This is a genomic window from Nonomuraea typhae (assembly GCF_009760925.1).
Lineage (GTDB): Bacteria > Actinomycetota > Actinomycetes > Streptosporangiales > Streptosporangiaceae > Nonomuraea > Nonomuraea typhae.
This window is the reverse complement of sequence record NZ_VRLV01000001.1, coordinates 225,851-282,112: the sequence shown is the minus strand read 5'-3', so window position 1 is coordinate 282,112 and position 56,262 is coordinate 225,851. Positions and strand designations below refer to the sequence as shown.

Annotated in this window: 55 protein-coding genes (2 of these 55 only partly in view); 33 read left to right on the top strand and 22 right to left on the bottom strand. The window is 71.6% G+C overall.

Features of this window, described 5'->3' with window-relative positions:
• Nucleotides 1-497: the beginning of a MacS family sensor histidine kinase gene (gene macS, locus FVE25_RS01340; RefSeq protein WP_157244505.1), read on the bottom strand. 607 nt of this gene lie to the left of the window's left edge; only the first 497 of its 1,104 coding nucleotides appear in the window; the start codon lies at nucleotides 495-497; its stop codon lies off the left edge, out of view.
• A gap of 127 nt (nucleotides 498-624) precedes the next feature.
• On the opposite strand from macS, the gene FVE25_RS01335 reads away from it, so the two are divergent.
• The gene (locus tag FVE25_RS01335; protein ID WP_157244504.1) at nucleotides 625-1,470 is read left to right on the top strand and encodes an MHYT domain-containing protein; all 846 of its coding nucleotides are present in this window, start codon (nucleotides 625-627) and stop codon (nucleotides 1,468-1,470) included.
• Nucleotides 1,471-1,687: 217 nt separating this feature from the next.
• Here FVE25_RS01335 and FVE25_RS01330 read toward each other — a convergent pair whose 3' ends face one another.
• Nucleotides 1,688-2,713, bottom strand: a complete 1,026-nt coding sequence (locus FVE25_RS01330; RefSeq protein WP_157244503.1) for a 6-phosphofructokinase — start codon at nucleotides 2,711-2,713, stop codon at nucleotides 1,688-1,690.
• Between the two features lie 98 nt (nucleotides 2,714-2,811).
• On the opposite strand from FVE25_RS01330, the gene FVE25_RS01325 reads away from it, so the two are divergent.
• Both FVE25_RS01325 and FVE25_RS01320 read left to right on the top strand, forming a co-directional pair.
• Entirely contained in the window at nucleotides 2,812-4,269 is a 1,458-nt protein-coding gene (locus FVE25_RS01325) for an FGGY family carbohydrate kinase (protein WP_157244502.1), read from the top strand.
• 31 nt (nucleotides 4,270-4,300) lie between these two features.
• Nucleotides 4,301-5,005, top strand: a complete 705-nt coding sequence (locus FVE25_RS01320) for a Clp protease N-terminal domain-containing protein (RefSeq protein ID WP_157244501.1) — start codon at nucleotides 4,301-4,303, stop codon at nucleotides 5,003-5,005.
• Here the strand turns inward: FVE25_RS01320 and FVE25_RS01315 are convergent.
• Complete coding sequence (locus FVE25_RS01315) at nucleotides 5,000-6,334, bottom strand: N,N-dimethylformamidase beta subunit family domain-containing protein (protein WP_157244500.1); 1,335 nt, start codon at nucleotides 6,332-6,334, stop codon at nucleotides 5,000-5,002. The genes FVE25_RS01320 and FVE25_RS01315 overlap by 6 nt on opposite strands.
• Before the next feature lie 47 nt (nucleotides 6,335-6,381).
• A complete protein-coding gene (locus FVE25_RS01310; RefSeq protein ID WP_157244499.1) occupies nucleotides 6,382-7,293 on the bottom strand; it encodes a lactonase family protein in 912 nt (303 codons plus the stop codon).
• A 94-nt stretch (nucleotides 7,294-7,387) separates the two neighbouring features.
• Between FVE25_RS01310 and FVE25_RS01305 the strand changes: the two genes are divergently transcribed.
• On the top strand, nucleotides 7,388-8,242 hold the full coding sequence (locus FVE25_RS01305; RefSeq protein WP_246266508.1) for a bifunctional helix-turn-helix transcriptional regulator/GNAT family N-acetyltransferase: 855 nt from the start codon (nucleotides 7,388-7,390) through the stop codon (nucleotides 8,240-8,242).
• 1 nt (nucleotide 8,243) lies between these two features.
• On the opposite strand, the gene FVE25_RS01300 is transcribed toward FVE25_RS01305, so the two are convergent.
• On the bottom strand, nucleotides 8,244-8,951 hold the full coding sequence (locus FVE25_RS01300; RefSeq protein WP_157244498.1) for an IclR family transcriptional regulator: 708 nt from the start codon (nucleotides 8,949-8,951) through the stop codon (nucleotides 8,244-8,246).
• 84 nt (nucleotides 8,952-9,035) lie between these two features.
• Here FVE25_RS01300 and FVE25_RS01295 point away from each other — a divergent pair, with 84 nt between their 5' ends.
• The 4 genes from FVE25_RS01295 (at nucleotide 9,036) to FVE25_RS01280 (ending at nucleotide 14,923) form a co-directional block, all read left to right on the top strand.
• Nucleotides 9,036-10,172: a pyridoxal-phosphate-dependent aminotransferase family protein gene (locus FVE25_RS01295; protein ID WP_157244497.1), complete on the top strand. Its 1,137-nt coding sequence runs from the start codon at nucleotides 9,036-9,038 to the stop codon at nucleotides 10,170-10,172.
• The gene (locus FVE25_RS01290) at nucleotides 10,169-12,925 is read left to right on the top strand and encodes an FAD-binding and (Fe-S)-binding domain-containing protein (RefSeq protein WP_246266506.1); all 2,757 of its coding nucleotides are present in this window, start codon (nucleotides 10,169-10,171) and stop codon (nucleotides 12,923-12,925) included. The genes FVE25_RS01295 and FVE25_RS01290 overlap by 4 nt, the downstream gene beginning before the upstream one ends.
• 25 nt (nucleotides 12,926-12,950) lie before the next feature.
• Nucleotides 12,951-14,267: an SLC13 family permease gene (locus FVE25_RS01285; protein WP_157244496.1), complete on the top strand. Its 1,317-nt coding sequence runs from the start codon at nucleotides 12,951-12,953 to the stop codon at nucleotides 14,265-14,267.
• Between the two features lie 62 nt (nucleotides 14,268-14,329).
• Nucleotides 14,330-14,923, top strand: a complete 594-nt coding sequence (locus FVE25_RS01280; RefSeq protein ID WP_157244495.1) for a TIGR03086 family metal-binding protein — start codon at nucleotides 14,330-14,332, stop codon at nucleotides 14,921-14,923.
• On the opposite strand, the gene FVE25_RS01275 is transcribed toward FVE25_RS01280, so the two are convergent.
• The gene (locus FVE25_RS01275; protein WP_157244494.1) at nucleotides 14,920-15,543 is read right to left on the bottom strand and encodes an FMN-dependent NADH-azoreductase; all 624 of its coding nucleotides are present in this window, start codon (nucleotides 15,541-15,543) and stop codon (nucleotides 14,920-14,922) included. The genes FVE25_RS01280 and FVE25_RS01275 overlap by 4 nt on opposite strands.
• A 148-nt stretch (nucleotides 15,544-15,691) precedes the next feature.
• Between FVE25_RS01275 and FVE25_RS01270 the strand changes: the two genes are divergently transcribed.
• Nucleotides 15,692-16,591 carry an endonuclease/exonuclease/phosphatase family protein gene (locus FVE25_RS01270; RefSeq protein WP_219825257.1) on the top strand — a complete coding sequence of 300 codons (900 nt, stop codon included), beginning with the start codon at nucleotides 15,692-15,694 and terminating at the stop codon, nucleotides 16,589-16,591.
• Nucleotides 16,592-16,596: 5 nt separating this feature from the next.
• Here FVE25_RS01270 and FVE25_RS01265 read toward each other — a convergent pair whose 3' ends face one another.
• A complete protein-coding gene (locus FVE25_RS01265) occupies nucleotides 16,597-18,234 on the bottom strand; it encodes a DUF4082 domain-containing protein (protein ID WP_181019414.1) in 1,638 nt (545 codons plus the stop codon).
• A gap of 389 nt (nucleotides 18,235-18,623) precedes the next feature.
• Between FVE25_RS01265 and FVE25_RS01260 the strand changes: the two genes are divergently transcribed.
• From FVE25_RS01260 to FVE25_RS01235, 6 genes are all read left to right on the top strand, one after another.
• Nucleotides 18,624-19,505 (top strand): D-alanyl-D-alanine carboxypeptidase family protein, encoded by an 882-nt coding sequence (locus FVE25_RS01260; RefSeq protein WP_219825256.1) that lies wholly within the window; start codon nucleotides 18,624-18,626, stop codon nucleotides 19,503-19,505.
• A gap of 219 nt (nucleotides 19,506-19,724) precedes the next feature.
• Entirely contained in the window at nucleotides 19,725-20,033 is a 309-nt protein-coding gene (locus FVE25_RS01255) for a hypothetical protein (RefSeq protein ID WP_157244490.1), read from the top strand.
• Between the two features lie 282 nt (nucleotides 20,034-20,315).
• On the top strand, nucleotides 20,316-20,855 hold the full coding sequence (locus FVE25_RS01250) for an MFS transporter (protein WP_157244489.1): 540 nt from the start codon (nucleotides 20,316-20,318) through the stop codon (nucleotides 20,853-20,855).
• A 110-nt stretch (nucleotides 20,856-20,965) separates the two neighbouring features.
• Nucleotides 20,966-21,583: a copper resistance CopC family protein gene (locus FVE25_RS01245; protein ID WP_157244488.1), complete on the top strand. Its 618-nt coding sequence runs from the start codon at nucleotides 20,966-20,968 to the stop codon at nucleotides 21,581-21,583.
• 65 nt (nucleotides 21,584-21,648) lie between these two features.
• Nucleotides 21,649-22,212, top strand: coding sequence for a hypothetical protein (locus FVE25_RS01240; protein ID WP_157244487.1), 564 nt, complete (start codon nucleotides 21,649-21,651; stop codon nucleotides 22,210-22,212).
• Complete coding sequence (locus FVE25_RS01235; RefSeq protein WP_157245437.1) at nucleotides 22,199-22,624, top strand: DUF4328 domain-containing protein; 426 nt, start codon at nucleotides 22,199-22,201, stop codon at nucleotides 22,622-22,624. Before FVE25_RS01240 ends, FVE25_RS01235 begins: the two co-directional genes overlap by 14 nt.
• Nucleotides 22,625-22,628: 4 nt before the next feature.
• On the opposite strand, the gene FVE25_RS01230 is transcribed toward FVE25_RS01235, so the two are convergent.
• Nucleotides 22,629-23,663 carry an alkaline phosphatase PhoX gene (locus FVE25_RS01230; protein WP_157244486.1) on the bottom strand — a complete coding sequence of 345 codons (1,035 nt, stop codon included), beginning with the start codon at nucleotides 23,661-23,663 and terminating at the stop codon, nucleotides 22,629-22,631.
• A gap of 125 nt (nucleotides 23,664-23,788) precedes the next feature.
• Here FVE25_RS01230 and FVE25_RS01225 point away from each other — a divergent pair, with 125 nt between their 5' ends.
• Nucleotides 23,789-26,185 carry a KAP family P-loop NTPase fold protein gene (locus tag FVE25_RS01225; protein ID WP_157244485.1) on the top strand — a complete coding sequence of 799 codons (2,397 nt, stop codon included), beginning with the start codon at nucleotides 23,789-23,791 and terminating at the stop codon, nucleotides 26,183-26,185.
• 6 nt (nucleotides 26,186-26,191) lie between these two features.
• Here FVE25_RS01225 and FVE25_RS01220 read toward each other — a convergent pair whose 3' ends face one another.
• Nucleotides 26,192-26,659, bottom strand: a complete 468-nt coding sequence (locus FVE25_RS01220) for a Dps family protein (RefSeq protein WP_157244484.1) — start codon at nucleotides 26,657-26,659, stop codon at nucleotides 26,192-26,194.
• A gap of 103 nt (nucleotides 26,660-26,762) precedes the next feature.
• Between FVE25_RS01220 and FVE25_RS01215 the strand changes: the two genes are divergently transcribed.
• From FVE25_RS01215 to FVE25_RS01195, 5 genes are all read left to right on the top strand, one after another.
• Nucleotides 26,763-27,419, top strand: a complete 657-nt coding sequence (locus FVE25_RS01215) for a helix-turn-helix domain-containing protein (RefSeq protein ID WP_157244483.1) — start codon at nucleotides 26,763-26,765, stop codon at nucleotides 27,417-27,419.
• On the top strand, nucleotides 27,416-29,740 hold the full coding sequence (locus FVE25_RS01210) for a VIT domain-containing protein (RefSeq protein WP_157244482.1): 2,325 nt from the start codon (nucleotides 27,416-27,418) through the stop codon (nucleotides 29,738-29,740). The genes FVE25_RS01215 and FVE25_RS01210 overlap by 4 nt, the downstream gene beginning before the upstream one ends.
• Before the next feature lie 111 nt (nucleotides 29,741-29,851).
• A complete protein-coding gene (locus FVE25_RS01205; RefSeq protein WP_157244481.1) occupies nucleotides 29,852-32,089 on the top strand; it encodes an arylsulfatase in 2,238 nt (745 codons plus the stop codon).
• Between the two features lie 18 nt (nucleotides 32,090-32,107).
• A complete protein-coding gene (gene mmuM / locus FVE25_RS01200; RefSeq protein WP_157244480.1) occupies nucleotides 32,108-32,971 on the top strand; it encodes a homocysteine S-methyltransferase in 864 nt (287 codons plus the stop codon).
• A 28-nt stretch (nucleotides 32,972-32,999) separates the two neighbouring features.
• The gene (locus tag FVE25_RS01195; protein WP_157244479.1) at nucleotides 33,000-33,455 is read left to right on the top strand and encodes a MarR family winged helix-turn-helix transcriptional regulator; all 456 of its coding nucleotides are present in this window, start codon (nucleotides 33,000-33,002) and stop codon (nucleotides 33,453-33,455) included.
• Here the strand turns inward: FVE25_RS01195 and FVE25_RS01190 are convergent.
• A complete protein-coding gene (locus tag FVE25_RS01190) occupies nucleotides 33,452-34,150 on the bottom strand; it encodes a lysophospholipid acyltransferase family protein (protein WP_157244478.1) in 699 nt (232 codons plus the stop codon). The genes FVE25_RS01195 and FVE25_RS01190 overlap by 4 nt on opposite strands.
• A gap of 158 nt (nucleotides 34,151-34,308) precedes the next feature.
• On the opposite strand from FVE25_RS01190, the gene FVE25_RS01185 reads away from it, so the two are divergent.
• Together FVE25_RS01185 and FVE25_RS01180 are read left to right on the top strand one after the other, a co-directional pair.
• Nucleotides 34,309-35,067 carry an alpha/beta hydrolase gene (locus tag FVE25_RS01185; RefSeq protein ID WP_157244477.1) on the top strand — a complete coding sequence of 253 codons (759 nt, stop codon included), beginning with the start codon at nucleotides 34,309-34,311 and terminating at the stop codon, nucleotides 35,065-35,067.
• Between the two features lie 25 nt (nucleotides 35,068-35,092).
• Nucleotides 35,093-35,554 carry a hypothetical protein gene (locus tag FVE25_RS01180; RefSeq protein ID WP_157244476.1) on the top strand — a complete coding sequence of 154 codons (462 nt, stop codon included), beginning with the start codon at nucleotides 35,093-35,095 and terminating at the stop codon, nucleotides 35,552-35,554.
• Nucleotides 35,555-35,557: 3 nt separating this feature from the next.
• On the opposite strand, the gene FVE25_RS01175 is transcribed toward FVE25_RS01180, so the two are convergent.
• Complete coding sequence (locus FVE25_RS01175; RefSeq protein ID WP_246266503.1) at nucleotides 35,558-36,679, bottom strand: hypothetical protein; 1,122 nt, start codon at nucleotides 36,677-36,679, stop codon at nucleotides 35,558-35,560.
• Nucleotides 36,680-36,726: 47 nt separating this feature from the next.
• Nucleotides 36,727-37,701: an ArsR/SmtB family transcription factor gene (locus FVE25_RS01170; RefSeq protein WP_157244475.1), complete on the bottom strand. Its 975-nt coding sequence runs from the start codon at nucleotides 37,699-37,701 to the stop codon at nucleotides 36,727-36,729.
• Nucleotides 37,702-37,797: 96 nt separating this feature from the next.
• Here FVE25_RS01170 and FVE25_RS01165 point away from each other — a divergent pair, with 96 nt between their 5' ends.
• Both FVE25_RS01165 and FVE25_RS01160 read left to right on the top strand, forming a co-directional pair.
• Nucleotides 37,798-38,214 carry a DUF1579 family protein gene (locus tag FVE25_RS01165; protein ID WP_157244474.1) on the top strand — a complete coding sequence of 139 codons (417 nt, stop codon included), beginning with the start codon at nucleotides 37,798-37,800 and terminating at the stop codon, nucleotides 38,212-38,214.
• The gene (locus tag FVE25_RS01160) at nucleotides 38,214-39,227 is read left to right on the top strand and encodes an ABC transporter permease (RefSeq protein WP_157244473.1); all 1,014 of its coding nucleotides are present in this window, start codon (nucleotides 38,214-38,216) and stop codon (nucleotides 39,225-39,227) included. Before FVE25_RS01165 ends, FVE25_RS01160 begins: the two co-directional genes overlap by 1 nt.
• On the opposite strand, the gene FVE25_RS01155 is transcribed toward FVE25_RS01160, so the two are convergent.
• From FVE25_RS01155 to FVE25_RS01130, 6 genes are read right to left on the bottom strand one after another with little or no spacing between them, the layout of a single operon-like run.
• Nucleotides 39,214-39,906, bottom strand: a complete 693-nt coding sequence (locus tag FVE25_RS01155) for an endonuclease/exonuclease/phosphatase family protein (RefSeq protein ID WP_246266501.1) — start codon at nucleotides 39,904-39,906, stop codon at nucleotides 39,214-39,216. The genes FVE25_RS01160 and FVE25_RS01155 overlap by 14 nt on opposite strands.
• Nucleotides 39,907-39,916: 10 nt before the next feature.
• Nucleotides 39,917-40,849 (bottom strand): ROK family glucokinase, encoded by a 933-nt coding sequence (locus FVE25_RS01150; protein ID WP_157245435.1) that lies wholly within the window; start codon nucleotides 40,847-40,849, stop codon nucleotides 39,917-39,919.
• A 2-nt stretch (nucleotides 40,850-40,851) separates the two neighbouring features.
• Nucleotides 40,852-41,277 carry a hypothetical protein gene (locus FVE25_RS01145; protein ID WP_157244471.1) on the bottom strand — a complete coding sequence of 142 codons (426 nt, stop codon included), beginning with the start codon at nucleotides 41,275-41,277 and terminating at the stop codon, nucleotides 40,852-40,854.
• A complete protein-coding gene (locus FVE25_RS01140; RefSeq protein WP_157244470.1) occupies nucleotides 41,270-42,427 on the bottom strand; it encodes an ArsA family ATPase in 1,158 nt (385 codons plus the stop codon). The genes FVE25_RS01145 and FVE25_RS01140 overlap by 8 nt, the downstream gene beginning before the upstream one ends.
• Nucleotides 42,428-42,865, bottom strand: a complete 438-nt coding sequence (locus FVE25_RS01135; RefSeq protein WP_157244469.1) for an SRPBCC family protein — start codon at nucleotides 42,863-42,865, stop codon at nucleotides 42,428-42,430.
• A 21-nt stretch (nucleotides 42,866-42,886) separates the two neighbouring features.
• Nucleotides 42,887-43,654: a metallophosphoesterase family protein gene (locus FVE25_RS01130; protein ID WP_157244468.1), complete on the bottom strand. Its 768-nt coding sequence runs from the start codon at nucleotides 43,652-43,654 to the stop codon at nucleotides 42,887-42,889.
• A gap of 126 nt (nucleotides 43,655-43,780) precedes the next feature.
• Between FVE25_RS01130 and FVE25_RS01125 the strand changes: the two genes are divergently transcribed.
• The 8 genes from FVE25_RS01125 (at nucleotide 43,781) to FVE25_RS01090 (ending at nucleotide 54,005) form a co-directional block, all read left to right on the top strand.
• The gene (locus FVE25_RS01125) at nucleotides 43,781-45,547 is read left to right on the top strand and encodes an AMP-dependent synthetase/ligase (protein ID WP_157244467.1); all 1,767 of its coding nucleotides are present in this window, start codon (nucleotides 43,781-43,783) and stop codon (nucleotides 45,545-45,547) included.
• 173 nt (nucleotides 45,548-45,720) lie between these two features.
• Nucleotides 45,721-47,037 (top strand): ABC transporter substrate-binding protein, encoded by a 1,317-nt coding sequence (locus FVE25_RS01120; RefSeq protein WP_219825255.1) that lies wholly within the window; start codon nucleotides 45,721-45,723, stop codon nucleotides 47,035-47,037.
• Entirely contained in the window at nucleotides 47,034-47,915 is an 882-nt protein-coding gene (locus FVE25_RS01115; RefSeq protein ID WP_219825254.1) for a carbohydrate ABC transporter permease, read from the top strand. The genes FVE25_RS01120 and FVE25_RS01115 overlap by 4 nt, the downstream gene beginning before the upstream one ends.
• 143 nt (nucleotides 47,916-48,058) lie before the next feature.
• Entirely contained in the window at nucleotides 48,059-48,871 is an 813-nt protein-coding gene (locus FVE25_RS01110) for a carbohydrate ABC transporter permease (protein ID WP_157244465.1), read from the top strand.
• Nucleotides 48,872-48,934: 63 nt separating this feature from the next.
• Nucleotides 48,935-49,978, top strand: coding sequence for a substrate-binding domain-containing protein (locus FVE25_RS01105; protein ID WP_157244464.1), 1,044 nt, complete (start codon nucleotides 48,935-48,937; stop codon nucleotides 49,976-49,978).
• Nucleotides 49,966-51,102 (top strand): NPCBM/NEW2 domain-containing protein, encoded by a 1,137-nt coding sequence (locus FVE25_RS01100; RefSeq protein WP_157244463.1) that lies wholly within the window; start codon nucleotides 49,966-49,968, stop codon nucleotides 51,100-51,102. Before FVE25_RS01105 ends, FVE25_RS01100 begins: the two co-directional genes overlap by 13 nt.
• Complete coding sequence (locus FVE25_RS56140; RefSeq protein WP_157244462.1) at nucleotides 51,090-52,589, top strand: sugar ABC transporter ATP-binding protein; 1,500 nt, start codon at nucleotides 51,090-51,092, stop codon at nucleotides 52,587-52,589. The genes FVE25_RS01100 and FVE25_RS56140 overlap by 13 nt, the downstream gene beginning before the upstream one ends.
• A gap of 381 nt (nucleotides 52,590-52,970) precedes the next feature.
• Complete coding sequence (locus FVE25_RS01090; RefSeq protein ID WP_219825253.1) at nucleotides 52,971-54,005, top strand: ABC transporter permease; 1,035 nt, start codon at nucleotides 52,971-52,973, stop codon at nucleotides 54,003-54,005.
• Between the two features lie 448 nt (nucleotides 54,006-54,453).
• Here the strand turns inward: FVE25_RS01090 and FVE25_RS01085 are convergent, their stop codons facing one another.
• The 4 genes in view from FVE25_RS01085 to FVE25_RS01070 are tightly spaced (at most 48 nt apart) and all read right to left on the bottom strand, a layout consistent with a single transcriptional unit that may run on beyond the window.
• Nucleotides 54,454-54,657 (bottom strand): hypothetical protein, encoded by a 204-nt coding sequence (locus tag FVE25_RS01085; protein WP_157244461.1) that lies wholly within the window; start codon nucleotides 54,655-54,657, stop codon nucleotides 54,454-54,456.
• On the bottom strand, nucleotides 54,654-55,451 hold the full coding sequence (locus FVE25_RS01080) for a DUF4097 family beta strand repeat-containing protein (RefSeq protein WP_157244460.1): 798 nt from the start codon (nucleotides 55,449-55,451) through the stop codon (nucleotides 54,654-54,656). Before FVE25_RS01080 ends, FVE25_RS01085 begins: the two co-directional genes overlap by 4 nt.
• A 41-nt stretch (nucleotides 55,452-55,492) precedes the next feature.
• Nucleotides 55,493-56,074 (bottom strand): hypothetical protein, encoded by a 582-nt coding sequence (locus FVE25_RS01075; protein WP_157244459.1) that lies wholly within the window; start codon nucleotides 56,072-56,074, stop codon nucleotides 55,493-55,495.
• 48 nt (nucleotides 56,075-56,122) lie between these two features.
• A protein-coding gene (locus tag FVE25_RS01070; RefSeq protein WP_157244458.1) for a glycosyltransferase family 4 protein crosses the window boundary here: on the bottom strand, nucleotides 56,123-56,262 show its final stretch. Its footprint extends 952 nt past the window's final position; only the last 140 of its 1,092 coding nucleotides appear in the window; its start codon lies off the right edge, out of view; the stop codon is at nucleotides 56,123-56,125.

The following is a 56,262-nucleotide window of genomic DNA, read 5'->3' as shown; positions in this document are numbered from 1 at the left end:
GCCTGCTTGGCCAGGCGGGCCACGTGGCCGACGACGACGCCGGCCAGGAACAGCAGCACGGCGCCGTTGAGGTAGACGGGGGCGCCGGGGGTGCGGACGCGCAGCCAGATGTCGGCCGCGGCGACGATGGCGGCCCCGACGGCGCCGAGGCGGCGGCCGCCGTAGACCGCCCAGGCGAGGACGGGGGCGGCTACCCAGGTGGCGGGCAGGGGCATGACGCCCTGGGCGAACTGGAACCGGCCCTGCGCGTACGGCGAGGCCAGCAGGCAGGCCACGGTGACGAGCATGTCGATGACCAGGAGCGGCCAGCCGCGGACCGCGTCGACGGAGTAGAGGAAGATCGAGGCGGCGGTCCAGAGGGTCATGAGGCCGATGACCAGCCAGCCGAGCGCGGGCCGGGCGTAGCCGTCGTGCTGGATGAGCAGGATGCCCGCGTAGACCAGTGACGCCACGCGGAAGACGGCGATCGCCCGCCAGAAGGGTCTCTCGATGCCCATGAGACGTTCTCACGTTTCCGACAGATCAGGTTGACAGATAGTAGAGGTATCCATGCGAATCGGCCCATACCGCTGACACAATCCGGTGATCCCTAACGTGGTCCCCTATGCGAGGAAATATCGACGCATGTCTTCCGCTGTTAATCATTTCACCCATGGCCCGCTCACCCCGGCCCTCGCCTACGTGATGTCGTGCATCGGGTCAATGCTCGGACTGCGGCTGACCGCCCAGGCGCACGCCTCGCGAGGCGCCTCACGGGTGCGCTGGCTCCTCGGCGCGGCCGTCTCGATCGGCGGTACCGGCATCTGGGTCATGCACTTCATCGCCATGATGGGCTTCGACGTCGAAGGCACCCCCATCCGCTACGACGTCCCGCTGACCGTGGCCTCCGCCGTCGTCGCCATCGTGGTCGTCGGCACCGGGCTCTTCCTCGTCTCCTACGGCGGCGGCCGGGTGCTGCCGCTGCTCGGCGGCGGCCTGCTCACCGGCCTCGGCGTGGCGAGCATGCACTACCTCGGCATGTACGCCATGAACATGTCCGCCCACGTCTCCTACGACCGGCTGACCGTGGCGCTCTCGGTCCTCATCGCGGTCGTGGCGGCCACGGTCGCCCTGTGGTTCACCCTGCGGGTCAAGCGGCCCATCTGGATCGCCGGCGCCGCCCTGGTCATGGGCGTGGCCGTGGCCGGCATGCACTACACGGGCATGTTCGCGATGAGCGTCACCCCTCACCACGAGGGCGCCCCGGTGGCCGGCGCCGACGCGCTCGACTTCCTGGTGCCGCTCATGACCGTGATCAGCCTGATCACGCTCACCATGCTGCTGATGGTCATCCTGTCGCCCTCGGAAGAGGAACTGCACGAGGACGCCGAGCTCCTGGCCCGGCTGGAGCTGCGCCGCCGCACGTCGCAGCAGCAGGCGCCCTACCCGGTGCCGGCGCCGCACCCCGCGGGCAGAGCGCGCCGCCGCTAGGAACGACGAAGGCGTGCCGGAGAGCGATGTCTCCGGCACGCCTTCGCGTCTGCGCTATGTCCTGGGTACGGCTCGCGCCGAACGGTGGGCCGCCGATGCTCCGCGACGCGAGCCGTACCCTGAGAGGGGTTGTAGCGGTTGATAACCCCGCTGACATGAAGGTACGGCCCGCCGCTTGCAAGCCGCTTACGGATGACCGCCGCCCGCTTGCAGGCGGTTAACCGAAGAACACCTCGGCCTCGGAGTAGCGGCTTTCCGGCACCGTCTTGAGCTCGGCCGTGGCCTCGTCCAGGCCGACCCTGACGATGTCGGTGCCGCGCAGCGCGACCATGGTGCCGTAGGCGCCGTCGTGCACCGCGTCGATCGCCTGGAGGCCGAACCTCGTGGCCAGGACCCGGTCGAACGCGGTCGGAGTGCCGCCGCGCTGGATGTGGCCGAGCACGGTGGTGCGGGCCTCCTTGCCGGTGCGCTTCTCGATCTCCTTGGCCAGCATCTCGCCGATGCCGCCGAGCCGTACGTGGCCGAAGGAGTCGAGTTCGCCGGTCTGCAGGGTCATCTGGCCCTCGATCGGGTGCGCGCCCTCGGCGACCACGATGATCGGCGAGTAGCGGGTGCGGAAGCGGGACTCGACGTACTCGCAGACCCGCTCGATGTCGAAGGGCTTCTCCGGGATGAGGATCACGTTGGCGCCGCCGGCCATGCCCGCGTGCAGCGCGATCCAGCCGGCGTGCCGGCCCATGACCTCGCAGATCAGCGCCCGGTGGTGCGACTCGGCGGTGGTGTGCAGCCGGTCGATGGCCTCCATGGCGATGTTGACCGCGGTGTCGAAGCCGAAGGTGTAGTCGGTGCCGGACAGATCGTTGTCGATCGTCTTGGGCACGCCGACCACCTTGACCTCGCGCTCCCACAGCTGCCTGGCCACGCCGAGCGTGTCCTCGCCGCCGATGGCGATCAGCGCGTCGACGCCGCCCGCCGCGAGGTTCTCCTTGATACGGTCGACGCCGCCCTCGATCTTGATGGGATTGGTGCGAGACGAGCCCAGGATGGTGCCGCCACGCGGCAAAATCGCCCGGACGGCTTGGATGTCCAGTGGCATGGTGTCCCCTTCGAGGGGGCCACGCCAGCCATCACGGAATCCGACGAACTCATGGCCGTACACACTCACGCCCTTGCGGACGACGGCCCTGATCACAGCGTTGAGACCGGGGCAGTCGCCGCCCCCGGTGAGCACTCCAATACGCATGGCGGGTTCCTCCCATAGGGGTTCACGACCCAGAATCGCATTGTGCCCGTGGCTTCGGGCAGTGGTCTAGACCAAATTAGCGACGGAGGGCAGCTTCTGTGACTGTTTTGGCCATCGACGCGGGAACGACCGGTGTAACCGCCCTGATCGTGACCGAGGACGGCCGGATCGAGTCGAAGGGGTACGCGGAGTTCCCGCAGCATTTTCCCTCCCCCGGCCAGGTCGAGCACAACCCGGAGGACATCTGGCAGGCCACGCTGTCCGCGTGCGCGAGCGCCCTGCGCGGGGCCGCGGCACCCCCTGCGTGCGTCGGCATCACCAACCAGCGCGAGACGGCCGTGCTGTGGGACCGGCGCACGCTGGCCGCGCCCCGGCGGGCCGTCGTCTGGCAGGACCGCCGCACCGCCGCCATCTGCGCGCGCCTGCGCGCGGCCGGGCACGAGGAGCGGGTGGCGGAGCTGACCGGCCTGCGCCTGGACCCGTACTTCACCGCGACGAAGCTGACCTGGCTGGCCGAGAACGAGCCCGGGGTGTGGTCCGGGGTCGAGTCCGGAAATATCGTGATCGGCACCGTGGACAGCTACCTCGTCGCCCGCCTGACCGCGGGCGCCCGCCACGTCACCGACCCGTCCAACGCCTCCCGCACCCTCCTGTACGGCCTGGCCTCCGGAACCTGGGAGCCGGAGCTGTGCGAGCTGTTCGGCGTGCCCCGGTCCGCGCTGCCGGAGATCGTGCCCAACTACGGCGAGATCGGCAGGACCGCGCCCGGCGCCTTCCTGGGCCTCGACCTGCCGATCAGCGGCATGGCCGGCGACCAGCAGGCGGCGTTGTTCGGCCAGACCTGCTTCGCGCCCGGCGAGGTCAAATGCACGTACGGCACCGGCTCCTTCATCCTCACCAACACCGGATCGGAGATCTTCCGCTCCTCTGCCGGCCTGCTGACCACGGTGGCCTGGCAGAAGCCGTCCGGCGAGCGCACCTACGCCCTCGAGGGCTCCATCTTCGTGACCGGCGCCGCCGTACAGTGGCTGCGCGACGGCCTGGGCGTCATCGGGACCGCGCCCGAGTCGGAGGCGGTGGCGCGCACGGTTCCCGACAGCGGCGGCGTGGTCTTCGTCCCCGCGCTGACCGGACTGGGCGCCCCCCACTGGAACCCGGAGGCGCGCGGCCTGATCACCGGCATCACCCGCGGCACCACCCGCGCCCACCTGGTGCGGGCGACGCTGGAGGCGATCGCGTTCGAGGTGCGGGACGTCGTGGAGGTGATGGGCGGCGGCGTCGCCGGCCTGAAGGCGGACGGTGGCGCGAGCGGCAACGACCTGCTCATGCAGGTGCAGGCCGACCAGCTCGGGGTGCCGGTGGAGCGCCCGGTCATCCAGGAGACCACCGCCCTGGGCGCCGCCTTCCTGGCCGGGCTGGGCTCGGGGGTGTGGGCCTCGCCGGAGGACCTGCGCAAGACCTGGCATCTGGACCGCCGCTTCACCCCGGGCGCCCGCGACGAGGCGGCCTACGACCGCTGGCGGGCCGCCGTCGCTTTGACGTCAACCAAGGGTTGACGGACAGATTTCGTCAACCTATGGTTGACGCATGGATGGAAGCGTTCGTCTCGACGACCTCATCAACGTGATCAAGCAACGCCACCCCGACGGCGACCCCCTCGGCCAGCTCTCCGACGCGGTCACCCTGGGCGAGCACCTCGGCGACGTGGCCGACCACCTCATCGGCCACTTCGTCGACCAGGCGCGCCACTCGGGCGCCTCCTGGACCGAGATCGGCCGCAGCATGGGCGTCACCAAGCAGGCGGCCCAGAAGCGGTTCGTGGCCAAGGAGGGCACCCTGGCCGACGACCTGTCCGCCTACACCCGCTTCACCGACCGGGCCCGCCACTGCGTCGTGGCCAGCCAGGAGGAGGCCAAGGCCACCGGCCACGACCACATCGAACCGGCGCACATCGTCCTCGGCCTGCTGCGGGAGCCGGCGGCGCTGGCCGCGGCGACCATGGTGGCGCTCGGCGCGGACCTGGACACGGTCAAAGAGGCGATGATCAACTCGATGCCCGCCGGCACCGGCTCCCCCGAACCGCACGTGCCCTTCGCCGCCCAGTCCAAGAAGATCCTGGAGCTGACCCTGCGCGAAGCGCTGCGCATGGGCCACAACTACGTGGGCACCGAGCACATCCTGCTCGGTGCCCTGTCCCTGCCCGAGGCGCCGGCGATCATCGTCCTGGAGGGCCTCGGGATCACCAAGGACGCCGCCGAGGAGGAGATCCGGCGCAGGCTGGCGCAGCTATAGCCGGCCGGCCGGCCCCTTGGCGAACCTGGTCAGGATGTTGGTGGTGGCGCGGCGGGTGAAGGGGGCCGCGGCGTCGGGCACGCCGTGCCCGCAGTGCCGCCCCGCCATCCCGCACACCCAGCGCATGGTCCCGGCCGAGAACACGCCCGCCCCGCTGCGCGCGACGTAGTAGGTGCTGTGCGAGACGGTCCTACGGCCGGCGCAGTTCACCGGCGACTCGGCCAGCACCTCGAGGTCGCGCGGCGAGCCACGCGAGACCTTGTCCGTCTCCACCCCCGCCATGCCGGGGAAGCGGCGCCCGCGGGTGCCCTGGAAGATCCAGTGGCGCGGCCTGCGGACGATGTAGGTGGCCTCGGCGGGGAAGCAGTCGTACATCTGCCCCACCAGTGAGCTCTCCGGCTTGGAGTCGCGCCAGTGCAGGCAGCGCTTCACCTTGTCGCACTCCAGCACGCGGTCCTTGAGCTGGATCCGCCAGTAGACGGCGTTCGCGCCGAGGAAGGCCAGGTTGGTGCCCCGGTCACGGGCCTTGGTGACGACCGCGCGCATCTCCGGCGACCAGTACTCGTCGTGGCCCATCGAGATCACCGCCCGCGCGCCGTCCAGGATGCCGGGACGCAGGTCGTGCGAGGTCAGGTAGGCCAGCCGTACCCCGCTGCGCTCGGCCACCTGGATGGCGTCCTTCTCCAGTTCGAGGAACTGGCGGGCGCCGTTGAAGTCGTAGGGCCGGTCGAAGGAGACGGCCAGCGAGCGGCTGCCGAAGACGAGGTCGGGGCCCTTGTACAGGCTGCGCCCGCCCCAGCGGTTGTACGCCTGCCAGGTGGTGACGGCGTTGACCAGGACCACCTTGCCCCTGGCCGAGGCTGACCTGACGGTGATCGGCACGTACCGCTGGGCGCCGCTGGAGGCGTCCAGGCGCAGCAGGTAGGCGCCCTCCGGCCAGCCGTCCGTGGCCACCTCGAGCGACGGCTTCCAGTGGGCGGCGGTGACCATGTCCCCCGCGGCGGCCCGCGGCGGGGGCTGCTCCTCCCCGCGGACCTCGCCGGAGGCCCACACCCGGGTGACGGTCGCGCCCATGCGGAAGGCGGTGGCGGTGAAGCGCGGGGCCGTCGTCGAGACGCGCAGGCGGAAGCGTTCGCCCGGCAGCACGCTGACGCGGTCGGCGAAGCCCTCGATCTCGTGTTCCGCGCCCTGTTCGGTGATCTGCCAGTCCGCGGCGGGCGGCGGCGCGGCCTCGGCGGGCGGCGGCGCCGGAGCCGATGGCGGCGTGACCATGGCGTTGCCGGCGCAGCCGGCGGCCATCACGAAGATGACCACGATAGTTCTCAGCACAGCCGCCCATCGTCACCCGGCGCCCGCCCCCGCGCGTACGGCTTTGCCTACACCGGCAGGACACAGGCCGGAGACTTGACCTCGATGATCTCTCCGGTGGCGCCGGGCACGCCGCCGGCCAGCGCGAACACGGCGACGGAGGCGGAGTTCTGGTTGGCCACCCACAGGGTCCCGCCGTCGATGGCGAAGTGGCGTGGCCACTCGCCGCCGCTGTCCACCTCGGCCAGGGGGTCGCCGTCGGCGGAGAAGACCGCGATCGTGTCGGGGCCGCGGTTGAGGAGGTACACGCGCCCGCCGGAGACGTCCACGTGGGAGGGGTAGACGACCCCGTCCGCGCCGCTGGCCTTCACCCGGAACAGCTCCCGCCAGTCGCCGGCCGCGTAGGCGCGCAGGGTGCCGTCGAGCTCGCCGGCCACGTAGACGCGCTCCCCGGAGAAGACGAGGTGACGCGGGCCCATGCCGGGCGCCAGCCGTACCGGCTCCAGGGGCTCGCCCGCGAGGGTGTAGCGGCGGATCTCGTCGGTGCCCAGGTCGGGCACGTGCAGCACGTCGCCGTGGAAGACGCACTGGTGGGCGTGCGGCCCCCGCTGGCGGCCGGGGTGGGGGCCGGAACCGGTGTGCGGCAGGACGATCGGCTCGCCGGTGAAGCGGCCCTCGCCGTCGAGGTGGTGGAGGGAGACGACGCCGTCGCCGTAGTTGGCCACGGCCAGGAGCGTGCCCGACGGGTGCACGGCCAGGTGACAGGGGCTGTCGCCGCCGCTCGGCCGCCGTCCGGTGGCTGCCGGGGCGCCGCCCGCGGTGGAGAAGGACTGCAGGACGCCCTCGGCCAGCTCGCCCACGGCGTACAGGACGGGCAGCGCCGGATGGGCGGCCAGGAAGGACGGGGCCGGCGCGGGGGTGAGGCCGGCGCCGGCGGTGAGGATCCCGTCGCCGTATCCGCCGATGTAGAGGTGCTTCACAGGAGGGATCCTCTCATGGTTGACTTTGGCAATGAATTCGTTGACTGAAGCAAGGGTTTCCGGGGTCCGCGCCTTCAACCGGTTCTATACGAAGGTGATCGGCGTCCTTCAGGCCGGGATGCTCGACTCCCCGTACTCGCTCACCGAGGTCAGAGTGCTGTTCGAGATCTCGCACGCCGGCGAGCTGGAGACCGGCGGCCTGCGCGTCCTGCTCGACGTGGACGCCGGCTACCTCAGCCGCATCCTCGGCCGCTTCGAGGCCGACGGGCTCGTCACCCGCCGCCGCTCCCCGCAGGACGCCCGCAAGCAGCTGGTACGGCTCAGCGCCCTCGGCGGCGCCACCTTCGCCCAGCTCGACCGCCAGTCGGCCGCCGAGACCGAGCGCCTGCTGGCCGCGCTGCCCGGCGACGACCAGGACCGCCTGCTGGCCGGCATGGCCGCCATCCGCCGCCTGCTCGGCGATCCCGCCCTCGAGGGGCGCAAGCCCTACCTGATCCGCGCGCCGCGCACCGGCGACCTCGGCTGGGTCGTGCAGCGGCACGCCGCCCTGTACGCCGCCGAGTACGGCTGGGGCATGGACTTCGAGAAGACCGTCGCCGGGATCTGCGCCGCCTTCGACCCCGGGCACGACGCCGGGTGGATCGCCGAGATCGACGGCGAGCGGGCCGGCTGCGTGTTCTGCGTGCGCCGGGACGAGGAGACCGCGCAGCTGCGGATGCTGCTGGTCGAGCCGTCGGCCAGGGGGCTCGGCCTGGGCCGCAGGCTGGTCGAGGAGTGCCTCGCGCACGCCGCGGGGCGCGGTCACAAGCGGATCATGCTGTGGACCCGCGACACCCTCGTCAGCGCCCGGCGCATCTATCTGGCGGCCGGGTTCGAGCTGGAGTCGGAGGAGCCGGGCGTGGAGAACGGCCGCCCGGTCACCGAGCAGATCTGGTCGCGCTCGCTGTAGGTCAGAGACCGGCGGCGATGCGGGCGGCGGCCTCGGTCACGAGCTCGCCGAACACCGGCCGCAGCGCGTCGGTCATGCGGGTGGCCGGCAGCGAGATGCTGAGGCTGGCCACCGGGCCGTCCGCGCCGAGGACGGCGGCGGCCACGGCGGTGATGTCGGAGCGCCATTCGCCCCGGTTGTCGGCCCAGCCCCGGGCCCGGATGGCCGCCAGCTCCGCGCGCAGCGTCTCGGGGTCGGCGATGGTGGTGTCGGTGTAGATCTCCAGGCCGGGCAGCTCGCGATCGAGATGGGCCAGGAACGCCTTGCCGTTGGCCGAGGCGTGCAGGGGTAGCCGGATGCCCAGGGGCAGCACGATGCGCAGGGGTTTGTCGGTTTCCAGCCGCTCTATGAGGACGACCGCGTCGCCTTCCGGGACCGCCAGGTGAACGGTCTCGCCGGTGCGCTGGCGGAGTTCCTCCATGACGGGCAGCGCCACGTCGCGCAGCCCCAGCTCGGCCCGGCGCCCCACCTGCAGCGCCTTGGTGGTCACCAGCCAGCGGGTGACCTCGCCTCCGGCCGGGCGGATCCAGCCCGCCTCGTGCAGGGTGCGCAGCGAGCGCTGCACGGTGCTCTTGGGCAGTCCGAGCACGCGGGCCAGCTCGCCGACGCCGATGGGCTGCCGGGCGGCGACCTCTTCGAGCGCGCGCAGGGCGTTGACCACGTTCTGCATCCATTGACTCCTCTAACGACGCGATTCTAAGGTTAGTGAACCGCACCACGGCACACTGTGCCGTAAGACGGCACGGAGGCAGTCGTGCACTTCTTGCAGATTCCCGGACCGACCAACGTTCCCGGCCGCGTGCTGCGCGCCATGGCCCGCCCGACGATCGACCACCGGGGACCCGAGTTCGCCGAACTGACCCTCGACCTGCTGCCACGGCTGCGGGCCGTCTTCCAGACCCGGCACGACGTGGTCGTCTACGCCTCGTCGGGCACCGGCGCGTGGGAGGCCGCCCTGGTCAACACGCTCTCGCCCGGCGACCGGGTGCTGGCGTTCGAGACCGGGCACTTCGCCACGCTGTGGTGCCAGATGGCGGCCAGGCTCGGGCTCGAGGTGGACTTCGTGCCCGGCGACTGGCGGCACGGCGTCGATCCCGACCTGGTCGCCGAGCACCTCACCGAGGAGACCGCAGCGGTGATGGTGGTCCACAACGAGACCTCGACCGGCGTGCGCAGCCGGGTCCCCGAGATCCGCGCCGCCCTCGACCGGGCCGGCCACCCGGCGCTGCTGCTGGTCGACACCATCTCCTCGCTCGGCTCCATGGACTACCGGCACGACGAGTGGGGCGTGGACGTCACCGTCGGCTGCTCGCAGAAGGGACTCATGCTCCCGCCCGGTCTCGGCTTCAACGCGATCAGCCCCAAGGCCCTGGCCCGCCCGGGACGCATGCTCCGCTCCTACTGGGACTGGCGGCCCATGATCGCGGCCAACCTGACCGGCTACTTCCCGCACACCCCCGCCACCAACCTCCTGTACGGCCTGGCCGAGGCGCTGACCATGATGGAGGAGGAGGGCCTGGCCCAGGTCTTCGCCCGGCACGACCGGCACGCGGAGGCGACCAGGCGGGCCGTGCGCGCCTGGGGCCTGGAGGTCCTGTGCGCCGACCCCCGGGAGTACTCCAGCGCGCTGACCGCGGTGATGACGCCGCCCGGCTTCGACGCCGACGAGGTGCGCCGGGTGATCCTGGAGCGCTACGACATGTCCCTGGGCGCCGGGCTGGGCAGGCTGTCCGGCCAGATCTTCCGCATCGGCCACCTCGGCCACTTCAACGACCTGATGCTCGCCGGCACGCTGGGCGGGGTCGAGATGGGGCTGCGCGCGGCCGGGCTGCCGATCAAGGAGGGCGGGGTCCAGCATGCTCTCGCCTACCTCGCGGAGACGGGCGCGTGAGCCTCGCGCGGACGCTCGGGCCGCTGCTGGACGGTCAGGTCAGGGACGACGGCTACACCCTGCACCTGTACTCCTCCGACGCCAGCATGTACGCCATCGAGCCGCTGGCCGTCGCCTTCCCCAAGCACGCCGACGACGTGCGCGCCCTGGTGACGGCCTGCGCCGGGCTCGGGGTGCCGGTGCTGCCCCGCGGCGCCGGGACCAGCCTGGCCGGGCAGACCGTGGGCCGGGCGGTGGTCGTCGACTTCTCCCGGCACATGAACCGCATCCTGGAGCTGGACGGCGGAATGGCCCGGGTGCAGCCGGGCGTGGTCCAGGACCAGCTCAACCGGGCGGCGGCCAAGCAGGGCATGATGTTCGGCCCCGACACCTCGACGAGCAACCGGGCCACGATCGGCGGCATGATCGGCAACAACTCGGCCGGGAGCCACTCGGTGCGCTACGGCTCGACGATCGACCACGTGGAGGCGCTGGGCGTGGTCCTGGCCGACGCCTCGACCCCGGACCTGGCCACGGACAAGAGGCTCGGCGCCGCCGTACAGGACATCCTGAAAAATCTGGACCTGTCGGGGTTCCCGCGCTTCTGGCGGCACTCCGGCGGATACCGGCTGGACCGGGTCACGTCCGGCGACCTGACGCCGCTCATCGCCGGCTCGGAGGGCACGCTGGCGGTCGTCACCGAGGCGACCGTCCGGCTGGTGCCCAAACCCGCCGGGCGGGCCATCGCGGTCGGCCACTTCACCGGCACGCTGGCCGCCGTCGCCGCCACCCAGGACGCGCTCGCGCTCGACGCCGCCTCCGTCGAGCTCATGGACCGGGCCATCCTCGACCTGTCCCGGCAGCGGGTGGACTACGCCGGGCTGGGCGACATCCTCGAGGGCGACCCCGAGGCGCTGCTGTTCGTGGAGTTCTTCGGCGAGGACGCCGCCGACCGGGTCGAGAAGCTGGCCGGCGCCTGGAAGGCCGCCGGCCACGGCTACCACACGCTGCGCGCCCTGGACGCCGCGACCCGCGAGGCCGTGCTCAAGGTGCGCAAGGCCGGGCTGGGCCTGCTCATGGCCTCCAGCGTCGGCAGCCGCCGCCCGCTCGCCTTCGTCGAGGACACCGCGGTGCCGCCGCAGGCGCTGGTGCCCTACGTCGAGGAGTTCTCCGCGATCCTCGACCGGCACGGCATGAAGGCCGGCTTCTACGGCCACTGCTCGGTGGGCTGCCTGCACATCCGTCCGTTCGTGGACCTGCGGGTGCCGGGCGAGGTCGCGGCCATGCGGGAGGTGGCCGAGGAGATCGCCGAGCTGGCCGTCCGCTACGGCGGCGTGAACTCCAGCGAGCACGGCGACGGCCTGGCCCGCTCGGAGTTCAACGAGCGGCTGTTCGGCGGCGAGGTGTACGCGGCGATGCGGGCGATCAAGCGGCTGTTCGACCCGGGCAACCTGCTCAACCCGGGCAAGATCGTGGACGCCGCCCCGATGACCGAGCACCTGCGCGACCCCGGCCGCCCCGAACCGGTCCACCTGGCCACCACGCTGGACTTCGCCGGCGGCATGCACGCCGCCGCCGACCGCTGCATGAACATCGGCGCCTGCCGCAAGGACGCCGCCGGCGTCATGTGCCCCTCGTACATGGCCACCCGCGAGGAGGAGCACTCCACCCGCGGCCGGGCCAACGCCCTGGTCAAGGCGCTGTCTTCAGCCGACCCCAAGGCGGCGCTGGGCGAGGAGCGGCTGCACGGCATCCTCGACCTGTGCCTGGAGTGCAAGGCGTGCAAGTCGGAGTGCCCGCTCGGCGTGGACATGGCCTCGCTGAAGAGCGAGGCCCTGCACCAGTACCACCAGACGCACGGGGTGCCGCTGCGCTCGCGCGTCTTCGGCGCGATCCGCACGCTCAACCGGCTCGGCGCGGCCACCGCCCCGATCTCCAACTGGTTCGCGCCGCCTCTGCGCAGGCTGCTGGGCCTGGCCGGGCAACGCCCGCTGCCCCGCTTCCGCCGTGACACGCTGCCGCGCTGGTACGCCCGCCGTACCGCGAAGACCGAGGGACAGGAGGTGATCCTGCTCGCCGACTCCTTCACCGCCTTCACCGAGCCCGACATCGGCCGTGCCGCCGTCGAGCTTCTGGAGAAGGCCGGCTATCGGGTACGGCTGGCCGCCGAGGGCTGCTGCGGCCGCTCGAGCCTGTCCAAGGGGCTGCTCGACCGGGCCAGGGCGATGGCGGATGCCACGCTCGCCCGGCTGTCGGCCCCCGAGTCCGCGGCCGCCCCGATCACCGGGCTGGAGCCGTCCTGCCTGCTGACGCTGAAAGACGAGTACGCGGCGCTGCTGCCCGGCGACCCGCGGGTCGAGGAGGTGGCCGGGCGCGCCCGTCTCGTGCCCGAGCTACTGCTGGAGGCGATCGACGACGGCCGCCTGACGCTCGGTGACGGCCTGCGCGGCCGCACGATCGTCTTCCACGGCCACTGTCACGAGAAGGCGGTCACCGGCACGGCAGCCACCCGTGCCCTGCTGACCCGCATCCCCGGCGCGGAGGTGATCGAGCTGGACGCGGGCTGCTGCGGGATGGCCGGCTCGTTCGGCTTCGAGGCCGAGCACTACGAGTTGTCCATGAAGATCGGCGGCCTGCGCCTGTTCCCGGCACTGGAGCAGACCGCCCCCGGCACCCTCATCGCGGCCACCGGGGTCTCCTGCCGCCAGCAGATAGCCCACGGCGCCAGCCGCACCGCCCGGCACCCTGTCGAACTCATCCATCTCGTGTCCTGATCGGGGGAGAACGGAGCCATGTGACGTGTCCGCCGAACTCCTGTCCATACTCGCGCTCGTCCTGATGTTCGTCGTGGCCACAGCGTTCCCGGTGAACCTGGGAGCCCTGGCCCTCGTCGGCGCCTTCCTCGTCGGCACACTCGCCGCCGGGATGGAGACCGGCGACATTCTCGGCGCCTTCCCCGGCAGCCTGTTCGTGATCCTCGTCGGGGTCACGCTGTTGTTCGCCATCGCCACGAACAACGGCACCGTCGACTGGCTGGTGCGCGCCGCCGTCCACCTCGTGCGCGGCCGCATCGTCGCCATCCCGCTGGTGATCTTCGCGATCTCCGCCCTGCTCACCGCCGTCGGCGCGCCCGCGCCGGCCGTCGCCGCGATCCTCGCCCCGATCGCGTACGGCTTCGCCGCGCAGTTCAACATCCACGCCCTGCTGATCGGCCTGATGGTCGCCCACGGCACCCAGGCGGGGGCCTTCTCCCCCATCTCGGTGCTGGGCGGCATCGTCAACGGGGTCACCAAGGAGGCCGGGCTGCCCAGCTCGAACCTCGTGCTGTTCCTGTCCAGCTTCGCCTTCAACGCCGCCGCCGCGGTCATCGTCTTCTTCCTCTTCGGCGGCCCCTCGCTGGCCCGCCGTACGGCCTCCGACGCCACCCCGGTGCTGGAGAACGACGAGACGGACGGCGAGCCGACCGGCGGCGGCGGAGGCACCGCGACGCTGGCCAGGACCGGCACGGGCCCGCGGCTGACCGGCCACCAGGCGCTCACGCTGATCGGGATCGCCGGCCTGTGCCTGAGCGTGCTGGCGTTCAAGCTGGACGTCGGCCTGACCGCGGTCACGGTCGCGGTGATCCTGTCGCTGACCTCGCCCAAGTCCAACAAGGGCGCGGTGGAGAAGGTGGCCTGGCCGACGGTGCTGCTGATCTGCGGCGTGGTCACGTACGTGGGCGTGCTGCAGGAGATCGGCACCATCGACTGGGTGGGCACGCACGTGGCCGCGATCGGCATCCCGCTCGTGGTGGCGCTGCTCATCTGTTACGTCGGCGGCGTGGTGTCGGCCTTCGCCTCGACCGTGGGCATCCTCGGGGCGCTGGTGCCGCTGGCGGTGCCGTTCCTGTCGCAGGGCACGCTCGGCCCGATCGCGATGGTCGCGGCGCTGTCGGTCGCCTCGGCGATCGTGGACGTCAGCCCGTTCTCGACCACCGGCGCGCTGCTGGTGGCCAACGTGCGGGGCATGGACCGCGACGTCTTCTACCGCAAGCTGCTCGGGTACGGCGCGGCCGTCGTGGTGGCCGGCCCGCTGGCCGCCTGGGCGGTGCTGGTGGTGCCCGGCTGGCTCGGGTAGGACCCTTGACGTAGCCCCTCGTTCCTCGATAAAAAACCATAAGGTTATAGAAACGAGGGGTTATGAATGAGATCGCCGACCGTTACCGCCGCCGCGCCGCGACCTTCGAGGCCAAGGTCGCGGCGGTGCGGCCCGAGCAGTGGTCCAGCCCGTCGCCCTGCGCCCAGTGGGACGCGCGCGACGTGGTGGCGCACATCGTCGACATGCACGCCGTCATCCTGGGCCCGCTCGGGCGCGCCCTCAGCCCCGCCCCTTCCGTGAAGGAGGACCCCCTGGCGGCCTTCCGCGCCGCGCGCGCCGACATCGAGGCCCTGCTCGCCGACCCGGACCTCGCGGCGACCGAGTACGACACCCCCGCCGGGCGGATGAGCGCCGCCCGGCACGTCGACCAGGTCCCCAGCGCGGACCTGCCGCTGCACGGCTGGGACCTGGCCAAGGCCACCGGCCAGGACGCCACGATCGACGCCGAGGACCTGCGGCTGTCCTGGGAGTCGGTCTCCAGCCTGCCGCCGGACCTGCTGGAGCGCTTCCGCACGCCGGGCGCGTTCGGGCCGGGCGTGGAGGTCTTCGGCCCCGAGGTGAAGGTGGCGCCGGACGCCCCGATCCAGGACCGCCTGCTCGGCCTCATCGGCCGCGACCCGCACTGGACGGCCTAGAACGTGCGGGCCAGCTCCCGCGCCCGCTCGTCGGCCCGCTTGCGCTCCACCTCGTAGTCTCCGGTCAGCGTGGGATGGAACCGGATGCGCCGGATGTCGGTGATCCCGGCCCAGCGCAGCCAGTCCTCGAAGAAGGTGGAGTGGAAGTCGCTGCCGAACTCCGGCCCCAGCCCGGGCCCCCACACCGCGCTGGTGTAGACGACCGCGGCCCGCTTGCCCGTCAGCAGGTGCTCGTAGCCGGTCTCCGGGTGCACGCCGAAGACCATCGCGGGCTGGCTGATCACGTCGATGAACTGCTTGAGCTTGTACGGCACGCCCGCGTTCCACATGGGCACGCTGAACAGGTAGCGGTCGTAGGAGGCGAAGCGCTCGAAGGTCCGCACCACCTCGTCCCAGGCGGCGGCCTGCTCCCCTTCGGGCGAACGCCCGGCGAACACGCTCATCTTGGCGCCCGCGGCGGCCGGGCCGAACTCGGGCAGGGTGCCGTCCCAGAGGTCGAAGTGGTCGGCGACGGCCCCGGGCCGGGCGGCCCGGTAGGCGTCCAGGAACGTCCCGGCGATGCCCAGGGAGATCGACTCCGGTCCGCGCGGGGAGGCGGAGACATGCAGAAGCTTGCCCATGACACGACCTTTCCGGACTGCAGTCCGTTTATTGAGGTGTGCCCGACGATACGGACTGCGGTCCGTATCGTCAAGGGCAGTATGGATAGATCACCAGAAGTGGGATGATTCACCCTTCGCGATCAGCTTCTGCGATAGGGAATCGAACGTGCGCAAGCTCACCGTTGTCCTGGCCGCGCTGGTGACCCTCGGGACCGCCACGCCGGCGCAGGCGGCCACGCCGTACCGGATCCTGCACTGGAACGTCGCCGGCAACACCATGCACAAGGGCTCCACCACCGACGGCCTCATCGCCGCCGCCACGAGCCGGATCCGCGGCAGCGGGGCTGTGTTCGCCTCGCTGAACGAGGTGTGCCGGCAGCAGTTCGACGCGCTCATCAAGAGCCTGCGCGCGGCCGGCTGGCCCGAGGACCCGGCCAACTTCGCCCGGTTCGAGATCGCCCTGCCCGGCAGGAGCGGCGGACCCTGCCAGGGCAAGGACTACGGGATCGCGCTGTTCAGCAAGAAGCCGCTCGGCGCCGCCGACCGCACCACGCTGCCCGACGACGGCGACGAGCCGCGCAAGCTGCTGTGCGCGGCCCTGCGGGACCAGCCGCGGACACGCTTCTGCACCACGCACTCCACCTTCGTCGACGCCTACCGGCTGCCGCAGCTCACCGCCATCTTCGGCAAGCTGGACGCCTACCGGGCCGGCGGCGAGCAGGTGATCATCGCCGGTGACTTCAACGCCGCCCCCGACTTCGGGCGGATGAACCGCTTCTACTCCGCCCAGGTCGACACCCCGAACAACAGCGGCAACTACGGCCACTACCGCGAGGTGGACGACGCCGACGCCGCCAACTGCCCCGGGTACGGCGCGCGCACCGTCGAGGCGGCCGACGGCGGCGGGCCCTGCCGGACCGGGACGAAGATCGACATGATCTTCGCGCACGAGGACGACTACGTGGCCGGGTCGTCCTCGGGCGAGGCCCGGCCCTCACCGGTGAGCTGCGGCGGCCGGGCCTGCTCCGACCACCGCATCCTCACCGGGACGGTCACGTTGCGCTGAATCCCTCAGCCGGGGCCGACGGTCCCGCCGCTCTCCCAGCGGTTGCCGCTCCATTCGTTGCCCTCGGCCTTGGTGTCGAAGTGGGCCATCGGGCCGTAGAAGCCGCACTTGCTGAAGACGCGCGTGCTGAAGACGTTGTTCTTGATGACCACGTTGTACGGCGAGTACGGGTGCTCGATGTGCTTGGCGCCGCCGTAGATGCAGTAGCCGCCGCCGGCCAGCAGGTTGCCGGAGACCACCACGTCGTGGATCGGGCCGAAGACCGGGCTGAGGATGATGGCCGAGGTCTGGTTCTCCGGGTTGATGATCGTGTTGTGCCGGATCACCAGCTCGTTCTCGCCCTTGTTGCCGTTGGTCTGGATGCCGTCGGTGTGGTCGCCGGGGGCGGCCTGCCACATGTCGTGGATGTAGTTGTCCTCGATGATGCCGGACTTGGCCATGATGGCGGCGTTCGAGGTGCTGTGGATCTCGTTGCGGCGGACGGTCATCTTTCCGGTGCCGTCGTTCCAGACGCCGATGTCCAGTTTCCGCTTGCGGTCGGAGGCGATCTCGCAGTTCTCGACCGTCAGGTTCGTGTAGCCCTCGCGGAGCTGGATGCCCCAGTAGCCGCCGGTGATGATCCGGCAGTTGCGGAAGGTCACGTTGTCCGCCCAGACGTCGACGCTCTCGGTCAGCTCGACTCCGTCGAAGACGGCGCCGTCGGTCTTGATCTCGCCGCCCTTCATCTTCTTGAAGGAGGAGATGGTCGGGCCGGTGTTACTCGCGTCGGGGAAGCCGTCGATCGGGGGATCGGTGGGCAGCGTCGGTGTCGTCGTGGGGGTCTTGGTGGGAGTCTTGGTGGGGGTCTTCGTGGGCGTCTGCGTGGGGGTCTGTGTGGGAGTCTTCGTGGGCGTGACGGTCGGTGTGACCGTGGGGGTCTTGGTGGGGGTTCTCGTGGGCGTCTGCGTGGGGGTCTTGGTGGGCGTCCGCGTGGGCGTGACCGTCGGCGTGGCCGTGGGGGTCTTCGTGGGCGTCCGCGTGGACGTGGGCGTCGCGGACGGCTCCGGGGCCGGGCGGTAGTTGAAGATCACGTCGGCGAAGTAGTTGAACCTGCCCGGGTTCGACTGTGCCGGGAAGCGGGAGCGCTTGCCGTAGGCGTAGACGCCGTTGCGGTCGCTGGGCGCCGTGAGCGGGCCCGAGACGACCGGACTGGCGAATCCGCCGCGCTGGGCCACATGGGTGCCGTGGCGGGTGTGGTACGAGGCGGTGTAGACCCTGCCCGCCCAGATCGGGACGGGGGCGCCGAAGTAGGCCGTCTGCCAGCCCTGCCGGCTCTCACCGCTGAACGCGACCCTGGCCAGCGCGCGCCCCTGGGCGTCCCAGAGCGTGCCGACGTGGCGGCCGCGTTCGCCGCGGGGCTTGTAGAAACGGATGCCGGCGATCTCGCCGTTCGTGGCGGCGGTGAAGCGCACGCCGAGTTCGACGGGGGTGCGCTCGGCCCTGCCCGGTTCCGAGATCGGCTTCCCGTCCCACAGGCTTGCCTGAAGCGTCCCGGGGGCCGTCTGGGTGCCCATCTTCTGGACGCTGGCCACTTTCTTCGCGGCGGGGGCGGGCTGTCGGGCGAGGGCGACGGTCGTGGGGATCGCGACCAGCGCGGCGGCCACGAGCACCCCTAACGCCAGTCGCGATCTTTTTCGCTTCGAAGGGGCAGCATGTGATCGCACTGTTCGGCGCTCCAGTGTTTTGGGGGTATCCGAATTTATTGATCTGAGATAGCCACTTTCGAGTCCTCCCCTATTCTCGGCGCCAGATCTTACCGATACAGAGCCGGTCCGCATGGGAAATGTGAAATTCCCGTCTATTAGCGGGATAGGTGATCATTCACCGCACTTCTCCGGATTGATCACCATAGGGGGCAAAGAGGCAGGCCACGAAGGCCGGCTCGGACCTGGTGGACCGATACACGGTTGAGATGTAGCCGAGCTCCGCCGGAAACGCGGCCACGGCCGGGGAGACACGCGCCCCGCCCATCGTGTCCTGTATGCGACTTCTCATGGTTTTCATCCTGTTGGCGACCGGGTGCGCGGCCACGTCGTCGGCCGCCTCCCTGCCGTCGCTGCCCTGGCCGGACCAGGGGCAGGCGGCCATGGAGGCCGAGGGCCTGGGCAGCCTCGGGTCCAGCGGCGGTTCCACGCCGGTGCCCATCGCGAGCGTCACCAAGGTCATGACGGCGTACGTGATCCTCCAGGAGCACCCGCTGCGCCCCGGCGAGGACGGGCCGCTCATCCAGGTGGACCAGACCGCGCAGGACGAGGCGCACTCGCTCCAGGAGTCGACCGTCCCGGTCAGGGCCGGTCAGCGGATACGGCTGCGCCGCATGCTGGAGCTGATGCTGGTGCCGTCCGGCAACAACGCCGCCCGCCTCCTGGCCCGCTGGGACGCCGGGTCGGAGCAGCGGTTCACCGCCAAGATGAACGCCGCCGCCCGCCGCCTCGGCATGGCCGCCACCCGCTACACCGGCGCCAGCGGCAACGAGGACTCCACCGTGAGCACCGCCGCCGACCAGCTCGTCCTGGCCAAGGCGGCCATGCGTCAGGCCGTCTTCCGCGAGGTGGTGGCCGAGCGCGAGACCGCCGTCCCCGGCGACACCAGGCGGCTGCCCAACACCAACACCCTGCTGGGCCGGTACGGCGTCATCGGCATCAAGACCGGCTCCGGCACCGCGGCGGGCGGCAACCTGGTGTGGGCGGCCAGGCTGCGGGGCCGGCTGGTGTACGGCGTCGTGCTCGGCCAGGCGGCGGGGACCAATCCGGTGGCGGCCAAGCACGCCGCGCTCGAGGCGGGCGAACGGCTGAGCGCGGCGGCCGAGCGGTGGACCCGGCTGCAAGAGGGTCACACCCGGCCGCTGATGCCAAAGGTGGCACCCGGCCGTTGACGCCGAAGGCGGCACCCGGCCGCTGGCACCGAGGGTCGCGCCCGGCCGGGGCACGCCGAAGGTCGCTCGGCCGCCGGGCCAGGGCGGCGGCCCCGTTTCCGCGGGGCCGCCGTGTGCCCGAGCACAACGATTTCCCGGCCTGCCGGAACGCTCTTGACGGTGGCACCGGGGCCCGCCTTCACTTTTAGGAAAGTTTCCTAAGAGAAAGCGAGACCCCCGGTGAGATCCAGGAAGCGGGCAGTCGCCCTCGCAAGCTCCACGCTGCTCGCGACCGCCGTGCTCATGGGCGCCTCCCCCGCCGCCCATGCGATCCCCGAGAACTGCACCACCAGCCAGCCCGCCGTCAACAGAGTCGCCTCCTACTGCGCGACCGGGACCGGCGAGCACCAGGTCGCCGTCACCGTCCTGCACGTCAACCCGGCCGTCGGGTGGGTCGCCAACGTCGGCCCGTGGGTTCCCGCCGGTCAGGTCTCCGAGGCCGGGCTGCCGCCCGGCACGATCGTCTCCCTCCGCATCAACAAGCGCTGACCCGGCAGCGCGGCGAGCCTCCCCACGGGCCCGCCGCGCTCTCAGCCCTCCCCCTCATGGCCTCGCAAGGCCCCACGCCTTTCCTCTGATGGCATCGCGAGACCCCGTACCTCTCTCTCCCATGGCATCGCGAGAGCCCCACGCCCCTCCCTCCAACAGCATCGCGAGAGCCCCACGCCCCTCCCTCCAACGGCATCGCGAGGCATGCGCAACCCGCCCTTGGATGGCATTGCGAGGCGCGAGCGCCCCGCCAAGTGGATTCGGGGTGGCAAAATGTCGTATGTGTCCCCCAGGGATCCCGTTCTCCGACTAGTCCGCGCCGCCGTGTTCGCCATGGTCTGCGTCGCGGTCTCGGCCGGTGGGCACCTGTTCGCCGGAGGCGCCCGGATCACGGCGACGCCTCTGCTGCTCGGCGCGGGCGCCGCGCTGGCCCTGGCCTGGACCCTCAACGGCCGCGAACGATCCCGCGAGACGGTCCTGGCCGCCACCGCGGGCACCCAGATCGTGCTCCACGAGCTCTTCACCGACGCCCCGGAGCCCATCGCCGGACACGGCCACCTGAACCTCGGCATGCCCCTGGTCCACCTGACGGTCGCGCTGCTGACCGGGTGGTGGCTGCACCGCGGCGAGCGCGCCGCCTGGGCGATCCTGCGGCTGTGGGCGGCCGAGCCGTTCCGCCTGCTCCTGATCACCAAGCCGCTGGAGCCGCCGGCACCGGTACGGCCGGCCGTACCCCGGGATGACGCCGGGCTCCACCGGTCAAGGGACTTCACCACGGCGGTGCCGAGGCGCGGCCCGCCCGTGCTCCTCCGCGCCGGCTGAACCCCGGCGCCGACGAGTCCACGGGCGCTCGCCTTTCACGGGCGAGGCGGCCTTCCGGTCTCCCGGCCGCGCCCTCGCGGCCCGGCCGGGTTTCTCCCATGGAGCCATCGATGGCGTTTCTGCCGCGTACTGTCGTAACCGCCGTGACGTGCGGTCTTCTGCTGTTCCTGTCCGCCCCCGCCGCTCTGGCCCACGACGGCCTCAAGGCCAGTTCCCCCTCCAAGAACGCCAAGGTGAAGGCGCTGGAGGAGATCGAGCTGGAGTTCACCGCCCGCATCCGCATGCCGTTCGTCGTGCTGCACGACGCCAAGGGCAAGGCGGTCGAGCTGGCCAAGCCGGTCGCCGACGGCAAGATCGTCACCGCCAAGGTGCCCACTCCGCCCGCTCCGGGCAAGTACGTGATCGGCTGGCGGGTGGTCTCCTCCGACGGTCACCCGATCGTGGGCGAGATCCCCTTCACCTTCACTCCCCCGCCGCCCCCCGCCGAGACGCCGACCCCCGAGGCGTCCACCGGCGGCGCGTCCACTCCTGAGGCGTCCACCCCTGAGGCGTCCGCCCCGCAGACTCCCGCGACCTCCGAGGCCGTGCAGACCCCGGAGACGACGGAGGCGGCTAGCGAGCAGCCCAGCCAGGGCCTGCCCGGCTGGGTGTGGCTGGTGCTGGCCGCGCTCGTGGTCCTGGGCATCGGTACCTTCGTCGTCACCAGGCGCCGGGGCACCCCCGAGTAGCACGCGAGGCCGCCGTGCCATCGGGCGCGGCGGCCTCCTTGATCGGGGTGTGAGATAGTCGCCCGGTGCGGTCGTACGTCTCCTGGCTGATGCCCGGCCTGATTCTGCTGGGCTTCGCCCTGTTCCAGTTCACCCGCGCGAGCCAGAGCGCGCCCGCGTTCGCGATGTCCGCCGTGCACGTCGTGCAAGGCACCGTCGCCACGAGCGACACCAAGCGGACCAGCGTCGGCGCGGGCAACCGCGCGACCACCCGCGTCGACTACGTCCTCACGCTGACCGGCCGCCCCCAGAACGTCACCTTCCGCCTGGACACGACCCCCGCCGGGGGCGTCGCCGCAGGGGCCGGGGTCCGCCTGGAGATCCTGGAGGACCCCGAGGAGGCGTTCACCTCCGGCGCCCGCCACCCGGACTCGGGCAACCAGATCCACGCCGTGGGCGCCACGGTGAACGGCACGAACGTCTATTCGGCCGCCGAGTACGTCTCCCGCAGCGAGGCGGCCGCCGGTTCCGCCCGCACGTACGCCATCGTCTGCCTCCTGCTGGGGCTCGCCTGGGCGGGCGTCGTCGGCTACGTCGCGGTACGGCGGGGCGCCTTCCGCGACCTGATCCCCGAGGATTGGAGATCATGACCGATCACCGCATGTCCGACGACGACATCGCCCGCGCCCACGTCACCTCGGGTGGGTCGTGCCCGTCATCAGCCTCTGGTTCCCCAAAATGATCGTCGACGACATCTGGACGCCCTCCAAGCCCGGCGGCGTGCCGGACGAGGGCTTCGCCCGCGCCCGCCGTTCCGGCCTGATCTGGGCCTGGTGGGTGGCGTGGTTCTGCGCCGGCTGGGTCTCCAACGTGACCGCCCGGCTGTTCTTCACCGGCGACGACCCGGAGGCGCCGGCCAGGGCGGCCAGGTTCGACGTGCTCAGCATCGGGCTGTACGTGGTGGCCGCCGCTCTGGCCGCCCCCGTCATCTGGAAGATCACGGCCTTCCAGGAGACGCGCCGGGCGAGCTGGGCCGCCGCGCCGCCGCACCCGGTGGCCTGAGCCGCTATCCGCGCTCGAACGGCCCGCTGACCTCGAAGACCTGGCCGGCGGCCACGCCGCTGCCGCGCCGCCTGGAGGAGAAGTAGAGGCGCCCGCCGTCCGGGCTGAAGGCCGGCCCGGCCAGCTCCGCCCCGCGGCGCCCGGCCAGGCGGGCGAAGGGGGCGACGGCGCCGTCGCGGGTGATCACGTCGATCTCCATGGCGCCGTCCTGGGCCACGAACAGCGGACCGTTCATCGCCTCGTGCCGGTGGAGGGCGCCGTCGTAGGACCAGACCTGGTCGTCGCCCCTGGTGGTGAAGAAGCAGACGCCGTCCACGAAGTGACAGGCCCGGCCCCGGTTGAACCGCAGGGCGTCACGCACTTGGTAGCGGGTGGGCTCCGAGGGGGCGGCCGGATAGGGCACCGCGCGCCAGCCGCCGCCCGCGGTCAGCACCTCCAGCGCGCCCTCCGTCAGGTCGCCCCAGTCGCGGGGGCGGAAGCGGTAGAAGCAGCCGTCGGGTTCGTCCTCGGTGAGGTAGACGGCCTCCCGCTCCGGGTCGCAGGCCACCGCCTCGTGCCGGAAGCGCCCCATGGCCAGGCGCGGGCGGGCGGCCCGCTCGCCGTACGGGTCGCACTCGAACACCCGCCCGCGCTCCGTCGCCTCGCAGGACAGCCAGGTGTGCCAGGGGGTGGCGCCCCCGGCGCGGTTCAGGCTGGTGCCCGACAGGATCCGGTAGGCCGCGCAGACCGAGCCGTCCGCGCGGAAGCGCACCGCCGAGGCCCCGCCCAGCAGCGGGACCTCCGCGTTGGAGACGTAGATCCACCCGGATCCGTCGGGGAAGCAGGCTCCGCCGTCGGGCGCGGCGTGCCAGGTCAGACCGGCGACCTTCCGCCCGCTCCTGGCCACGATCCGGCCGGTGAACCCCCGCGGCAACGCCAGCCCGTCGGCATCCGGCGGCAGCAGCGGCCCATAGGGACCGGCGCCCGCGTGGGCGGTGCCCTGAGAGATCGTGCCCACCGTGACGACGGCGCCCGCGTGGAGAAGGGTTCTGCGCACCATGTGGGGCCCCTCCCTGTCGATGCCACGTTAGTCGACCGCACCGACGTGAATGGGAGGTACTCGCAAGTCCAAACTCTCCGCAAACCTGGGGCCACAGGGACTGCAGACTCGGCACATTCCGCATCATGACTGCAGTTCGGGTGGCACCGGCGATCAAAGCACGCCGGGCCCTGGTCTACCTCGACGGGACGCCGTCGGCCCCGCGGCTGGCCGCGGCGCTGCGGGCGACCGGCTTCGACGTGCGCACCGTGGAGTCCGCCGACGCGAAGCCGGCCGAGCTGGCCGCGTTCCTGGCCGCGGCGCTGCCGGGCGAGTTGCTGCTGGTGCGCTGGCCCTCGGGCGCGGCGTGGGCGCCGAGCGCGTTCACGCGGCTGATCGTGGACTTCGGCGCCCGGCTCGGCGACTCGCCCGCGGCGGCCCTGCTGCTGGTCGTGGACTTCGGCTGGGTGCTCAACGGGGACGGCGAGGCGCGGCTGAACGTGCCGGGCGACCCGCCGATCGCGGCGGCGGCGCTGACCGCCTCCCTGGACTCCACCGCGCGGCGGCCCGGGGGCGCCCCCGATCTCACCGGAGTGCTGGCCGAGGCGCTGCTGGCCGCCGACGGCCCGGTCACCGTCCGCGACCTGCACGAGCTGGCGGCCAGGAAGTACGCGGGGTCCGGGCTGACGGCCATGCTGTTCAGCCACGGCGACATCGGCGGCGTGGCGGTGGGCACCGGCCGGCGGATCACCGCCGACCCCGCCCGGCGCAGGCAGGACGCGCAGCGCCGGGCGGTACGGCCGCGCACCCTGCTGGCCTCCGACCGCTGGACGCTGGACGACCGGCTCGGCCACCGGGTCTACGCGGAGGCCATCGCCGCGTTCCTGCGGCACCGCGACACCTCTCCTCCGCTGACCATCGGCATCAAGGGCCCGTGGGGCGCGGGCAAGACCTCGCTCATGCGCATGGTCCGCCACCTCCTGGACCCGCCGGGCTCCGGCGAACTGCGGCTGCGCCGCCGTACCGCGAGACCGACCAACGCCGACGTGCTGGGCCGGCTGCGCGGGCGGCCGCAGGAGGACGCGTGCGCCGACACCCCCGCCGACGCGGGCTGGCGGCCCACGGTCTGGTTCAACCCGTGGATGTACCAGAGCGGCGAGCAGGTCTGGGCCGGGCTCGCGCACGAGATCATCACCCAGATCACCGGCCGGCTGCCGGCCGCCGAGCGCGAGCGCTTCTGGCTGGAGCTGAACCTGTCGCGCATCGACACCGAGGCGGTGCGCCGCCGGCTGTACTGGCTGGCGCTGACCCGCCTGGCCCCGGTGGCGCTCGGGCTGCTGGCCACCGCCCTGGTCACGGCCGCCTGCGCGGCGGCGAGCGCGCTGGTTCCCGCCCTCGGCGGTACGGCGGCGGCCGTCGCGTCGGCCGGCTGCCTGGCCTCCGTGGGGGCCGGGGTGATGCGGATGGCCAGGTTCCTGGCCGAGTCCGCCGATGGGGCGTTCGGCAGCCTGGTGCGTCAGCCGGATCCGCTGATGGCCCACTTCGGGATGCCTGACCAGGGCTATCGCGACCAGGCCGGGCTGCTGCACCTGGTCCAGGGGGACATGCGGCGGGTGCTGGACCTGGTGGCCAGCGAGGAGCATCCGCTGGTGGTGTTCGTGGACGACCTGGACCGCTGCTCGCCGGGCACGGTGGCGCAGGTGATCGAGGCGATCAACCTGTTCGTGGCGGGCGAGTTCGGCAACTGCGTCTTCGTGCTGGGGATGGAGCCGGAGGTGGTGGCGGCGCACGTGGGGCTGGCCTATCGCGAGCTGGTGGGGGCGCTGCCTGACGAGTGCGCCGCGCGGCTGGGCTGGCGGTTCCTGGAGAAGATCGTGCAGCTTCCGCTGAGCGTGCCCTCGCTGGACGACGGCGTGCCGGAGTACGTCAGGGAGGTGCTGGGCGTGGGGACGCCGGCCCGGCGGGAGCGGTCCGAGGCGCCGCCGGAGCCGCGCGCGGAGCTGGTCGACCGGCTGGAGAACGCGATCCGCGACCTGTCGCCGACGATCGAGACCCTCGACCAGGCGGCCCGCAGCGCGCAGGCGGGCCTGGGCGCGGACGCGTGGGAGGCGGCGGCGCGGGCCGCCGACCGGATCTTCGACGAGCTCTACAGCGACGAGCGGGCCTGCCGGGCGCTGGAGACGGCGCTGCCCGCGCTGAACCTCACCAATCCGCGCGAGGTGAAGCGGTATCTCAACGTGTTCCGGTTCTACTCGTTCATCACCTATCGGCGGCATCTGGCCGGTGAGCCGCACCACGGGGACGCGTGTGTGGCGAAGGTGGCGGCGCTGACGGTCAGGTGGCCGCATCTGCTGTGGGCGCTGGCCCGCGAGGCTCATCCGGGGGCGACCGTACTGGAGCGGCTGGAGGAGACGGCGCAGGCGTGTGACGGCGACGGGTGGGCGCGGGCGATGGCCGAGGCCGGGCTGGCCGAGGAGGAGGCGTTGCGCCAGCTCCTGGCCACCCGGCCGCCGATCGGCGCCCTGGCGCGGACGTTGCTCTAGGGCCGGTTACCGCTGGGCCTGGAACATCCAGTGCTGCTTCTCGACGTCCTGCGCGACGGCGATGAGCAGGTCCTGGGTGACCGGGTCCGGCTCGTCGGTGACGGCGATGCGCTCGCGCATGCGCGCGATGACGCCTTCGAGCAGGTCGGTGAACAGGGCGACGACCTTGCCGTCCTCGATCCAGGCGCGGTCGGGCTGGGTCAGCTTGCTGGCCGAGGCCACGCTGGCGGCGCGGCCGTCGGGGTTGACGCCCAGGGCGACGGCCCGCTCGGCGACGGTGTCGGCGTGCTCGCGCGCGATGTCCACGAGCTCGTCGAGTTGCAGGTGCAGGGGGCGGAAGTGCGGGCCGACGACGTTCCAGTGCGCCTGCTTGGCCACCAGCGAGAGGTCGATCAGATCGACCAGCGCGCCCTGCAGAGCCTCGCCCACGACCTTCTTGGCATCGTCGGAGAGCGGCCCGGTGATCTGTGCCATGAGTAGATCCTCCTTCGATTTTCGATTTCCACTCGAACAACAACGGACACTGCCCGCTTCTTCCGCATTGACACTGCAACAATGACAGTGTCATTGTGAGGGTATGAGTGAGACCTGGACGATCGGCGAGCTGGCCGAGCAGGCGGCGGACGCGCTGCGGCCCGGCCCTCAGCGTGCCAACGGCCGGATCCAGGAGGTGCCCGGCGAGCGCCTCATCCGCTGGTACACCACCATCGGGCTCGTCGACCCGCCCCTGACCAGACGCGGGCGCATCGCCCAGTACGGCCGGCGGCACCTGCTCCAGGTCGTGGCGATCAAACGCCTGCAGGCCGAGGGCCACTCGATCGCCGAGATCCAGGCCCGCCTGGCCGGCGCCACCGACGCCATCCTGGAGGCCGCCGCCCTGCTCGGCGCGGACGGCGAGAAGAGCACGCCTTCCGGCGATAAGAGGACGCCTTCCGGTGAGAAGGGCACGCCTTCCGGTGAGAAGGGCACGCCTGACGGGCCTGACGGCGAGGAGGGCACGGCCCAGACACCGCGCCCGCGCTTCTGGGCCACCCGGCCCGCGGCCTCCCCGGCGCGCGAGACGCCGCCGGATGAGCCCGCGTTCGCGATCCGCCTTCCCGCGGTACGGCTGGCGCCGGGCGTCGCCCTGGTGCTCGACGGCGCCGGCCGTACCCCCACAGACGACGACATCGAGGCAGTCCTCGCCGCGGCCGGACCGCTTCTTCACGTGCTAAAGGAGAGGAAGCTCACATGAAGATCACTTCTCTCGATCCGGCCCGCTGCCTGCCCCTGCCCGACGCCGGACTGGGGGCGCTGGAGACCGAGCGCGGCAACCTGCCGCTGGAGAGCGTCGAGGTCAGCGCCTCGATCTCCGGGCTCATCGCGGGTGTGGAGATGGCCCAGGGGTTCAGGAACCCGTTCGACGTGCCGCTGGAGGCCACCTACGTCTTCCCGCTGCCCGACCGTGCCGCCGTCACCGCCTTTCTCATGGAGGCCGACGACCGCGTGATCGAGGGCATCCTCAAGGAGCGCGGCCAGGCCAGAGCCGACTACGAGCAGGCGCTGCGCGAGGGCAGGCGCGCGGCGATCGCCGAGGAGGACCGGCCGGACGTGTTCACGATCCGCGTGGGCAACATCGTGCCGGGCGAACGCGTCACCGTACGGCTCACGCTCAGCCAGCCGCTGCCGTACGAGGACGGCGCGGCGATCTTCCGCTTCCCGCTCGTGGTCGCGCCCCGCTACATCCCCGGGACGCCGCTGGACGGGCCCCAGGCAGGCGACGGCGTCGCGCCCGACACCCGCGCCGTCCCGGACGCCTCCCGCATCTCACCGCCGGTGCTCCTGCCCGGCTTCCCGAATCCGGTACGGCTCTCGCTCACGGTCGACGTGGACGCCGCCGGGCTGGACCTGCGTGAGCTGGCCTCCAGCCTGCACGTGGTCCAGCGCGACGGTGAGCGGCTGAGCCTGCGACCCGGTGAGCGGCTGGACCGCGACTTCATCCTCCGGCTGAGCTTCGACGCCTCGACCTCGCTGCAGCTCGACGGCGAGGGGACCTTCGCGCTCACCGTGGTGCCGCCGCCCCTGGAGCACGCCCGCACCCCGCGTGACCTGGTGCTCCTGCTGGACCGCTCGGGCAGCATGGGCGGCTGGAAGATGGTGGCCGCCCGCCGCGCCGCCGCCCGCATCGTGGACACGCTCACCGACCGGGACCGCTTCGCCGTACTCGCCTTCGACTCCGTCGTGGAGGCGGCCTTCGACGGCCTGCGCGAGGCCACCGACCGCAACCGCTACCGCGCCGTCGAGCACCTGTCGCGCATGGACGCCCGCGGAGGCACCGAGATCCTCGAACCCCTGCGCCAGGCCATCTCCCTCCTCGGCGACTCCTCGCACGAGCGTGTCCTCGTCCTGGTCACGGACGGGCAGGTCGGCAACGAGGACCAGATCCTGGAGCAGACCGGGGGCGCCCTGTCGGCCATGCGCGTGCACACGGTCGGCATCGACCAGGCCGTCAACGCCGGATTCCTGAGCCGCCTGGCCGGGCTGGGCGCCGGGCGCTGCGAACTGGTCGAGTCCGAGGACCGCCTGGACGCGGCCATGGACCACATCCACCGCCGCATCGGCGCCCCGCTGGTCACCGATCTGTCCCTGAAGGACCTGGAGACCGAGCCGGGGACCGTCACCCATCTGGGCTCGATCTTCCCCGGGGTGCCGTTGCGCGTCTACGGCCGCTACCGGGAGGGCTCGGCCGTCACCGTGCGCGGCCTCGCCGCCGGGGCGCCCTGGGAGGAACGGGTGCCAGCCACCGTCGCGGCCGGCCCCGCGCTCAAGGCCGTCTGGGCCCGCGCTCACCTGCGCGAACTGGAGGACCGGTACGCCATGGGCGAGCACGAACTCGAGACGCAGATCGTGCGGACCTCGCTGGAGTACGGCGTGCTGTGCCGTTTCACCGCCTATGTGGCCGTGGACAGCCGCCAGGTCGCCGAAGGCGGCCCCGGGCACAGGGTGATCCAGCCCGTCGAAATGCCCCGCGGCTGGGAGATGCAGGCGGCCGCGCCGGTGACCATGGCTCTCCAGCCCGCCGCCTTCCGCGCCCCCGCACCCGGCTCACCCCTGACCGCCGACGAGAGCCCCGACTTCATGGCACGACCGGCCGGCGGATTCGGCGGCTCGGGCCCCCGCGCCTTCACCCCTCCCCAGCTCGAGGGCGGCCAGGCGATGCGCCGCCGCCGCACCTTCGCCAGGGCCCCGAAGGCCGCGCCCGTGGCGCCCGCCCGGCACTCGATGGACGCGATCCGGCCGCAGCTCGTCGCCGAGCTGGAGCGCCTGAAGGCCACCAGAGGCGTCCCCGACCCGCTCTACCTGGCTGACCTCGGCTCCCGCCTGGCCGTGCTGGCCGCGTTCCTGGGCGGGCATCCGGAACTGGCGGCACTGGCCCGCGAACTGGAGGCGGCCGACCAGCCGGGCACCGACCTCGCCGCCCTCTGGGCCCGCGCGATCGAGGTCCTCACCTCCCTGACGTCTACCGGAGGCACAGGCGACGGCGGCGCCAGGGGCGCCTTCTGGAAACGCACCTGACCCCCTCGTCCGCCCGCCCCTTCGCCGGAGGGGCGGGCGGACGCCCTGGCCCGCATCAGACCTTGCCTGCCGGGGTTGGCTGGGGTGATCTTTCGGGTTATAACCCGAAACATGGAGTTCCAGGGCCATATCGGCCGTACGTTTGCCGGCTCCCGGTCCTGGTGGCCGGCCCGGCGCACGCCTGGGGGCAACGCGCCCAACATCGTGCTGGTCCTGGTTGACGACGTGGGGTTCGGCGACCTCGGCTGCTACGGCTCGGAGATCCCCACCCCGCACCTGGACGAGCTCGCCGCCCACGGTACCCAGTGGACCGATTTCCACGTCACCCCCATGTGCTCCCCCACCCGCGCGGCCCTTCTCACCGGGGTTGACGCGCACCTGGCCGGGGTCGGGCACGTCGCCAACTCCGATCCGGGTTTTCCCGGCTACGCGGGTGAGATCTCCCGTGACGCCGTCACCATGGCCGAGATCTTCCGCGACGCGGGCTGGCTGACCCTGGCCGTGGGCAAGTGGCACCTGACCAAGGACTCCGACATGTCGGACGCCGGCCCGCGCCACGCCTGGCCTCTCCAGCGGGGCTTCGACCGCTTCTACGGCTTCCTGGAGGCGTTCACGAACTTCCATCACCCCCACCGCCTGATCCGCGACAACTCGGCCGTCGAGGTCGACAGGTATCCGGACGGCTACTTCCTCACCGACGACCTGACCCGCGAAGCCGTGGCGATGATCAGGCAGGCGGGCGACCAGCCGTTCCTCCTCTACCTGGCCCACGGCGCCGCCCACGCCCCGCTCCAGGCCCCAGATGCCGATATTTCCGTACACGAGGGTGCGTACCAGCACGGCTGGGATGTCATCCGAGCCACCAGGTTCGCCCGCCAGCAAGCCCTGGGCCTTCACCCCGAGGGCACCGTCCTGCCCGCGCGCAACACCGAACCCGGCGACGACGTCCCCGCCTGGGATGACCTGGACGAGGACACCCAGCGCCTCTTCCAGCGCTACATGGAGGTCTACGCCGCCATGATCACCGGCATCGACCGCAGCGTCGGCGCCCTCCGCGACACCCTGCGTGACCTGGGCAAGCTCGACAACACCCTCTTCGTCTTCACCTCCGACAACGGCGCCTCCCGCGAGGGCGAGGAGCACGGCACCACCCAGTACCTGCGCACCCTGCTGTCCGCCAACAGCCGCCACGACCGCGAGGACCCGGCCGCCGACCTGGCCAGGATCGACCTCATCGGCGGCCCCCGCACGCTCTCCCACTACCCACGCGGCTGGGCGATGGCCTCCAACACCCCGTTCCGCCTCTACAAGCGCAACGCCCACGCGGGCGGCCACGCCGTACCGCTGCTCGTCTCCTGGCCGGACGGCCTGCCGCAACGAGGCGAGCTCCGCCACCAGTGGGCCTACGTCACCGACCTCCTGCCCACGCTGATCGAGCTGACCGGCGTGAAGGCCGCCGAGGGGCTGCCGCGCTCCGGCGCGTCCCTGGTCAAGCTGCTGGACGACCCGCACGCCGTACCCGAGCACCAGGAGCAGCACACCGAGTTGCAGGGACACCGCGCCTACGTCCGGGGCGACTGGGAGATCGTGACCCGGCACGCCCCGCTGACCCCGTTCGGCGAGCACGAATGGGAGCTCTACCACCGCCCGGACGACCGCACCCAGGTGCGCGACCTGGCCGGGGAGCATCCGGCCAGGGTGCGCGAGCTGGCCGCGGCCTGGGAGCGCGCCGCCCGCGACGGTCAGGTCTATCCGCTCGACGAGGGCTCCCGCCTGCGCTACCTGATCCGCCCGCCCTGGCAGCAGAACCCCGCTCCGGTACGGCTGCGCCCACCGGTACCCACGCTGGAGCGGTGGCGCGCGCTGCAGCTCATCCAGTGGCGCTCCTTCACGATCACGGCCACGATCGGCGCTCCCGGGCAGGGTGTGCTGGTGGCCCACGGCGGCCAGGGCGGCGGCTACCTCCTCTACGTCGAGGACGAGGTGGTCTTCGCCCAGAACGGCTACGGCGTCATGAGCGAGCTGCGGGCGGGCGCGCCCGGTGCGCGGATCGAGGTGGAGGTGCGGGCGCCGGGCGACTGGGTCTGGGACGTGGAGGTGCGGGTGGACGGCGACACCCGCGGCCGTCTGGAGGGGTTGCCGATGCCGGCGGCCTTCTGCCCGATGGAGGGCATCGACGTCGGCGCCGACCGGCGCTCGCCCGTCTCATGGGAGATCTTCCAGCGGCACGGCCCGTTCCCGTTCACCGGCGAGCTCCGTGAGGTGTGTTACACCCCGGGCGGCTACGCCCCTGACGCGGGGGCCAACTTTGTGGATCTGGTCCGGGAGATCGGTCTGCGCTTTGAATAGGGCGAATAGGCTGTTGAGGTGAAAACCCTCGTCCTGGACGGTGGCCTGGCCACCCACCTCGAAGCGCTCGGCGCCGACCTGAGCGATGAGCTGTGGTCGGCCCGGCTGCTGCTGGAGAACCCCGCCCTGATCCGCCGCGTGCACGCCGACTACTTCGCGGCCGGCGCGGACGTCGCGACCACGGCGAGCTACCAGGCTTCCCTGCCCGGTTTCGCCCGGCACGGGCTGGACGCGGCGGAGGCGACGCGGCTGATCACGTTGTCGGTGGAGCTGGCCGAGCAGGCGCGCGACGCGGCCGGGGGCGGGCTGGTCGCCGCCTCGGTCGGGCCGTACGGCGCCTATCTGGCCAACGGGGCGGAGTACACCGGCGACTACGACCTTGACGAGGACGGCCTGCTGGCCTGGCACCGCCCGCGCTGGGAGACCCTGGTGGCCGCCGAGCCGGACATGCTGGCCGTCGAGACCATCCCGTCCTACCCCGAGGCCCGTGCGATCGCCCGTCTGCTGCAGGAGACACCGCAGGTCAAGGCGTGGATCAGCTTCTCCTGCCGGGACGAGGCCCACCTGAACGACGGCACGCCGATCACCGAGGCGGCGGCGTTGTTCTCCGGCGACCCGAGGGTGGTGGCGGTCGGCGTGAACTGCACCGCTCCCACGCACGTCGCGGGCCTGATCTCCCGGCTGACCGAGCTGCCCGTGGTCGTCTACCCGAACTCGGGTGAGCTCTGGGACGCGGAGAACCGCCGCTGGGTCGGGCTGTCGGACCCGGTCGAGTACGGCCAGGCCGCCAAGGAGTGGCGGGAACTGGGCGCCTCGCTCATCGGCGGCTGCTGCCGTACGACCCCGGAACACATCAGGCACGTGCGGGCGAGCGTCGGCTAGCGGCGCTCAGAGGTGATGAAATAGTGCGGTGACGGACACACGGTGGCTCGACGAGACGGAGGCGGCCGCCTGGCGGGCCTTCCTGTTCACCTCGCACCTGCTCGAACGCCGCATCGAGGAGCAACTGAAGGCCGAGGCGGGCTTGACGCATCCGCAGTACGAGATCCTGGTACGGCTGTCCGACGCGCCCGGTCGGCAGCTGCGGATGACGCGGCTGGCCCGCGAGGTGGTGGTCACCAAGAGCGCGCTGACGTACCAGATCACCCAGTTGGAGAAGCTGGGGCTGGTGTCGCGGGCCACCTGCCCGTCGGACGATCGCGGGGTGCTGGCGGTGCTGACGGAGGCGGGCCTGGCCTGCCTGGAGCGCACCGCGCCGGGTCACGTGGACGTGGTGCGGGAGTTCCTCATCGACCATCTCACCCATGACGAGATGCGGACGATGACCCAGGCGCTGCTCAAGGCGCAGAAGGTGTTGCGGATCTAGGACTTCGCGCGGGCGGCGCGCTCCATCTCGACCTTGGCGCTGGCGGCGTACTTGTCGACGTACTCCTGGCCGGACAGCTCCATGAGCGCGTACATGATCTCGTCGGTCACCGCCCGCAGGACCAGCCGGTCCTCCTCCATGCCGTAGTAGCGGGAGAAGTCGAGCGGCTTGCCGAACTTCACGCCGGGCCGGATGCCGAGCTTGGGGAAGACGCGCCCGGGCGGCATCATCTCGAAGGTGTTGACCATGGCCCACGGGATGACCGGGGTGCGCGACTCCAGGGCGAGGCGGGCCACGCCGGTCTTGCCCTTGTACAGGCGGCCGTCGGGTGAGCGGGTGCCTTCGGGGTAGATGCCGAGGACGTTGCCCTCGGCCAGGATGCGTTTGCCGGTGCGCAGGGCGGCCTCGCTGGCCTTGCCGCCGGAGCGGTCGATGGGGACGGTGCCGACGCCGCTGAAGAACATCCGGGTGAAGAAGCCCTTGAGGCCGCGGCCGGTGAAGTAGTCGGACTTGCCGAGCGAGATGACCTTGCGGCGGAGCTGGAGCGGGCCGAAGAAGTGGTCGGCGAAGGACAGGTGGTTGCCGGCCAGGATGGCGGGGCCGTGCCGGGGCACGTTCTCGACGCCGTCTGCCCAGGGGCGGAACACCAGGTGGAGGATTGGCGACAAGATGGCCTTGACCACCCAATAGAACACGCGGCCACCCCTTCACGATGCTGGTTCTGTGAGCAGAGTCATCTTCGCATCCCAGGGGCGATGCTCCTACACATCCTCTCGCACAACTGCCCTCAACCATGCGACGATCGGGCAATTCCGGGATGAATTCCCGAGACGCCGATGTTGTGGGAGCTGTCATGCCGCTCATGCCTGGCGCGGAGCCATACCACCACGAGGCCGGTCCGGTCGGCGTGTTGCTGTGCCATGGGTTCACCGGCACGCCGCAGTCGCTGCGTCCGTGGGGTGAGTTCCTGGCCGGGCAAGGGGTGAGCGTGTCGCTGCCGCGTCAGCCGGGTCACGGCACGACGTGGCAGGAGATGAACCGGACCCGCTGGGAGGACTGGTACGCCGAGGTGGAGAAGGCGTTCCAGGATCTGAGCGGGCGGTGTTCCGAGGTGTTCGTGGCCGGGTTGTCGCTGGGCGGCTGCCTGGCGCTGCGGCTGGCGGAGGTTCACGGGCCGGCGGTGAGGGGGGTGGTGGTGGTCAATCCGTCGATCGCGCTCGACGCGCCGCTGCTGCGGCTGGCGCCGGTGCTCAAGTGGTTCCTGCCCTCGGTGCCGGGGGTGGGCAACGACGTGAAGAAGCCGGGGGTCACCGAGGTGGCCTACGCGCGGACCCCGGTCAGGGCGGCGGCCTCGCTGCCGGAGCTGTGGTCGCTGGTGCAGGCCGACCTGGCCAAAGTCACGCAGCCGCTGCTGGTGTACCACAGCACGGAAGACCACGTGGTCAAGCCGACTTCCGTCGCGATACTACGAAAAATCGTCAAACACGCCACGATCGAGGAACTCTCCAATAGCTACCATGTTGCGACGCTGGATAATGATGCCGACAGGATCTTTGCCGGGAGCCTCGACTTCATCCGGACACATGCCTCGGTACCCTTGCAGAGGGACTGAACGCACCCAGGGGGAAGGCGCGTAGGTGACGCCCCAGAGTGACGAGGACGAGGTCTGGCGTCAGATCGTCGCGTCCTTCAACGAGACAGCCGAGCGCGACTCGGCCGAACAGCCGTGGCCGGACAGCGAGAACGTGCCGGAGGAGCCGACCCGCCGGGTGGTGCGGCCGCCGGAGTTCCACGAGCCCGGCGACCTCGAGACCGAGTCCGAGCCGGACGCCGTGCGCGAGGAGGAGGACGAGGGCCACTACGTGCCGCCGCCCCCTCCCCCGCTGCCCAGGCTCGACCTGCCGACCAAGCTCGCCTGGGTGGCGTTGTTCGGCGGTCCCGCCTACCTGCTGCTGGCCGCGATGGCCGAGTGGCACATGGAGGGCTGGGCGTTGTTCACCGCGGTGGCCGCCTTCATCGGCGGCTTCGTCGCCCTGGTGGTGCGCATGGGCGACGGCCCGCCCAACGACTCCGGCTGGGACGACGGCGCCGTGCTGTAGCCCTCAGGACTGCGTGGGCGTGGCCGGCCCGAACGACTCGACCACGTCGGTGTAGCGGTCGGCCGCGTCCACGACGTGCCCGACCGCCCACACGGAGCCCTTGCCCGGCAGGTAGGCCACCGCCTGCAGGCGTACGGCGTCGCGTCCCTTGAGCGCGCCGCCGCCCCTGATGACCTGGTAGCCGTCCTTGCTCCGGCTCATGAGGAAGCCCTCGGCCGGCCGCGCCGCGTCGTAGCCGGCGATCCAGTTGCGCCCCTTGCCGTCGCCGGTCACCCCGTAGAGGCGGGCGTCGAGCAGCGGCAGTTTGTCGCGGGTCCATTTCTTGCCGTTCCAGGAGAGCACCAGCGGCTCCACGTCGTCCGGCCCGTGGAAGATCCCGCCGACGGCCAGCGCCCGCTTGGGGTTGTCCACCTGGATGTCGCGCAGATACCCGCCGGGGATCTGCGGCACCGTCATCGCCTTCCAGGTCCCGCCCGCGGACTGCCGCATGATCAGCGGCGCCTCGCCCGTGTCCCCCACGGCGAAGCCGGCGGAGACGCCGTAGAGCGCGCCCTTCTCCTTGATCTTCTGGGCCGTCCAGGAGCCGCCCTGCCCGGTGACGATCAGCCCGTTGTCGTCGCGGCTGCCGACCGCGACGACCTTCCCGCCGCGCGCGTCGATCCCGCCGAGCCAGTCTCCGGCCCACAGCCCCGCCACCTGCACGCGGTCGAACCCGGCCGTGTCGCCCTTGGCGAGGTACGGCAGGCCGTCGTGCCCGTCGCCCAGCGCCCAGACCTCACCCGGGCCCGCCGCGGCCACGCTGCGCAGGTTCCCCGCGCCGGTGGAGTCGCGGAGGCCCACCTCGCTCCAGGCGCTGCCGTTCCAGTGGCGGATGGTGCCGCGGTTCTTCCAGACGTCCCAGATCTCCTGCTGCCCGACCGCCCAGACGTTGCCCGCGGACAGGGCCAGCACGTCGGAGAGCGATCCGTCGGCGACCAGCCGCGCGCTCGACGACTGCTGCCACGCCTCGATCGTGGCGGGACGAGGGTCGGCGTAGGCCGCTCCGGCACCGGGGATCACCGGCGCGGACGCCAGCAACACAGCCACGGTGAGGGAGAGCGCACACCGCCGAGAGCGACGGGTCATGAGCAAATGGTACGGGCATGCCGGGCGCCCTCGTCCGGGTACCCCCGTCATGACGCTCCCAGCAGTTCGGCGGCCAGGGCGGTGCGCTCATAGAGCACCGCCCGCCCGGACCTGCGGGAGGTCACCAGGCGTGTCCGGCGCAGCACGGAAAGATGTTCGCTGACGGTCGCCGGCGTGAGTCCCATCCCGGCGGCGAGCTGGGAGGTGGTCATGGGCAGATCGAGCCTGGCCAGGAGGCCGGCGCGGCTGTGGCCGAGCAGTTCGCCCAGCGCGGCCGTGTCGTCGGGGGCGGACTGCCAGAGGGTGGCGATCCCGCGCGGGCCGTACGTGAGCATCGGCTGGTAGGGCTCGTTGGTGAGGATCACCAGCTTCGGCCAGGCGAAGGCGCACGGCACGAGCAGCACGCCGGTGCCGCGCAGCATGTGCCGGCAGTCCCAGCCCGCCGCCTCGACGCGCAGCCACTCCTCCGTATAGGTGATCTTCGGGTGCAGGTCGCGCATCAGCTCGGCGATCCCGCCTCCGGTCAGCGCCCGGGCCCGGTGGCCGAGGTCGGCGTCGAGCAGGGCGCGCAGCCGGGGCCAGACGGGTTCCACGACCGCGTGCCAGTAGGCGGTGAGCTCGGCGGCCAGCTCGCCCAGGTGCTTGGCCGGGTCGTCCATCAGGGCCGCCAGGCGGGGGCCGGGCGGCGTGCCGTCGCACATCTCGGTCACCGCGGCGCGCACGTCGTCGTCGCCGGTGGCGCGGACCCGTTCGACCTCGTCGGCGAAGGAGACGTCCAGCCGCTCGGGCGGCGGGGTGAGGAAGTCGGCCGCGTAGTGCCTGCCGCCGACCAGCGCGGGCAGCAGCTCCAGCCCGAGCCCGTTGGCGACCGGCCCGGCCACCCGCAGCCAGGGCCGGTGCGTACGGCGCCGCTCGGGGTCGGGATCCTTCAGCAGGTGCGCGCTGCTGATCACCTCTTGCAGGGGCGAGCGGGCGAAGCGAATCCTGGAGACGTCCCCGAAACCGAGCTGGATGCCGATCACGCCGGGATCGTACCGCTTTGCCGTACTCTGCGCCGGACGGATTCGGCCACGGCCTAATGGTGGCCCGCCCGCGCGGGCGGGCAGCACGCTTCGGCCATGGACGATTTCGACTTCCTCATCGGCTCCTGGACCGTGCACAACCGCAAGCTCGGCGCGGACGGCCGCTGGGAGACGTTCACCACCTCCGTCACCGCCGAGACCCGGCTCGACGGACGCGTGGTGCTGGAGCATCTGGAGGGCGTCTTCCCCGGCGGCCAGCATGTGAAGGGGCTGGCGGTCATCGCCTACGACCCGGCGAGCGAGCTGTGGCACCACGCCTGGCTGGACACGCGGGTCCCGCCGGACTTCGACACGGTCACCGGCCGCTTCGACGGCGGCGTGGGCACCTTTCACGGACCTGGGCTGCGCTTCCTGTGGGAGGACGTCACCGCGGCCTCGGTCCGGTGGTCACAGGCCGTGCGCGGGGGCGACGGCTGGGTGACCAACTGGGTGATGGACTACAGCAGGATCTGATGGGCGCCTTCCTGGTGCGCCGCGCGGCCGGCTCGGTGGTCATGCTGCTGCTGGTGGCGCTGGCCACGTTCGCGATCTTCTTCCTGGTGCCGAAGCTGGCCGGCGCCACGCCCGAGGGCATGGCCAGCCGCTACCTCGGGCGCACGGCGGACGCGCAGACGGCCCGGCTGGCCGCCGAGAAGCTCGGCTTCTACGACCCGCTGCACGAGCAGTTCTGGCGCTTCGTGAAGGGCGTGGTCGCCGGCGCGGACTATGACTACGGCCCGGGGGTGGAGCACTGCCCGGCGCCCTGCCTGGGCTACTCCTTCATCACCCAGCAGCCCGTCTGGCCGGAGCTGCTGGACCGGCTGCCGGTGACGGTCTCGGTGGCGGGGGGCGCCTCGGTGCTCTGGCTGCTCGGCGGCATCGCGATCGGGGCGCTGTCGGCGCTGCGCCGCGGCACGGTCTTCGACCGCCTGGCGATGGGGGTCGCGCTGGCCGGGGTGTCGCTGCCGACGTTCTTCAGCGGGCTGCTGTGCCTGGTGGTGTTCAGCTACGGCCTGGGCATCACCGCGCCGGGCGGCTCCTACACGCCGATCACCGAGAATCCCCTCGAATGGGCCTACAACCTGATCCTGCCGTGGGTGACGCTGGCCTTCATCACCGCGGCCGCCTACGCCCGGCACACCCGCGCGGGCATGCTGGAGACGATGGGCGAGGACTTCGTGCGCACCGCCCGCGCCAAGGGCCTTCCCGAGCGCAAGGTGGTGGTACGGCACGGCCTGCGCGCCGCCCTCACCCCGATCGTCACCATCTTCGGCATGGACGTGGCCCTGCTGCTGGGCGGGGCGGTCATCACCGAGTCCACGTTCTCCCTGCCGGGCATCGGCAAGTACGCGGTGGACGCGATCGTCAACCAGGACCTGCCCAAGGTGATGGGCGTGACCCTCGTGGGCGCGGTCTTCCTGGTCGTGGCCAACCTGGTGGTGGACGTGCTGTACGCGGTGGTGGATCCGCGGGTCAGGATCCGGTAGCGGCCAGCTCCGCCACGACGGGCAGGTGGTCGGTGGCGGCGACGAGATCCTCCCGGGCGGCCGCGACGCCGCCGCAGCCGAGCACGGCCAGCCCGGGGCCGGTGAAGAGGGCGTCGATGCGCTTGCGCGGCTCGCGGGCGGTGAAGGTCATGCCGTCGCCCACGGGCGCGTGGCCGTAGGCGTCGTGCAGCCGCCCGGCCAGATAGCGCCAGGCGGGCGCGTCGCTCTGCTCGTTGATGTCCCCGGCGATCACGGGGACGGCGCCGAAGCGGGCGGCGGCCCGCTCCAGCAGGGTCATCGCCTCGGCGGCGTGGCGGGCGCGGGCCCCGGCGTCGAGGTCGAGGTGGAGGGAGGCGACCGCGAGCCGGGTCCCGTCACACTCCACGACCGCGATGGCCACCCCGCGGATCTCCAGGCCCAGGAAGATCTTCAGCACGTGGTGCTCGGCGTGCAGCACCCGCACGCGCGGCGCGACGAAGACGGACACCCCGCCCAGCCGGCCTCCGGCGGCCACCCGCAGGCCCGCCGCCTCGGCCAGCGACCGGCGCCGCGCCCGCCAGTACAGCAGCCGCGGCGCCTCCTGCACGCACAGCACGTCGGCGCGCATCGCGGTGATCACGCGCACGAGCGCTGGCACGCTGTCCTTCAGCCCGCGCACGTTGTAGGTGCCGACCCTCACACCCGGCAATCTAACGCTGCCGTGCCAGATCCGCCGCGCCGACGACCCCGGCGGAAGCGCCGAGCTCGGCCAGCCGGATGTCGGCCAGGGGGCGGTGCCCGCGGCCGGTGAGCTGGCGGGCGAACGTCTCCTTGGCCCGATCGAAGAACAGGTCGGCGGCACGCGAGACGCCGCCGCCGATGATGAAGCAGCTCGGGTCGAGGATGGCGGCCAGATCGGCCATGCCCTGGCCGAGCCAGTCGGCCAGCGAGGCGAAGGCGGCCAGCGAGGCGTCGTCGCCCTTGCGCGCGGCCTCGGTGATCTCCTCGCCCTCGATCTTGTCCCCGGCCAGCTCCGACAGGATCCGCGCCCGCTCCGGCTGCTGGCGGGCGATCTCCCGGGCGTCGGCGACCAGGGCGTTGCCGCTGGCGTACTGCTCCCAGCAGCCGAGGTTGCCGCACCCGCACAGGCGGCCCTCGGGCACGACCTGGATGTGGCCCAGCTCGGCGCCCATCCCCCACCGGCCGCGATACAGCTTGCCGTCGAAGACGAGGCCGCCGCCGATGCCGGTGCCGACCGTGATGCACACGACGTGCGTCTGCCCGCGCCCGGCGCCGAAGCGGGTCTCGCCCCAGGCCATGGCGTTGGCGTCGTTCTCCACGACCACCGGCAGGCCGATCAGCCCGGTGATCTTCTTCTGCAGGGGCTCCTCGCGCCAGGCGAGGTTCGGGGCGAAGCGCACGATCGAGCGCGTCTCGTCGACGAACCCGGCCGCGCCGACGCCGACGGCCTCGATCTCCCGGCCCTCGGCGAGCTCCCCGACCACGCCGGCCACGGTCTCGGCCACGAGGTCCGGCTGGTCGGCAGGCGTCGGGCGCAGCGCGTGCTCGACGATCTCGCCGTCCTCGTCGACCACGCCGGCGGCGACCTTCGTGCCGCCGATGTCCACCCCGATTGTCAGCATGTTCACCCCAGGTCGATGTGTTCCACGTCGTCGCGGCCGCGCTCGTCACGCGTGCGGTCGCGAGTCCTGTCGCGCGGCCCCCGGGGGGCGGGCCGGCTCAGCACGTCCAGCGCGCCGCGGACCGCGGCGAACAACTCGCCGCCCGCGGCCACCAGATGCCCGGCAACCTCGTTACCGGACTCGCGCTGCGCCGCGATCGCCCGGCAGACCGGGCAGGCGCGGCAGATGTACTCGTCGTGGGGCTCGGACACCGCCTCGCCCCACACGTCCTTCTCCTTGCTCCCACCGCCGGTGACGGTGCTGGCGAAGGAGTTGATGACGGTCTTGCCGACCTGCTTGGCCGCACGGTTCTGCAGCGCGCCGAACAGCTTGCGCGCCTCGTCCGCGACGGTCCCGATCGGGTCTCTGTCGTTGCCGCTCTCAGTCATCTGGCCCTCCTGAGACGAACCGTACCTTCAGGAAGCCGTCCTCGAGCGTCGCGCCTGCGATCTTCCTGCGGGCGAGCGCGGCGGGCAGCGCGATGATCCTCCGGTACGGCCCGGCCGTCACGATGAGTTCGTCCCGTTTGCGGGCCAGATCGACCTCGCCCTTGGTGGCGCCGGGCAGCGCCAGGCGGAGCTCGCCGGCGGTCAGCGTCAGCGGGGGCTCGACAGCCGGCGGGGCGAACGGGTCGGCTTCGCCGTACAGCTGCTCGGCGAGGGCGGCCAGGGCGCCGGCGCCGACGGGTTCGGCGGGCAGGTAGGGCACGACGTGCACGGGCAGCGGCGCGAACGACTCCTCGGCCTCGGCCAGCAGCCGCTCCTGCGCCTTGACCCACTGGGCCCGCCAGGCGTCGGCGTCCGCCCCGGGGAAGACCCGGTTGGCCACGACGGCGTCCACGCGGTAGCCGTACAGGTTGAGCGAGGTGAGCGTGCGCCTGGCCTCGGCCAGCACCACGGCCTCGGGCGTGAGCACGAGGCGCACGGACGCGCCGGGGCCGGTGAGCAGCTCGCGGATCTCCATCAGGCCGCGGTGCATGCGCTCGGCGGCCCCCACGACGTCGTCGCCGGGGGTGCTGACGTGCGCGACGCCGCGCACGAACGGCGAGATCACCTTCAGGAAGCGCCGGCCGGCCGGCAGCAGGCGGCTGACGTGCCAGTCGAGCGCCTCGGGCAGGGCCAGCAGGCGGAGGGTCTCGGCGGTGGGCGCGCAGTCGACGACGATGACGTCCCAGCTGCCGGAGCGGGCGTGCTCGCGCAGCTCCAGCAGGGCGATGACCTCCTCCGCGCCGGGCAGGACGGTGATCTCCTCGGCGGTGATCTGGTCGAGGCCGAGCTCGCCGAGCAGGCCGCGGGCGTAGTCCTGCAGCTCGCCCCAGTGCTCCTCCAGGGACTTCTGCGTGTCGACCTGGTGCAGGTGCAGGCCGGGGGCGATCTCGCCGGGCTCGGTGGCCAGGGCGTCGGCCAGGGAGTGCGCGGTGTCGGTGGAGATCACCAGGGTCTTGAGGCCGCGCCGGGCGGCGAGCGTGGCCGTGGCGGCGGCGACGGTGGTCTTGCCGACGCCCCCCTTGCCGGTGAACAGCAGGACGCGTGGCTCCACTTACCGGCCCTCGACCCTTTTCTTCAGGCCCTTGAGCGCGGTGTCCACGATGACCTTCTCGGCCTTGCGCTTGATCATGCCGATCATGGGGACCTTGAGGTCGACGACGAGTTCGTAGGTCACCTCGGTGCCACTGCCCGCGTCGGCCAGCAGGTAACTCCCGGTCAGCTCGGAGATCATCTTGCCCTGCTCGGCGACCTGCCAGCTCACGGCGGAGTCGCCGTTCCAGGCGTAGGCGAGGGTGTAGGTGTCGCTGATCACGCCGGCGTCGAGCACGAAGCGCACCCGGGCGGGGTGCCCCTCGGCGTCGGTGCTGAGGACCTCGGCGCTCTTCACCGCGCCGGCCCACTCGGGGTAGGCGGGCAGGTCGGCGATGACCGCCAGGACGGCATCGCGGGGGGCGGCGATGGTGATGCTCGAAGTGGTGCGATCAGCCATGCGACCACAGTATCGGTCCCCTCACCACTCCAGGACGTACGGACGTCCCTTTCCCCGGAAATGGCCGACGTTCACACACTCCGTCCGCCCGATCCTGGTGCGCTGGTACAACGGCTGGTGCACGTGCCCGAACAGCGCGTAACGCGGCTGCACGCGCCGGATGTAGTCGAGCGTGGCCTCGCTGCCCCGCTCGAACCGCCTGGCCACGGTGTCATAGAGCAGATGCGGCACGGCCGGCGGGATGTGCGTGCACAGCACGTCCACCTCGCCGAGCGCCTCCACCTTGGCCGCGTACTCCTCGTCCTCGATCTCGTACGGCGTGCGGTACGGCGTCCTGAGCCCGCCGCCGACGAACCCGAAGCGGCGTCCCCCGATCTCCGCCTCCTGCCCGTCCAGCACCAGGTGCCCGGGTTTGAGGTAGTCGGCCCAGAGGCGCGGCACGTCCACGTTGCCGTAGGTGAGGTAGGCAGGCTCGGGCATGGCCCCGAACAGGGCGGTGTACTGCTTGCGGACGTTGGCCTCGACGTGCTCGCGCGGGTCGCCGCCGAGCCCCTGCCACAGCGCCGCGGACATGGCCCTGGCCTCGTCGAAGCGCTTGGCGGTGCGCAGCGCGATGAACTCGGCCGCCTTCTCCGCGCCGAACAGGTCGGCGAAGATCCCCTGGGCGTGGTCGTCGTAGTCGATGTAGAGAATGAGGTCGCCGAGGCAGACGAGGGCGTCGGCGCCGTCGGCCGAGCGGGCCAGGGCCTCGACGCTTCCGTGGACATCGCTGACGACATGGACCCGCATGCGGGAAATCCTATGAGCGGTGGCGGCTAGCATGAGGTTTGCCCTTCATAACGCCTGTGTGACGAAGCTACCGACGCGTAACTTAACGCGGTAACGTCTCGGCGGTCCCCGAAGAGGAGTTGATCCGTGCGCGAGTACAGCGTCCCTGTCCTGGTGGATGTGCCGGCTTCGGCCACCCTGACCGACACCGTGTTCCGGCGCGGTGAGCAGGAACCTGGCGCGGTGGTCCTGCGGCGTACCTCGGGCGGGGACTCCTGGCCCGCCGTGACCGCGGCCGAGTTCCGCGACCAGGTGCTGGCGCTGGCCAAGGGCCTGGTGGCGGCGGGCGTCGAACCCGGCGACCGGGTGGCGATCATCTCCCGCACCCGCTACGAGTGGACCCTCGTGGACTACGCCCTCTGGGCGGCCGGCGCGGTCTCGGTGCCCGTCTACGAGACCTCCGCGGTCGAGCAGGTGCGCTGGATCCTGTCCGACAGCGGGGCCAAGGCGGTCTTCGCCGAGCTGGACAACCACGTGGAGACCGTCCGCGAGGCGGCGCCGGAGCTGAAGCAGATCTGGCGCATGGACGAGCCGCTGGACGGCTCCGCCGTACCCGATGAGGAGATCGAGCGGCGGCGCGCGGCCATGGGCCGCGACGACCTGGCCACGATCATCTACACCTCGGGCACCACCGGGCGGCCCAAGGGCTGCCGCCTGACGCACGACAACCTGCTGTTCACCGCGCGCAACGTGGCCGAGGGGCCACTGGAGACGGTCTTCCAGACCGAGGAGCCCGGCGTGCTGCTGTTCCTGCCGCTGGCGCACGTCTTCGCCCGGCTCATCCAGGTGGTGGCGATCGAGACGGGAACGGTCCTGTCCCACACGCCGAACATGAAGAACGTCGCGCCTGACCTGGTCTCGGCCAAGCCGACGCTGCTGCTGGGCGTGCCGCGGGTCTTCGAGAAGGTCTACAACGGCGCCGAGCAGAAGGCCATCCAGGGCGGCAAGGGCAAGATCTTCGCCCGCGCGGTGGACGTCGCGGTCGCCTACAGCAAGGCCGACGGTACGGCCGGGCTCGGCCTGCGGCTCAAGCACGCGCTGTTCGACCGGCTGGTCTACGCCAAGCTGCGCGCGGCCACCGGCGGGCGGCTGGCCACCGCGATCTGCGGCGGCTCGGCGCTGGGCGAGCGCCTCGGGCACTTCTTCCGCGGCGTCGGCATCGAGGTCCTCGAGGGGTACGGCCTGACCGAGACGTCGGCCCCTTCCACGGTCAACCTGCCGGGCGGCAACAAGATCGGCACGGTCGGCAGGCCCCTGCCCGGAGTCTCGGTCCGCATCGGCGAGGACGGCGAGATCCTGGTCAAGGGCCGCCACGTGTTCCAGGGGTACTGGAACAACGACACGGCCACGGCCGGCGCGATCGACGCCGAGGGCTGGTACCACACGGGCGACGTGGGCGAACTGGACGGCGACGGCTATCTGCGCATCACCGGCCGCAAGAAGGAGATCCTGGTCACCGCGGCGGGCAAGAACGTCGCGCCCGGCCCGCTGGAGGACTCCCTGCGCGCCAATCCGCTCATCTCCCAGGCCATGGTCGTGGGCGACAACCGGCCGTTCGTCGCCGCGCTCGTCACGCTCGACCCCGAGGCGCTGGAGCACTGGAAGAAGGAGAACGGCGCCGCCGCTGCGACGACGGCCGAGCTCAGCCGTGACCCGCGTGTCCTGGCCGAGGTGCAGGCGGCGGTCGACACCGCCAACCGCACGGTCTCCCGGGCCGAGCAGATCAAGAAGTTCACCGTGCTCGACCTCGACATCACCGAGGAGAGCGGCCACCTGACGCCGACGCTGAAGATCAAGCGCAACCTCGTCATGCGGGACTTCGCGGACACGATCGAGGAGCTGTACACCAGCTGACCCCTCCGATCACTTTTCTGTTTGAGAACGGTTGCAGGGCCGTTATTGACAACATGAGCCGGATCACAGCTACTAGAGGTCGTATCATTCGGCGGCCCTGACTGGCAGTGCTCCGATGAATGGGCCGCAAGTCAACCCGCCGGGCGGCATGCCCGGCGAGGAAGGCGGCAAGGGTGAACAGGACCCTCGCGGCTGGCTTAGCGGCCCTGCTCGCGCTCACCGCGTGCTCGGTGAACGAGGCGGCGGCCCCTTCATCAGGCGGGCCGGCTCCATCCGGCGGCTCGGCTCCGGCCGGCGGCTCGGCGAAGACCGTCTCGTTCCTTCTGTTCGAGTCACCGAACCTCAACGCGGCCTACTGGGACGCGCAGATCAAGCGGGCGACCGACGCCGTCCCCGGCATCACCGTCAAGAAGGTCGTGGCGCCCGCCGCGGGCAGCCGCGACGAGTTCGCCAAGCAGCTCATCGCCTCCGGCCAGTTCCCCGACGTGCACGTCGGCCTCCAGGACATCCTCGGATTCGCGCCCAGCCTCTACGCCTGGACGCCGGAGGACCTCAAGGACTTCGAGTGCACGACCTGCGGCGCGATCGGCGGCAAGGTCGTCCAGCTCCCGACCAACACGCAGACGCACTCGAACGTCTACTACAACGAGGACCTGTTCAAGAAGGCCGGCATCAGCGCCGCGCCGAAGACCTACGCCGAACTGCTCGACGCGGCGGCCAAGCTGAAGGCCAAGGGCGTCACCCCGTTCGTCATCGGCGGCGGCCCCGACGCCTTCGCCTCCACCCTCGCCTGGACCGGCGTCCTGACCACCGACGTGTACGGCAAGAACCCCGATTGGATGCGTCAGCGGCGCGAGGGCAAGGTCAAGTTCACCGATCCCGGCTTCAAGGCCGCCACCCAGAAGTTCGCCGACCTGGCCGCCAAGGGCTACATCGACAAGAGGGACCTCTCACGCGACTACGGCGCCACCCAGACCGCCTTCCTGGAGGGCAAGGGCGCCATGTACCCGATGGGCAGCTGGTTCGCCTCGCCCAGCGGCGGCGACAACCCGTCGAACAAGATCAAGATCGGCCGCTTCAACTGGCCCGGCGACGCCGACGCCACCAAGCTGGCCGCCTTCACCGGCGGCGGCCTGACCGTCAGCGCCACCGCCAAAGATCTGGACGCGGCCAAGAAGTTCGCCCTGGCCTTCCAGCTCGACACGTCCAACCTGGACGCCTCGGTCAAGGCCGACGCCCTCTTCCCCGCGATCAAGGGCTATTCCCCGCCGGCGATGGGCGCGCTCTTCACCGAGTCCTACAAGGCGTGGTCGCAGGCCAAGACCGCCGGCGCCACCGTGCCCTCCTTCGGCTGGGAGGCCGGCGACGACGCCATGCCGCCCGGGATGAAGGAGAAGTGGTGGGCCTCGGCCCAGGACCTCGTCAGCGGCAAGAAGACCGTGGACGAGGTGCTGCGCTACCTCGACGACGAGTGGGACAAGTCCTCTTGAGGGGTGTATACGGCAGGCTCTGGCACTTCCTGAGCTTCGGCGCGCCCGGAGTGCTGATCTACGTCTGCTTCGTGCTCGTGCCGATCCTGCTCAGCGTGGGCTACAGCATGACCGACTACAGCCTGCTGCGGCCCGGCTGGACGTGGGTCGGGCTGCGCAACTACGAACTGCTCCTGCGCGACCAGGCGTTCCTGACCTCGCTGCGCGTCACCACGATCCTGACTGTGATGGTGCTGGTGGTGCCGAACCTGCTCGGGCTCGGCATCGCCGTACTCCTGGATCGGCGCGGCTGGTTCTACAACGCCATGCGCAGCGTGTACTTCACCCCGATGATCCTCAGCTCCGTCGTCGTCAGCGTGATCTGGACGCGGGTCCTCGACGACGAGGGGCCGCTCAACCAGGCGCTGCGCCTGCTCGGCGTGGCCGACCCGCCCGGCTGGCTGTCCGACCCCGACTACGCGCTGTTCTCCCTCGGCGGCATCGTCTCCTGGCAGATGCTCGGCTTCTGCGTCGTGGTCTACCTGGCCGGGCTGCAGGGCGTGCCGCACGAGCTGACCGAGGCCGCCGCCATCGACGGCGCCGGCCCCTGGACCCGTTTCCGCCGCATCACCTGGCCCCTGCTCGCCCCCGCCCTGACCGTCAACACCGTGGTGCTGCTCATCACCACGTTCAAGATCTTCGACCAGGTCAAGGTCATCACCAACGGCGGCCCCGGCACCGGCACCACCGCCACCGTGGCCTTCACGATCATGCAGGAGGGCTTCGTCGAGAACCACCAGGGTTACGCCTCGGCCATGGCCGTCGCCATGCTGCTGATCATCGCCGTGGCCTCCGTCGTGGCGCTGCGCTTCCTGCAGAGCAGGGAGGTGCAATTGTGACGCGCCACGCAGAGCAGGGAGGTGCGCCTGTGACGCGCCACGCAGAGCAGGGAGGTGCGCCTGTGGGAGCTGCACCTGTGCGGCGTCACGCGGGGCCGGGAGCTGCGACTGTGCGGCGCCGCGCAGCGTGGGGAGGTGCGGGTGTGCGGCGTCCGCTGCTCACGCTCGTCGTCACCAGCGTCTTCTTCGTGCCGCTGTACGTCGCGCTGGTCAACGTGGTCAAGCCGGCCGCGCTCATCCCCGGCGCGGGCGCGATCGCCCTGCCCGTCCCGCCCACGCTGGACAACCTGCGCGCCGTCCTGACCAACCCGACGAACCTGTTCTGGGCCAGCCTGGCCAACAGCGTCATCGTCACCACCCTGTCGGTGATCGTCCTCACGCTGCTGTCGGCCATGCTCGCTCACTACCTCGCCCGTACGGCAGGCCGCTGGGGCAGGCTGATCACCGTGCTCCTGCTGTGCGGGCTCATGATCCCGCCCCAGGTCATCCTGGTCCCGATCACCCAGGTGCTGCGGGCCCTCGGCCTCATGACCACGGTCCAGGGGCTGGTGCTGTTCAACGTCGGCTACTACATCCCGTTCGGGGTCTTCGTCTTCACCGGGTTCCTCAAGGGCATCCCCGCCGACCTGGAGGAGGCGGCGGCCATCGACGGCGCCGGGCGCGGGCAGGCGTTCTGGCGCATCGTCTTCCCGCTGCTGCGACCGGCCACCGCCAGCGTGCTGATCTTCCTGTCCGTGTGGATCTGGAACGACTTCCTCAGCCCGCTCATCATCCTCGGCCCCGGTCAGGGCACCACCGTGACCACCGGCATCTACCGCTCGCTCGGGCAGTACTCCTTCGACTACGGCGGCGTGTTCGCGCTGATGTTCCTCTCGACCCTGCCCGTGCTGATCTTCTATCTGGCCCTGCAGAAACAGTTCGTGAAGGGCCTGACCGGCGGCGCGACGAAGGGATGAGTTTAGCCGCCTCGACAAACGGAAAAAGATCCCTGTCAACGCAAGGAAGCAGGTGCACCCCCCATGATCCTGCCCTCCACCAGAGCCGCCGCCGCGTTGTTCACCGCCGCCCTGGCCCTGGCAGCGTGCTCGTCCGGCAAGGAGCCGGCGAGCGGCGCCACGAGCAGGGCCTCCGCCGGGGGCAAGATCTCCATCGCCTACCTGCAGAAGCAGGGCGACCAGGAGTACTTCATCGGCGAGGCCCGGGGCGCCCGGGACAAGGCCGCCGAGCTCGGCGTCGACCTGCAGGTCGTGGACCTCAGCGAGGACACCAACAAGGCCGTCACCGAGACACAGGCCGCGATCGGCAAGAAGGTCGGCGGCATCATCATCGTCGTGCCCGCCCCGGCGGTCGGCCCCCAGATCGTCCAGCTCGCCAAGGACGCCGGCGTCCCGCTGCTCACCTCCGACGACCAGGTCTGCGTCGACGGCCCCGACCCGGCCGCCTGCGACCCGGCCAAGCTGGTGCCGCGTGTCGGCTTCTCCGGCGCCCAGATGGGCGAGTCCGTCGGCACCCGCGCCGGCGAGGAGTTCAAGAAGGCCGGCTGGCAGAAGGCCGACACCGCGATCATCACCGCCTGGCAGCAGGACGTGACCGTCTGCACCGACCGGGTCAAGGCCGCCGTCCCCGCGTTCGAGACCGCCGCCGGCGTCAGCGGCGTCAAGGTCATCGAGGTCGGCACCGACAACACCCCGACCGGCGCCCAGGACAAGGTCGCCGCCACCATCAGCGGCAACCGCTCCGTCAAGAACTGGGTGATGCTCGGCTGCAACGACGAGAACGTCAGCGGCGGCGTCACCGCCCTGCAGAACGCCGGGATCAAGCCCGCGAACATCATCGGCGTGGGCCTCGGCGCCTATCTTGCGTGCAAGGACTGGAACAGCGGCAAACCTTCAGGTATGAAGGCAGCGTTGTTCATCAACGGCTACGAGGTCGGCAAGCTGGCCGTGCAGACGATGTATGACACCATGAAGAACGGCACCGCGATGCCGGCAGAGGCCTTCGCACCGACCAAGATGGTGGATCCGACCAACTGGCAGGCCGAGGGAGTCAAGTGCAGCGCCTGACACGCTTATCGCTGGCCGCCGCCGCTGCGGCCACCGCACTGGCGGCGTTCGCCGCACCGGCGAGCGCCGACGAGGTGCCGGAAGGCGCCCTGCTCGGTGCCGACAGCAGGATCGTGCGCGCCGAGGACGGCCGCTGGGTGGTCGTCAAACCGCTGCCCAACGGCGACCTCGCGGTCGCGCTCTACAACGAGAGCGGATACCCGCAGCGCATCGCCACCACGGCCGCCGAAGTCGGCTTACCCCCCGCCGCGCCCGCCTACCGGGTGCGGAACCTGGCCACCGGCGCCGACCACCACACCGCGGGTGCCCTGGCCGCCAGCGTGCCGCCGCGCCAGGCGGTGCTCTACCAGGTCTCCCGCGACGCCAACTGGGCCGCCTACCCGCCGCTGATCGAACTCGACCTGCGCTTACCCACCCCCTACCCCGGCGCCGCCGCCCTCGTCGAGGGCGAGGCCACCACCCAGGTCAGCACCGTCGTCACCAACCTCGGGCTCACCGGCGCCGCCGACATCACGGCCACGCTGAGCCTGCCGTACCAGTGGAAGGGCGCCCCCACCGGCCCCGCCACCGTCAAGACCCTCGCCCCCGGGCAGCAACTGATCACCACCTGGAACGTCAGCACCCCCGCGGGCCTCCCCCGCAACGCCTACTGGCTCGAGGCCGCCGCCGCCACGACGAAGTCCAGCTCGATCTTCGTCGTCCCGCCGCCGGCCCCCTCCGGCCGGACCTACGTCAGCGACCTGCCGTGGCTCAGCATGGCCAACGGCCAGGGCGCCGTCGAACGCCGCAAGGTCACGGTCAACAGGACCTCCTACGCCAAGGGCCTGGCCGCCCGCGCCCCCGGCGCCCTCGAGTACTACCTCGGCGGACGCTGCACCAAGCTCAGCGCCTCCGTGGGCGTCGACGACTCCGCCGGCCAGCGGGGCCGCGTCACCTTCGAGATCTGGGCCGACGGCCGCAAAGCCGCCGAAACCGGGCCGCTGACCGGCGCCATGCCCGCCGTACCCCTCACCGCGGACGTCACCGGCGCCCGCCTGGTCCGGCTCGTCGTCACCGACGGCGGCGACGGCGGCGACGGAGACGAGGCCGCCTGGGGTGACCCGGTGATCGCGTGCTCAGGGTAGAGGAGCTGACCAAACACTTCTCCGGCGTCCAAGCGCTGCGCGGCGTCACCACCGACTTCCCCGCCGGGCAGGTCACCGCCCTGATGGGCGAGAACGGCGCGGGCAAGTCCACCCTGATCAAGATCGTCAACGGGGATCACCGGCCGGACGCGGGCCGTGTCCTCCTGGACGGCCGCCCGCTCGACCTGCACTCCCCCGCCGACGCCCGCCGCCACGGCATCCGCGTCATCCCCCAGGAACCGGAGATCATCCCGCACGTCTCCGTCGCCGAGAACGTCTACGCCGGCGCCCTCCCCCGCCGCCGCGGCCGCCTCCTCGACCGCACCGCCCTCCACGAGCGCATCCGCGACCACCTCGTACGGCTCGGCTTCGAGCACGCCCTCGACCCCGCCACCCCCGGCTCCGCCCTCACCCCCGCCCAGCGCCAGCTCGTGGAGATCCTGCGCGCCCTCACCGGCGAGGCCCGGGTCATCGCCTTCGACGAACCCACCTCCTCCCTCGGCGAACACGAGACCGAAGCCCTCTTCACCCTCATCACCCGCCTGCGCGCCCAGGGCCGGGCCATCGTCTACGTCTCCCACCGCCTCAAAGAGATCTTCCGCCTCGCCGACCGCATCGCCGTCCTGCGCGACGGCGCCCTGGTCGGGGTACGGCAGGCCGCCGACGCCGCGGAAGGCGACATCGTCCGCATGATGGTCGGCCGCGACCTGTCCACCATGTTCGAACGCCCCGGCACCCCGGCCGGCGACGTCGTCCTCGACGTCCGCTCCCTCACCACCGACGACGTCCGCGACATCACCTTCCAGGTGCGTGCCGGCGAAGTCGTCGCCCTCGCCGGCCTCGTCGGCGCCGGCCGCTCCGAACTCGCCCGCGCCCTGGCCGGCGACCTGCCCATCCGCTCCGGCACCGTCAGCATCGCCGGCCGCGCCCTGCGCCTGCGCCACCCCGGCGACGCCGTACACGCCGGGCTCGGCTACGCGCCCGAAGAACGCAAGGCCCAGGCCCTCTTCCTGGACCGCACCGTCCGCGACAACACCTCGCTGATCATCCTCGACCGGCTGCGCACCTGGCGCTTCGTCCGCCGCGCCGCCGAAACCCGAGCCGTCGCCGAGTTCGCCGACCGCCTGCGCATCCGCACCCCGTCCCTGGAGCACGAGGTCCGCAAGCTGTCCGGAGGCAACCAGCAGAAGGTCGTGCTGGCCAGGTGGCTGGCCCGCCGCCCCAAGGTCCTCATCCTGGACGAACCCACCCGCGGCATCGACGTCGGGGCCAAGGCCGAGATCTACCACATCATCGCCGACCTCGCCCGCACCGGAGTCGCCGTCCTGGTCGTCTCCTCCGAACTCCCCGAGGTCCTCGGCCTGGCGGACCGCATCCTGGTCATGCAGAACGGCCGCATCACCGGCGAACTCCCCCGCGACCAGGCCAGTGAGGAGGCCATCCTGTCCCTCGCCATGGCCGACGACCTCACCACCCCCACCCCGTAGCCCACCCCGCCAACCCCACCTGACACCAGACGTTAATCCCTCCCCTGCCAGCCAAAGTCCCAAGTCCCACCCATGCAGCTCACCCTCCCCCGGACCACGCGGCACCCCACAACCCGCACCCACACCCGCACCCGCACCCGCACCCGCACCACGCGACACCCCACACCACGCACCCGCACCACGCGGCGCCCCACACTCCGCACCCACACGGGGCACCCCACAACCCACCACACGCGGCGCACCTCGCCTCGCACCCGCACCCCACCACACGCGGCGCACCTCGCCCCGCACCCGCACCACGCGGCACCCCACAACCCACCACACGCGGCGCACCTCGCCCCGCACCGGGCCGCGTACCGACTCCCAGCCAGGAGGAGCACCGTGACCTCCCAGACCAGCGGCCCCAAGGCCACCCTCGAGTCCGGCCCGGGCGGTGGCCGCCTGGCTGCTACGGCCGTCGGCGCCGTGGGTGCCCAGAACCTCATCCTCCTCATGGCCATCGTCGCCGTGGCCGCGTTGTTCGGTGTGCTCGACCCCGGGTACCTGGCGTGGAGCAACATCCGCGTCATCGGCGACGCCGTCACCATCGCGGGGTTGCTGGCCGTGGTCCAGACCGTCGTCATCATCTGCGGCGCCCTGGACATCTCCGTCGGCTCGGCCACCGGTGTCGCCTCGGTCGTCAGCGCCATGGCCTTCATGGCCACCGACCGCAGCCCGGTCCTCGGCATGGCCGCCGCCCTGGTCGTCGGACTCCTGCTCGGTGTGGTGAACGGCATCGTCATCGTGTACGGCCGGGTCAACGCCGTCATCGCCACCCTGGCCACCCTCGCCGCCTACAAGGGCCTCGCCCAACTGCTGTCCGGCGGCGCCGCCCAGGGGTACGTCCTCGGGGACGACCTGTTCATCTTCATCTCCCGCGGCAGCATCATCGGCCTCCCCACCATGGTGTGGATCCTGGCGCTGGTGGCGGTGGCCATACACGTGCTCCTGAAATACACCGACATAGGCCGCAACCTCTACGCCATCGGCGGCAACGACACCGCCGCCCGCCTGGCCGGCATCGACATCAACAAGTACCTCATCGCCGTCTACGCCCTCGCCGGCCTGATCGCCGCCGTGGCCGGCATCATCCTGACCGCCCGCATCGGCTCCGGCCACCCCACCTCCGGCAGCGCCGGCCTCGAACTCAAGGCCATCACCGCCGCCGCCCTGGGCGGATGCGCGCTGAAGGGCGGCAAGGGCGGCGTGGGCGGCACCCTGCTCGCCGTCGTCCTCCTCGGCGCGCTGGAGAACGGCCTCACCTTCCACGGCATCAGCACCTTCTGGCAGAACGTCGCCCAAGGGGCCCTCCTGGTGGTCGCAGTCGTCATCCAGCAACGCCGCAGCGGCGAACGCGCCGTCGGCCTCCCCACCTAGAACCTCACCACCCCAGCACCCCCTCCTTCCCTGGCCAGGGGAAGACCCTCCCCGCTCGGGCGACACATGGGTGAGGGTGACCCACAAGGCGTTGGACCCGTGGGCGTGGAGGCGCATGGGCGTGGAGGCGCATGGGCGTGAGGGGGCGCATGGGCGTGAGGGCGCATGGTGGAAGTGACCAGTGGGTGAGGTAGCCCATGAGTAGAGGCGACCCGCGGATACAGGTGACCACCCAGGACGTGCCGAGGTCCAGACCGTCAGGTAGTGAGCGCCAGATCAGGAGACGGTCGGTAGGCAGGTCGGCAGGCGGTGGAGGGCTGAGTCATAAGGCAGTGGAAGGTCAGGGCCGAAGGGTGGTCAGGGGCGGAAGGCGGTCAGGGGCGGACAGTCGCGAGGGCGGGGGATGGTGAGGGCAGGGGGTCAGGGCAGGAGGGTGGTCAGGGCGGGGTCAGAAGGGGGTGGAGGGGTCGGGGTCGATGCGGTGGGCGAGGTGGTGGAGGGCTTCGGCCAGGTGGTGGCGGATGGGGGCGAGCGGGCTTGTGGATGGGCGCGAAGGGAGGTGCTGGTGGGCTAGGCGTTCGGTGGCGGCTTCGGCCAGCAGGTCGGTGTGGCGGCAGCGGAGGTAGTCGGTGATCAGGTGTGGGTGGTTCATTGGGCGGCCTCCGCCCGGGTTACGGCGATGCTGCCGCTCAGGCTGCGGGCGGTGATCTCTACGGTCTGTTCGCCCTGTGCCGGCTCCTCGCTCTGGTGGAGGGTGGAGGTGACGCGGCCGGTCAGGGAGTTGAGGTCGAGCCAGACGGCGCTGCCGGGGGTGACGGCCACGGCCGTGTCGCCCGAGGTGGAGTTGAGGACGACGCGGCCGGTGGTCACCGATTGGACGGTGACGTCGCCGGAGGTGGACGTGATGTCGACGTCCGAGGCCGCGTGGCCTACGCGGACGGCGCCCGACACGGCTTGGATGGACAGGGCGCCGGCTGCCTTGGTGACGCGGATGTCGCCGGAGGTGTTGGTGATGTCGGTGACGCCGTCCACGACGTCACAGGTGACGTCACCTGATGCCGTCTTGGCGGTCAAGGCGGCGGCGCGGTGCAGGTGGAGGTCTCCGGAGGCGCTGGAGAAGTCCACGTTCCCGTACACGCCGGTGGCCCTCGTGTCGCCGGCGGCGGTGCCGGCGATCAGGCGGGAGCCGGCGGGGAGGGCGACGACGATGTGCACGGCGGGGGTGCGGCGCAGGCGGGAGGTGTCCTCCGGGGCCTTGATCAGGACGGTGCCGTTCACGTGCTCGACGCTTACCGACGCGGCGTAGGCGAGGTCGGCGTCGCTGTCGCGGTTGGCCGGGGTGACCTCGACCGTGGTGTCCTCCCGGGCGGAGGCGGTGACGGTCAGGTCGCCTGCCGGGAAGTTCACCTGGAGGGTGATGGGGCCGGGGGTGGCGAAAACGGGCATGACGAAATCTCCTATCGGCGCGGGCGGACAGTGGGGTGGAGTTACCGGGCCCAGCCGGTGATGCGCTGACCGGGACCTCCGGGCGGGGATGGCCGGCCGGACACCGCCTGGCTCAGGACGCGGACCATCCAGGCGTTCACCGACATCCCCGCCTGACCGGCGACCTGCTCGATGCGGGACTTGAGCGGTTCGGGCAGGCGCAACGTCATCCGGGCGGTCGTGGGGTCGCCGTCACCGGGCTCGGGCGGCGCGGGAGGGGGCGGAGGCCCGGGCATACCCCAAGGACCCTCGGGCCAGCCGGACATCCCCGGCACCCCCGGCACCCCGGGCACCCCGGGAACGCCATACCAGGCGCCGGGGTCCGAAGCGTCGGCGGCGTGGTGGGAACGGCTGACGACGAGCTCGGGCTCCCTGCCGCGGATCCGCAACTCGACCTGGTCCGGCTCGATCTGCCCGGTGAGCGACTCGGCCGCGTCGGAGAGCACCTCCAGCAACGTCAGCCGCATCGCGGCCTCCAGCGCGGAGGTCAGCGACTCGGCGGCGGCCCGCATCTCCGCGCCACCCACGCCGGCGGCGGCGGTGAGCTCCCTGCGGAGGGTGTCGATGTGGGGCGTGAGATCCATGACGTCATGATGACATCACGACGCCGTCAACGCAAGCCGCGAGTGACGTCATCCCCGGAGGATCTCATGGAAGCGCCGGGCCACCAGCTCCCACGACCACTCGAGAACCACCCATTCCCGCCCAAGCTCCCCCATCTTCCGGGCGCGCTCGGGATCGGCCAGCAGCTCGATCAGCGAGGCGGCCACCT

Bases quoted from the DNA above. Each gene is read 5' to 3' on its own strand.
- FVE25_RS01335 (WP_157244504.1), top strand. From the start codon at position 625: ATGTCTTCCGCTGTTAATCATTTCACCCATGGCCCGCTCACCCCGGCC.
- FVE25_RS01330 (WP_157244503.1), bottom strand. From the start codon at position 2,713: ATGCGTATTGGAGTGCTCACCGGGGGCGGCGACTGCCCCGGTCTCAAC.
- FVE25_RS01320 (WP_157244501.1), top strand. From the start codon at position 4,301: ATGGATGGAAGCGTTCGTCTCGACGACCTCATCAACGTGATCAAGCAA.
- FVE25_RS01300 (WP_157244498.1), bottom strand. From the start codon at position 8,951: ATGCAGAACGTGGTCAACGCCCTGCGCGCGCTCGAAGAGGTCGCCGCC.
- FVE25_RS01280 (WP_157244495.1), top strand. From the start codon at position 14,330: ATGAATGAGATCGCCGACCGTTACCGCCGCCGCGCCGCGACCTTCGAG.
- FVE25_RS01275 (WP_157244494.1), bottom strand. From the start codon at position 15,543: ATGGGCAAGCTTCTGCATGTCTCCGCCTCCCCGCGCGGACCGGAGTCG.
- FVE25_RS01260 (WP_219825256.1), top strand. From the start codon at position 18,624: ATGGTTTTCATCCTGTTGGCGACCGGGTGCGCGGCCACGTCGTCGGCC.
- FVE25_RS01245 (WP_157244488.1), top strand. From the start codon at position 20,966: ATGGCGTTTCTGCCGCGTACTGTCGTAACCGCCGTGACGTGCGGTCTT.
- FVE25_RS01230 (WP_157244486.1), bottom strand. From the start codon at position 23,663: ATGGTGCGCAGAACCCTTCTCCACGCGGGCGCCGTCGTCACGGTGGGC.
- FVE25_RS01225 (WP_157244485.1), top strand. From the start codon at position 23,789: ATGACTGCAGTTCGGGTGGCACCGGCGATCAAAGCACGCCGGGCCCTG.
- FVE25_RS01220 (WP_157244484.1), bottom strand. From the start codon at position 26,659: ATGGCACAGATCACCGGGCCGCTCTCCGACGATGCCAAGAAGGTCGTG.
- FVE25_RS01215 (WP_157244483.1), top strand. From the start codon at position 26,763: ATGAGTGAGACCTGGACGATCGGCGAGCTGGCCGAGCAGGCGGCGGAC.
- FVE25_RS01210 (WP_157244482.1), top strand. From the start codon at position 27,416: ATGAAGATCACTTCTCTCGATCCGGCCCGCTGCCTGCCCCTGCCCGAC.
- FVE25_RS01205 (WP_157244481.1), top strand. From the start codon at position 29,852: ATGGAGTTCCAGGGCCATATCGGCCGTACGTTTGCCGGCTCCCGGTCC.
- FVE25_RS01185 (WP_157244477.1), top strand. From the start codon at position 34,309: ATGCCGCTCATGCCTGGCGCGGAGCCATACCACCACGAGGCCGGTCCG.
- FVE25_RS01175 (WP_246266503.1), bottom strand. From the start codon at position 36,679: ATGACCCGTCGCTCTCGGCGGTGTGCGCTCTCCCTCACCGTGGCTGTG.
- FVE25_RS01165 (WP_157244474.1), top strand. From the start codon at position 37,798: ATGGACGATTTCGACTTCCTCATCGGCTCCTGGACCGTGCACAACCGC.
- FVE25_RS01160 (WP_157244473.1), top strand. From the start codon at position 38,214: ATGGGCGCCTTCCTGGTGCGCCGCGCGGCCGGCTCGGTGGTCATGCTG.
- FVE25_RS01150 (WP_157245435.1), bottom strand. From the start codon at position 40,849: ATGCTGACAATCGGGGTGGACATCGGCGGCACGAAGGTCGCCGCCGGC.
- FVE25_RS01145 (WP_157244471.1), bottom strand. From the start codon at position 41,277: ATGACTGAGAGCGGCAACGACAGAGACCCGATCGGGACCGTCGCGGAC.
- FVE25_RS01135 (WP_157244469.1), bottom strand. From the start codon at position 42,865: ATGGCTGATCGCACCACTTCGAGCATCACCATCGCCGCCCCCCGCGAT.
- FVE25_RS01130 (WP_157244468.1), bottom strand. From the start codon at position 43,654: ATGCGGGTCCATGTCGTCAGCGATGTCCACGGAAGCGTCGAGGCCCTG.
- FVE25_RS01105 (WP_157244464.1), top strand. From the start codon at position 48,935: ATGATCCTGCCCTCCACCAGAGCCGCCGCCGCGTTGTTCACCGCCGCC.
- FVE25_RS01085 (WP_157244461.1), bottom strand. From the start codon at position 54,657: ATGAACCACCCACACCTGATCACCGACTACCTCCGCTGCCGCCACACC.
- FVE25_RS01080 (WP_157244460.1), bottom strand. From the start codon at position 55,451: ATGCCCGTTTTCGCCACCCCCGGCCCCATCACCCTCCAGGTGAACTTC.
- FVE25_RS01075 (WP_157244459.1), bottom strand. From the start codon at position 56,074: ATGGATCTCACGCCCCACATCGACACCCTCCGCAGGGAGCTCACCGCC.